The sequence below is a fragment of the Ancylobacter sp. Lp-2 genome (assembly GCF_020523795.1).
In the GTDB taxonomy this organism is placed as follows: Bacteria; Pseudomonadota; Alphaproteobacteria; order Rhizobiales; family Xanthobacteraceae; genus Ancylobacter.
This window is the reverse complement of the sequence record NZ_JAJALI010000008.1, coordinates 1-57195: the sequence shown is the minus strand read 5'-3', so window position 1 is coordinate 57195 and position 57195 is coordinate 1. Positions and strand designations below refer to the sequence as shown.

The 57195-nt window shown below is 67.4% G+C and carries 50 protein-coding genes and 1 riboswitch; of the genes, 36 read left to right on the top strand and 14 right to left on the bottom strand.

The window, feature by feature from the left end; genetic code table 11:
* Positions 1 to 36 precede the first annotated feature (36 nt).
* The 3 genes from LGR54_RS19025 to LGR54_RS19015 form a co-directional block, all read right to left on the bottom strand.
* Positions 37 to 1044, bottom strand: a complete 1008-nt coding sequence (locus LGR54_RS19025; protein ID WP_230363549.1) for an Ldh family oxidoreductase — start codon at positions 1042 to 1044, stop codon at positions 37 to 39.
* A gap of 32 nt (positions 1045 to 1076) precedes the next feature.
* Positions 1077 to 1895, bottom strand: coding sequence for a creatininase family protein (locus tag LGR54_RS19020; protein ID WP_230363548.1), 819 nt, complete (start codon positions 1893 to 1895; stop codon positions 1077 to 1079).
* Between the two features lie 129 nt (positions 1896 to 2024).
* A complete protein-coding gene (locus LGR54_RS19015; RefSeq protein WP_230363547.1) occupies positions 2025 to 2414 on the bottom strand; it encodes a RidA family protein in 390 nt (129 codons plus the stop codon).
* A 122-nt stretch (positions 2415 to 2536) separates the two neighbouring features.
* On the opposite strand from LGR54_RS19015, the gene LGR54_RS19010 reads away from it, so the two are divergent.
* The 11 genes from LGR54_RS19010 (at position 2537) to LGR54_RS18960 (ending at position 13494) form a co-directional block, all read left to right on the top strand.
* The gene (locus tag LGR54_RS19010) at positions 2537 to 3556 is read left to right on the top strand and encodes an ABC transporter substrate-binding protein (RefSeq protein WP_370638237.1); all 1020 of its coding nucleotides are present in this window, start codon (positions 2537 to 2539) and stop codon (positions 3554 to 3556) included.
* A gap of 13 nt (positions 3557 to 3569) precedes the next feature.
* Positions 3570 to 4391, top strand: coding sequence for an ABC transporter ATP-binding protein (locus LGR54_RS19005; protein WP_230363546.1), 822 nt, complete (start codon positions 3570 to 3572; stop codon positions 4389 to 4391).
* Positions 4392 to 4405: 14 nt separating this feature from the next.
* A complete protein-coding gene (locus LGR54_RS19000; RefSeq protein ID WP_230363545.1) occupies positions 4406 to 5212 on the top strand; it encodes an ABC transporter permease in 807 nt (268 codons plus the stop codon).
* 18 nt (positions 5213 to 5230) lie between these two features.
* A complete protein-coding gene (locus LGR54_RS18995) occupies positions 5231 to 6562 on the top strand; it encodes a cytosine deaminase (RefSeq protein WP_230363544.1) in 1332 nt (443 codons plus the stop codon).
* Positions 6559 to 7962: an FAD-binding oxidoreductase gene (locus LGR54_RS18990; protein ID WP_230363543.1), complete on the top strand. Its 1404-nt coding sequence runs from the start codon at positions 6559 to 6561 to the stop codon at positions 7960 to 7962. Before LGR54_RS18995 ends, LGR54_RS18990 begins: the two co-directional genes overlap by 4 nt.
* A gap of 87 nt (positions 7963 to 8049) precedes the next feature.
* Positions 8050 to 8652 (top strand): NAD(P)H-dependent oxidoreductase, encoded by a 603-nt coding sequence (locus LGR54_RS18985; protein ID WP_230363542.1) that lies wholly within the window; start codon positions 8050 to 8052, stop codon positions 8650 to 8652.
* Positions 8653 to 8756: 104 nt separating this feature from the next.
* Positions 8757 to 9245 (top strand): MarR family winged helix-turn-helix transcriptional regulator, encoded by a 489-nt coding sequence (locus tag LGR54_RS18980; RefSeq protein ID WP_230363541.1) that lies wholly within the window; start codon positions 8757 to 8759, stop codon positions 9243 to 9245.
* A gap of 259 nt (positions 9246 to 9504) precedes the next feature.
* On the top strand, positions 9505 to 10509 hold the full coding sequence (locus LGR54_RS18975; protein ID WP_230363540.1) for a 2-hydroxyacid dehydrogenase: 1005 nt from the start codon (positions 9505 to 9507) through the stop codon (positions 10507 to 10509).
* Between the two features lie 8 nt (positions 10510 to 10517).
* Positions 10518 to 11306, top strand: coding sequence for an AprI/Inh family metalloprotease inhibitor (locus LGR54_RS18970; protein WP_230363539.1), 789 nt, complete (start codon positions 10518 to 10520; stop codon positions 11304 to 11306).
* Positions 11307 to 11494: 188 nt separating this feature from the next.
* Positions 11495 to 12373: a cation diffusion facilitator family transporter gene (locus LGR54_RS18965; RefSeq protein ID WP_230363666.1), complete on the top strand. Its 879-nt coding sequence runs from the start codon at positions 11495 to 11497 to the stop codon at positions 12371 to 12373.
* 284 nt (positions 12374 to 12657) lie between these two features.
* On the top strand, positions 12658 to 13494 hold the full coding sequence (locus tag LGR54_RS18960; protein WP_230363538.1) for an alpha/beta fold hydrolase: 837 nt from the start codon (positions 12658 to 12660) through the stop codon (positions 13492 to 13494).
* Positions 13495 to 13625: 131 nt separating this feature from the next.
* Here the strand turns inward: LGR54_RS18960 and poxB are convergent, their stop codons facing one another.
* A complete protein-coding gene (poxB, locus tag LGR54_RS18955) occupies positions 13626 to 15359 on the bottom strand; it encodes a ubiquinone-dependent pyruvate dehydrogenase (protein ID WP_230363537.1) in 1734 nt (577 codons plus the stop codon).
* Positions 15360 to 15630: 271 nt separating this feature from the next.
* Here poxB and LGR54_RS18950 point away from each other — a divergent pair, with 271 nt between their 5' ends.
* From LGR54_RS18950 to LGR54_RS18920, 7 genes are all read left to right on the top strand, one after another.
* Positions 15631 to 17076: an ATP-binding protein gene (locus LGR54_RS18950; RefSeq protein ID WP_230363536.1), complete on the top strand. Its 1446-nt coding sequence runs from the start codon at positions 15631 to 15633 to the stop codon at positions 17074 to 17076.
* The gene (locus LGR54_RS18945; protein WP_230363535.1) at positions 17073 to 17732 is read left to right on the top strand and encodes a response regulator transcription factor; all 660 of its coding nucleotides are present in this window, start codon (positions 17073 to 17075) and stop codon (positions 17730 to 17732) included. The genes LGR54_RS18950 and LGR54_RS18945 overlap by 4 nt, the downstream gene beginning before the upstream one ends.
* A gap of 125 nt (positions 17733 to 17857) precedes the next feature.
* Positions 17858 to 18217, top strand: coding sequence for a response regulator transcription factor (locus tag LGR54_RS18940; RefSeq protein WP_230363665.1), 360 nt, complete (start codon positions 17858 to 17860; stop codon positions 18215 to 18217).
* A gap of 260 nt (positions 18218 to 18477) precedes the next feature.
* Positions 18478 to 18996 (top strand): Dps family protein, encoded by a 519-nt coding sequence (locus LGR54_RS18935; protein ID WP_230363534.1) that lies wholly within the window; start codon positions 18478 to 18480, stop codon positions 18994 to 18996.
* A 57-nt stretch (positions 18997 to 19053) separates the two neighbouring features.
* The gene (locus LGR54_RS18930) at positions 19054 to 19563 is read left to right on the top strand and encodes a redoxin domain-containing protein (protein ID WP_230363533.1); all 510 of its coding nucleotides are present in this window, start codon (positions 19054 to 19056) and stop codon (positions 19561 to 19563) included.
* On the top strand, positions 19560 to 20090 hold the full coding sequence (locus tag LGR54_RS18925) for a DsbA family protein (RefSeq protein WP_230363532.1): 531 nt from the start codon (positions 19560 to 19562) through the stop codon (positions 20088 to 20090). The genes LGR54_RS18930 and LGR54_RS18925 overlap by 4 nt, the downstream gene beginning before the upstream one ends.
* A 242-nt stretch (positions 20091 to 20332) precedes the next feature.
* Positions 20333 to 22126, top strand: coding sequence for an ATP-binding protein (locus LGR54_RS18920; protein WP_230363531.1), 1794 nt, complete (start codon positions 20333 to 20335; stop codon positions 22124 to 22126).
* 17 nt (positions 22127 to 22143) lie between these two features.
* On the opposite strand, the gene LGR54_RS18915 is transcribed toward LGR54_RS18920, so the two are convergent.
* Positions 22144 to 23055, bottom strand: a complete 912-nt coding sequence (locus tag LGR54_RS18915) for a LysR family transcriptional regulator (RefSeq protein WP_230363530.1) — start codon at positions 23053 to 23055, stop codon at positions 22144 to 22146.
* Between the two features lie 161 nt (positions 23056 to 23216).
* On the opposite strand from LGR54_RS18915, the gene LGR54_RS18910 reads away from it, so the two are divergent.
* The 3 genes from LGR54_RS18910 to LGR54_RS18900 all read left to right on the top strand — a co-directional run bounded on the left by LGR54_RS18910 (position 23217) and on the right by LGR54_RS18900 (position 27271).
* Positions 23217 to 24419, top strand: coding sequence for an MFS transporter (locus LGR54_RS18910; RefSeq protein WP_370638236.1), 1203 nt, complete (start codon positions 23217 to 23219; stop codon positions 24417 to 24419).
* Between the two features lie 138 nt (positions 24420 to 24557).
* Positions 24558 to 25679, top strand: a complete 1122-nt coding sequence (locus LGR54_RS18905) for an HlyD family secretion protein (protein ID WP_230363529.1) — start codon at positions 24558 to 24560, stop codon at positions 25677 to 25679.
* Positions 25680 to 25684: 5 nt separating this feature from the next.
* Complete coding sequence (locus LGR54_RS18900) at positions 25685 to 27271, top strand: MFS transporter (RefSeq protein ID WP_230363528.1); 1587 nt, start codon at positions 25685 to 25687, stop codon at positions 27269 to 27271.
* Between the two features lie 17 nt (positions 27272 to 27288).
* Here LGR54_RS18900 and LGR54_RS18895 read toward each other — a convergent pair whose 3' ends face one another.
* Positions 27289 to 28404 carry an FAD binding domain-containing protein gene (locus LGR54_RS18895; RefSeq protein ID WP_230363527.1) on the bottom strand — a complete coding sequence of 372 codons (1116 nt, stop codon included), beginning with the start codon at positions 28402 to 28404 and terminating at the stop codon, positions 27289 to 27291.
* Between the two features lie 391 nt (positions 28405 to 28795).
* Between LGR54_RS18895 and LGR54_RS18890 the strand changes: the two genes are divergently transcribed.
* Positions 28796 to 29623: a helix-turn-helix domain-containing protein gene (locus LGR54_RS18890; RefSeq protein ID WP_230363526.1), complete on the top strand. Its 828-nt coding sequence runs from the start codon at positions 28796 to 28798 to the stop codon at positions 29621 to 29623.
* 146 nt (positions 29624 to 29769) lie between these two features.
* Complete coding sequence (locus LGR54_RS18885; RefSeq protein WP_230363525.1) at positions 29770 to 29958, top strand: hypothetical protein; 189 nt, start codon at positions 29770 to 29772, stop codon at positions 29956 to 29958.
* 14 nt (positions 29959 to 29972) lie between these two features.
* On the opposite strand, the gene radC is transcribed toward LGR54_RS18885, so the two are convergent.
* From radC to LGR54_RS18870, 3 genes are all read right to left on the bottom strand, one after another.
* The gene (radC, locus tag LGR54_RS18880; RefSeq protein WP_230363524.1) at positions 29973 to 30674 is read right to left on the bottom strand and encodes a DNA repair protein RadC; all 702 of its coding nucleotides are present in this window, start codon (positions 30672 to 30674) and stop codon (positions 29973 to 29975) included.
* 95 nt (positions 30675 to 30769) lie between these two features.
* The gene (map, locus tag LGR54_RS18875; protein ID WP_230363523.1) at positions 30770 to 31594 is read right to left on the bottom strand and encodes a type I methionyl aminopeptidase; all 825 of its coding nucleotides are present in this window, start codon (positions 31592 to 31594) and stop codon (positions 30770 to 30772) included.
* A gap of 134 nt (positions 31595 to 31728) precedes the next feature.
* Entirely contained in the window at positions 31729 to 32892 is a 1164-nt protein-coding gene (locus tag LGR54_RS18870) for a GNAT family N-acetyltransferase (protein WP_230363522.1), read from the bottom strand.
* A 145-nt stretch (positions 32893 to 33037) separates the two neighbouring features.
* Here LGR54_RS18870 and LGR54_RS18865 point away from each other — a divergent pair, with 145 nt between their 5' ends.
* The 3 genes from LGR54_RS18865 (at position 33038) to LGR54_RS18855 (ending at position 36360) form a co-directional block, all read left to right on the top strand.
* Complete coding sequence (locus tag LGR54_RS18865; protein WP_230363521.1) at positions 33038 to 34240, top strand: pyridoxal phosphate-dependent aminotransferase; 1203 nt, start codon at positions 33038 to 33040, stop codon at positions 34238 to 34240.
* Between the two features lie 129 nt (positions 34241 to 34369).
* The gene (locus LGR54_RS18860) at positions 34370 to 35278 is read left to right on the top strand and encodes a sugar kinase (protein WP_230363520.1); all 909 of its coding nucleotides are present in this window, start codon (positions 34370 to 34372) and stop codon (positions 35276 to 35278) included.
* A gap of 194 nt (positions 35279 to 35472) precedes the next feature.
* Positions 35473 to 36360, top strand: a complete 888-nt coding sequence (locus LGR54_RS18855; RefSeq protein ID WP_230363519.1) for a cation diffusion facilitator family transporter — start codon at positions 35473 to 35475, stop codon at positions 36358 to 36360.
* 47 nt (positions 36361 to 36407) lie between these two features.
* Here LGR54_RS18855 and LGR54_RS18850 read toward each other — a convergent pair whose 3' ends face one another.
* Positions 36408 to 37646, bottom strand: coding sequence for a lytic murein transglycosylase (locus LGR54_RS18850; protein WP_230363518.1), 1239 nt, complete (start codon positions 37644 to 37646; stop codon positions 36408 to 36410).
* 136 nt (positions 37647 to 37782) lie between these two features.
* Positions 37783 to 37911, top strand: a riboswitch (TPP riboswitch).
* A gap of 78 nt (positions 37912 to 37989) precedes the next feature.
* On the opposite strand from LGR54_RS18850, the gene thiC reads away from it, so the two are divergent.
* From thiC to LGR54_RS18835, 3 genes are all read left to right on the top strand, one after another.
* Entirely contained in the window at positions 37990 to 39861 is a 1872-nt protein-coding gene (gene thiC / locus LGR54_RS18845; protein ID WP_230363517.1) for a phosphomethylpyrimidine synthase ThiC, read from the top strand.
* A 124-nt stretch (positions 39862 to 39985) separates the two neighbouring features.
* Positions 39986 to 40672 (top strand): DJ-1/PfpI family protein, encoded by a 687-nt coding sequence (locus LGR54_RS18840; RefSeq protein ID WP_230363516.1) that lies wholly within the window; start codon positions 39986 to 39988, stop codon positions 40670 to 40672.
* Complete coding sequence (locus LGR54_RS18835) at positions 40669 to 41100, top strand: NUDIX hydrolase (protein ID WP_230363515.1); 432 nt, start codon at positions 40669 to 40671, stop codon at positions 41098 to 41100. The genes LGR54_RS18840 and LGR54_RS18835 overlap by 4 nt, the downstream gene beginning before the upstream one ends.
* Before the next feature lie 93 nt (positions 41101 to 41193).
* Here LGR54_RS18835 and oxlT (LGR54_RS18830) read toward each other — a convergent pair whose 3' ends face one another.
* Together oxlT (LGR54_RS18830) and oxlT (LGR54_RS18825) are read right to left on the bottom strand one after the other, a co-directional pair.
* Entirely contained in the window at positions 41194 to 42510 is a 1317-nt protein-coding gene (oxlT, locus tag LGR54_RS18830; RefSeq protein ID WP_255607721.1) for an oxalate/formate MFS antiporter, read from the bottom strand.
* Positions 42511 to 43369: 859 nt separating this feature from the next.
* On the bottom strand, positions 43370 to 44668 hold the full coding sequence (gene oxlT, locus LGR54_RS18825) for an oxalate/formate MFS antiporter (protein WP_230363514.1): 1299 nt from the start codon (positions 44666 to 44668) through the stop codon (positions 43370 to 43372).
* Positions 44669 to 45112: 444 nt separating this feature from the next.
* On the opposite strand from oxlT (LGR54_RS18825), the gene LGR54_RS18820 reads away from it, so the two are divergent.
* From LGR54_RS18820 to frc (LGR54_RS18800), 5 genes are all read left to right on the top strand, one after another.
* Positions 45113 to 45814 carry a GntR family transcriptional regulator gene (locus LGR54_RS18820; RefSeq protein WP_230363513.1) on the top strand — a complete coding sequence of 234 codons (702 nt, stop codon included), beginning with the start codon at positions 45113 to 45115 and terminating at the stop codon, positions 45812 to 45814.
* A 500-nt stretch (positions 45815 to 46314) separates the two neighbouring features.
* Positions 46315 to 47040 carry a GntR family transcriptional regulator gene (locus tag LGR54_RS18815; RefSeq protein WP_230363512.1) on the top strand — a complete coding sequence of 242 codons (726 nt, stop codon included), beginning with the start codon at positions 46315 to 46317 and terminating at the stop codon, positions 47038 to 47040.
* Between the two features lie 262 nt (positions 47041 to 47302).
* Positions 47303 to 49045 carry an oxalyl-CoA decarboxylase gene (gene oxc, locus LGR54_RS18810; RefSeq protein ID WP_230363511.1) on the top strand — a complete coding sequence of 581 codons (1743 nt, stop codon included), beginning with the start codon at positions 47303 to 47305 and terminating at the stop codon, positions 49043 to 49045.
* Between the two features lie 172 nt (positions 49046 to 49217).
* Positions 49218 to 50495, top strand: a complete 1278-nt coding sequence (gene frc / locus LGR54_RS18805; protein ID WP_230363510.1) for a formyl-CoA transferase — start codon at positions 49218 to 49220, stop codon at positions 50493 to 50495.
* Between the two features lie 248 nt (positions 50496 to 50743).
* Positions 50744 to 51994, top strand: coding sequence for a formyl-CoA transferase (gene frc / locus LGR54_RS18800; protein ID WP_230363509.1), 1251 nt, complete (start codon positions 50744 to 50746; stop codon positions 51992 to 51994).
* 288 nt (positions 51995 to 52282) lie between these two features.
* Here the strand turns inward: frc (LGR54_RS18800) and LGR54_RS18795 are convergent, their stop codons facing one another.
* Together LGR54_RS18795 and LGR54_RS18790 are read right to left on the bottom strand one after the other, a co-directional pair.
* Positions 52283 to 53074 carry a hypothetical protein gene (locus LGR54_RS18795; protein ID WP_230363508.1) on the bottom strand — a complete coding sequence of 264 codons (792 nt, stop codon included), beginning with the start codon at positions 53072 to 53074 and terminating at the stop codon, positions 52283 to 52285.
* A gap of 89 nt (positions 53075 to 53163) precedes the next feature.
* Positions 53164 to 53982, bottom strand: a complete 819-nt coding sequence (locus LGR54_RS18790; protein WP_230363507.1) for an IclR family transcriptional regulator — start codon at positions 53980 to 53982, stop codon at positions 53164 to 53166.
* A gap of 332 nt (positions 53983 to 54314) precedes the next feature.
* Here LGR54_RS18790 and gcl point away from each other — a divergent pair, with 332 nt between their 5' ends.
* Positions 54315 to 56081, top strand: coding sequence for a glyoxylate carboligase (gcl, locus tag LGR54_RS18785; RefSeq protein ID WP_230363506.1), 1767 nt, complete (start codon positions 54315 to 54317; stop codon positions 56079 to 56081).
* Between the two features lie 232 nt (positions 56082 to 56313).
* Positions 56314 to 57099 (top strand): hydroxypyruvate isomerase, encoded by a 786-nt coding sequence (gene hyi, locus LGR54_RS18780; RefSeq protein ID WP_230363505.1) that lies wholly within the window; start codon positions 56314 to 56316, stop codon positions 57097 to 57099.
* The last annotated feature ends 96 nt before the right edge of the window (positions 57100 to 57195 follow it).

Here is a 57195-nt window from a genome sequence, read left to right as displayed (position 1 = left end):
AGAGACGGGATCGCTCCTCGGTGTTCGCGGAGGTGCCTAGCCGGCGAAGCCCATCCCCGCCAGCGCGGCCCGCAGCGCCGGCGGGACGCTGATGCCGTCGCGCGCGGCCTTCTCGCGGTTGGCGAGGCGCCGCTGGCCGGGCAGGCGAGCGCCAGGCTCGCCCTCGATCATCGCCGCCAGCCGCTCCATATGGTCGAGATAGGCGGCACCCGCCGTCCGGCTGGGATCGATGGCGATCATCACATGGCCGACCGCTGCCGGCGGCCCCTCGCCGTCGAAGAAGCTCGGCGCGTCGAAGGCGAAGGTGGAGGCGGTCAGTCCCGCCGCCATCACCTCGATGAGGAAGGCGAGCGCGGTACCCTTGGCCTCGCCCATCGGCACCATGGTGCCGGCGAGCCCGGCCTTGGAATCGGTGGTCGGCCGGCCCTCCTTGTCGAGCGCCCAGCCTTCCGGGATCGGCTCGCCGCGCTGGGCCGCCGCCAGCACGTTGCCCCGCGCCACCTTGGCGACCGAGAGGTCGACCACCGCCGGCGGCCGGTCGCGCAACGGGGTGGCGAAGGCGAGCGGATTGGTACCGAACACCGCCTTCTTGCCGCCCCACGGGGCGATGGAGGCCGAAGCGTTGGAGAAGGCCAGCGCCACCAGCCCGCGCTCGGCGAGCTTTTCCACCGGCTGGCCGGCGACGCCGAAATGGCTGGAGCGCCGCATCGAGACCAGCGCGATGCCGGTCTCGCGGGCGATCTCCTCCGCCAGCGGCAGCGCCTGCTCGATAGCGGGATAGGCAAAACCGTTGCCGGCGTCGACGACCAGCACGCTCGGCGCCACCCGCCGGCTCGTCGGCACCGCATGGCCGTCGATCTTGCCGGCGGCGACCATCGCCGCATAACTCGGCAGGCGGGCGAGGCCGTGGCTGCCGAGCCCGTCGGCCTCCGCCGCCACCAGCGCCCGGGCGGTGGTCGCCGCATTGGCCGGCGCGGCGCCGAAGGTCTCCAGCACCCGGCCGGCATAGGCACGGGCCTCGTCGAGCGTCAGGCGCAGCGGCATCGCAGTCGTATCCATCGCAGTCAGGGGAGCGTTCATTTAGCGCCGCCGCCGAGCGGGCCGGCGGACAGGCGGGACAGGTCGAAACGGTGCACGTCGGCGAGCAGCGCCACGAAGGCGCGCGCGCCATAGGCGGCGCAGGCGCGGCCCTTCTCGGCATCGGCCTCGGTGGCATCGCCCATGGCGCCGGTCGGGTTGATGTCCTGCGACATCCAGCCGAAGCCGGCCGGCGTGCCGGCGCGCAGGAACTCGAATTCCTGCTCCATGCCCAGCGTCGCCGGGACGAAGTTGTCGATCTGGTCCTCGCGCACCATGTCGGGGCGGAACACCTGCATCAGCGAGGTCTCGATGCCACCGGCATGGATGCCGTGCTGGCGCTCGGTGGCCGAGAACAGGCCCTCGGGATAGCCGAAGCGATGCCAGGACACCGTTACCGCCAGCATGCCGAGCCGGGCACGCAGTTCGCGCGCCACGGTGTCGAGGGTGGAAACGTTGCCGCCATGCGAGTTGACCAGCACGATCTTGCGCACCCCGGCGCGGTAGACGCTCTCGCCGATCTCGACCCAGGCGCGGCTCACCGTCTCGGCGGAAAGGGTCAGCGTACCCGGGAAGAAGATGTGCTCGTTCGACTTGCCGACCTGCTGCATCGGCAGGAACACCGCCGGCAAGTCGTCGGGGATGAGCTTCATCACCGCGTCGAGATAACCCTGGCCGATCATCGCGTCGACGCCGACCGGCAGATGCGGCCCGTGCTGCTCCACCGCCGCCACCGGCAAGACGGCGATCCAGCTGCCGACATCGCCTTGCGCGAAATCGGTCCAGCTCATTTCGGTCCAGAAGCGTTTGGGCGGCATCGTCGGGCTCCGCAGGCGGTCAGGCGGGCGTTCTAGAGCATTTTCCAGCGAAGTGGGTACCGGTTCGCGTGAAGAAAATGCGTAACGACAAAAGCCGGGCGATGTCCGGCGCGCGGACGTCGCCCGGGCTCAATCGGCCCGCGCCGCCAGCGCCTCGACCTCGACCTTGAATTCCGGCCGGGTGAAACCGGAGACAATCATCAGCGTCGAGGCTGGCGGCGGATCGACGACGAAGCGGTCGCGCGCCGCCATATAACCGGCCATATGCGCCCGGTCGGTGACATAGGCGTTCAGCCGCACGATGTCGCCCGGCCCCATCCCCGCCTCGGCGAGGCAGACGGCGATGGCGCGGAAGCACAATTCGGCCTGCTCCTCGGCGCTGTCGGGGATCGCGTCGTCCGGGGCGATGCCGAGCTGGCCGGAGGTCAGCAGCAGCCGTGCCCCGGCCGTCACCTCGACGGCATGGCTGTAGCGGGCGAAGGGCCGGCGCACGCCGGCGGGGAGAAGATGGCGCAGCATGTCCCATCCTTAAGCCCGCAAATTTGTGCGGACAAGGTCGTCCGGCTCCTATGTGCATCGGCTTTGAGCTCGCCTAGTATGACGGCATTGTCGCCGGCATTGCCCGTTGGGAGACCCCGTCCATGCGCCTGTTTTCGCGCCGCTCCACCCTGCACTCGCTCGCCCTCGCGGCGGTGGCTATCGCCAGCCTCGCCGCCACCCCGCGCGCCTTCGCCGCCGACAAGGTGACGTTCGGCACCAATTGGGTGGCGCAGGCCGAGCATGGTGGCTTCTACCAGGCGGTGGTGGACGGCACCTATGCGAAATACGGCCTCGACGTCACCATCCTGCCCGGCGGCCCGCAGGCCAACAACCGGCTGCTGCTGCCGGTCGGCAAGATCGACTTCTACATGGGCGCCAACATGCTGCAGGCCTTCTCCTCGGTGGTGGAAGGCATCCCGACGGTGATCGTCGCCGCGATGTTCCAGAAGGACCCGCAGGTGCTGATCGCCCACCCGGACGTCGCGACCTTCGAGGATCTGAAGACCCGCACCCTGTTCATCTCCAAGGAGGGCCTCGCCAGCTACTATCAGTGGCTGGTCGCCGATTTCGGCTTCAGCGAAAATCAGGTGAAGCCCTACACCTTCAACGCCGCGCCCTTCCTCGCCGACAAGAACAGCGCCATGCAGGGCTACATCACCTCCGAGCCCTATGCGGTGGAGAAGCAAGGCGGCTTCAAGCCGAAGCTGTTCCTGCTGGCGGACCAGGGCTTCGATACCTATTCCACCACCATCGAGACCCGCTCCGAGCTGGTGAAGTCGAACCCCGACCTCGTGCAGCGCTTCGTCGATGCCTCGATCATCGGCTGGTACAATTATCTCTATGGCGACAACGCCAAGGCCAACGCCCTGATCAAGAAGGACAATCCGGAAATGACCGACGAGATGATCGCCTTCTCCATCGACAAGATGAAGGAGTACGGCATCGTCGATTCCGGTGACACCAAGAAGCTGGGCGTCGGCGCCATGACCGATGAGAAGATCAAGAGCTTCTACGACAAGATGGTGCGCGCCAAGGTGGTCAAGGCCGACATCGACTACAAGAAGTCCTACACGACGCAGTTCGTGAACAAGGGCGTCGGCAAGGACCTGGCACCTAAATGAGCGGTCCCCGCGCGTGACCACCCTCATCGATCCGCCGGCCCCGGTGCCCGCCGCCGAACCGCCCGGCGCGCCGCTGCTCACCCTTGCCGGCGTCGGCAAACGCTTCGGCAATCAGGTCACCGCCCTCGAGGGGCTCGACATGGAGGTGCGCCGCGGCGAGTTCCTCTCGCTGCTCGGCCCGTCCGGCTGCGGCAAGTCGACGGCGCTGCGGCTGATCGCCGGTCTCGCCGAGCCAACCTCCGGCCATATCGCCTTCAACGGCGAGCGCGCGGGCAAGGCATCCTCCACCCATCCGTCCGTCGGCTTCGTCTTCCAGGAGCCGACTCTGATGCCGTGGGCGAGCGTGTTCGGCAATGTCCACCTGCCGCTCAAGCTTGCCGGCACCTCGCGCCGCGAGGCCGAGCCGGCGATCATGGAGGCGCTGGAACTGGTCGGCCTCGACGGCTTCCGTGACGCCTATCCGCGAGAACTCTCCGGCGGCATGAAGATGCGCGTCTCCATCGCCCGCGCGCTGGTGACCAAGCCACGCCTGCTCCTGATGGACGAGCCCTTCGCCGCGCTCGACGAGATCACCCGCTTCAAGCTGAACAACGACCTGCTGGACGTCTGGCGGCAACTTAACTGCACCATCGTGTTCGTCACCCATTCGGTGTTCGAATCGGTCTACCTGTCCACCCGCATCCTCGTCTTCCGCGCCCGGCCCGGCCGCGTCGCCGCCGAGCTGGAGATCGACCCCGCCCAGCCGCGCGACGAGGCTTTCCGCACCTCGCCGGAATATGCCGCCCTGTGCCGGCAGACCTCGACGGCACTCGCCGCCGCCATGAACGCCGGCTGACGGGGGCGCTCGCCATGCTCGCCCCCGCGACGCACCGGCTGGAGACCTCGCCGCTGCGCTGGCTGCTGCCGCTGGCGGTGCTCGGCCTCGTCGTGCTCGGCTGGGATCTCGTGGTGCGGCTCAACGATTTGCCGCCCTATATCCTGCCCGGCCCGCTGCGCGTTCTCGACACGTTGATCGCCGACCGCAGTGTGCTCCTCGGCTCGCTGATGGTGACGCTGCGCACCACGCTGGTCGCCCTCGCTTTGGCGGCGGTCGGCGGCGCGGCGCTGGCGCTGCTCTTCGCCTCCGCCCGCATCGTCGAGTTCTCGCTGTTCCCCATCGCCATCATCCTGCAGGTGACGCCGCTGATCGCGATCGCGCCGCTGATGTTGATCTACCTGTCCACCGACGCCGCCGTGCTTACCTGCGCCTGGATCGTCGCCTTCTTCCCGATCCTGTCCAACACCACGCTCGGGCTCAATTCGGTCGACGCCAACCTGCGCGACCTGTTCCGGCTGTCCGGCGCCAGCCGGCTGCAAACCCTGCGCCTGCTGCAGTTGCCCACCGCCCTGCCCTATTTCCTCGGCGGGCTGCGCATCGCCGGCGGCCTCGCACTGGTCGGCGCGGTGGTCGGCGAGATCGCCGCCGGCTCCGCCGGCCAGGGCTCCGGCCTCGCCTTCCGCATCGTCGAATCCGCCTACCGGCTCAACATACCGCGCATGTTCGCCGCGCTGCTGCTGATTTCTCTCGCCGGCATCCTCATCTATGCCGGGCTCAGCCTCGTGTCGTGGCTGCTGCTGCGCCGCTGGCACGAGAGCGCTCTCGGCCGGGGCAATTGAGGATCGGGAGCCCGAGCCATGAACGCCGCCATGCGCGCCGCCTTCCTTGCCAACCCGCCGGACGCCTATGTGCTGGCCGGCGTCCGCGCGCCCGCCGCGCTGGTGCCCGAACTCTCCCTGAGCCCGGATCGTGAAGGGCTGGTGCAGATCAACCTCTTCGTCGTCGAGAACGCCATCGCCGGCCTCACCCCGCATGGCGAGACCAACCACCCGCTGCCCCGCCTCGATCTCGACGGCGCGCTGGTCCTGCCCGGGCTCGTCGACGTCCACACCCATCTCGACAAGGCGTTCATCTGGCCGCGCCAGCCGAACCTCGACGGCAGCTTCGCCGGCGCGCTCGCCGCCAACACGATCGACCGCGAGGCACGCTGGAGCGCCGTGGACGTGGCCCGCCGCATGGATTTCGCGCTGCGCTGTGCTTATGCGCACGGCACGGTGGCGATCCGCACCCATCTCGATTCCATCGGCCCGCAAACCGCCATCTCCTGGCCGGTCTTCGCCGAAAAGCGCGCGGAATGGGCGGACCGGCTCACCTTGCAGGCGGTGGCGCTCGCGCCGGTGGACAATGTGCTGGACGACGGCGAATTCGGCCCGCTGGTCGAGACCGTCGCCCGCCTCGGCGGCGTGTTGGGCACCTTCACCTGGCCGGCGGCCAATCTCCAGGCCGGCCTCGACCGCCTGTTCGCCGCCGCCGAGCGCCACGGCCTCGATCTCGACTTCCATGTCGACGAGACGCTCGATCCCGCCGCCGATTCCCTGGCGCTGATCGCGCAGACCGCGCTCGCCCGTCGCTTCGAAGGCCGCATACTGGTCGGCCATTGCTGCTCGCTGTCACGGCAGGAACCGGCGGTGGTCGACCGCACGCTCGATCTCGTCGCCCGGGCCGGCATCGGCGTGGTGTCGCTGCCGATGTGCAATCTCTACCTCCAGGACCGCGCGCCGGGCCGCACGCCCCGTGCCCGCGGCGTCACCCTGCTGCACGAGATGCGCGCGCGCGGCATCCCGGTCATGGCGGCGAGCGACAATGTGCGCGATCCCTTCTACGCCTATGGCGATCTCGATCTCGTCGAGGTGCTCCGCGAGGCGGTCCGCATCGCCCATCTCGACCATCCCTTCGCCGATTGGCCGGACATCGTCACCGCCCGCCCGGCCGCCGCCATGGGGCTGGGCGGCGCCGGCCTGTTCACCACGGGCGCGCCGGCCGACCTGTCGCTGTTCCGCGCCCGCAGCCTGAACGAGCTGCTGTCCCGTCCGCAGGCGGACCGCCTCGTGCTGCGCGCCGGCCGCAGCATCGACACGACGCCGCCGGACCCTGCTGAACTCGACGATCTAATGGGTGAGCCCCGATGAGCGACCGCTACGACCTTGCCGCCCTCAGGGCCCGTCTCGACGGTATCCGCCTCGAGGACAATCCGGCGCTGGTGCGGCAGAAGAGCCGGGATTTCTACTGGTACTCGCCAGTGCTGAAGCGTCAGCTCGACGCGGTCGTCGCGGACCTCGTCGCCTTCGCCACCTCGCAGGACGAGGTGATCCGCATCCTCAAGGCCTGTGCCGAGCTCGCCATTCCCGTGACGCCGCGCGGCGCCGGCACCGGCAATTACGGACAGGCCATGCCGCTGGCCGGCGGCGTGGTGCTAGACCTCTCCGGCATGAACCGCGTGCTCGACGTCACGCCCGGCCGGGTGGTGGCGCAGGCCGGCGCCATCCTCGCCGATATCGACGCCGCCACCCGTGCCACCGGCCAGGAACTGCGCCTGCACCCCTCCACCTACCGCACCGCCTCGGTGGGCGGCTTCATCGCCGGCGGCTCCGGCGGCGTCGGCTCGATCATGTGGGGCGGACTGCGCGATCTCGGCAATATACTCGGCCTCGCCGTGGTGACGATGGAGCCCGAGCCGCGGGTGCTGCGCCTTTCCGGCGAGGAGGTCGGCAAGGTCGCCCATGCCTATGGTACCAACGGCATCGTGACCGAGGTGAGCCTGCCGCTCGCTCCCGCCTATGGCTGGGTGGAGGCCATTTTCGGCTTCGAGGATTTTGGCCGCGCCTGCGCCTATGCCAACGCGCTCGGCGAGCAGGACGCGCTGGCGAAGAAGCTGGTCAGCGTCGTCGCCGCGCCGGTGCCGCAGCTTTACTTCCTGCGCCACAAGCCGTTCCTGCCGGACGGACGCCATGTGGTGCTGGTCATGGTCGATGCGCTCGCCATCGAGGCGTTCGCCGCCTTCACCGCCCGCCATGGCGGCGAGTTCCTGTTCCGCTCCGACCTCGTGCCGGCCGACCGGCAGGCCGGCCTGCCGCCGCTCTACGAGCTGTCGTGGAACCACACCACGCTGCGGGCGCTGCGCGTCGACCCGGCGATCACCTATCTACAGACGCTCTATCCGTTTCCCGACCAGCTCGATCTCGTCGCGCGGATTCACCGTCGACTGGGCGCCGAGGTGCCGGCACATCTCGAATTCGTCCGCTTCGATGGCAAGATCACCTGCTTCGGCCTGCCGCTGGTGCACTTCACCACCGAAGAGCGGCTCGACGAGATCGTCGCCATCCATGAGGAGATGGGCGCCGTGGTGTTCAACCCGCACCGCTACACGCTGGAGGAAGGCGGTATGAAGCAGACCGACACCGTGCAGCTCGCTTTCAAGCGCGAGGCCGACCCCGCCGGCCTGCTCAATCCCGGCAAGATGATCGGCTGGGAGAACCCGGACTTCGACCTAGCTGCCGGCCGGACCTATCTGTTCCAGGGATTGGCCTGAAAATTGGCCCGTCGAATCCCGCCTTACCTGAAGACCGCCGCGGCACGGGCGAACCTTGCCGGCGGAAATCGTTAGCCTGAGGAAACCATGCGCGCGCTCGTCGTCTTCTGCCATCCGGTGCCGGACAGCTACGGCGCGGCGCTGCGCGACGCGGTGCTGCGCGGTCTCGCCCGCGCCGGCCACGAGGCCGACCTGATCGATCTCTATGCCGACGGCTTCCAGCCCGCCCTCACCGAGGAGGAGCGGCGCCACTACCACACGCCGGGGCTCAACCGCGTCAACGTCGCCGAGCATCTCGACCGGGTGAAGGCCGCCGACGCGCTGATCTTCGTCGCCCCGACCTGGTGGTATGGCCCGCCGGCGATGCTGAAAGGCTGGCTCGACCGCGTGCTGGTGCCGTTCGAGACCTTCGGTATGCCCAAGCCGTTCCGGCCGCTGGAACGGCACCTCACCAACATCCGGCTGATCGCCGCCGTCTCGACGCTGGGCTCGCCGTGGTTCTGGTGGTGCTGGATCGGACAGCCGGGGCGCCGGATCCTGCTCGACGGCATTGGCGGCATCATCCATCCCCGCGCGCGCAAGCTCTGGATGGCGTTGCATGGCATGGATTCGGTCAGCCTGGACAAGCGCGAAGCGTTCCTTAGCCGGGTCGAGGAACGCTTCGCCCGGCTTAAAAATGCGGGCACCTAGCAAGATTTTGACGAAATCGGCGTTTCCCGCCATGTTCCTGTCACGACACGCTGTTTTTGCTGCAACAATGGTTGTTGCCGCCATGCGGTCGACGGGACGCCCCCATGAAGGACGGGTTCGACAAGAGCATCGGTCTTCGCCTGCAACACGCCGCGCGTCTGCAGCGCGCGCTCGCCGCGCGACGGCTCCAGGAGCTTGGGCTGTTTCCGGGCCAGGAGACCGTCCTAAAGCTGCTGTTCGACCTTGACGGCCGCACCATGTCCGAGCTCGCCGGCGCGCTACGCGTGCGTCCGCCCACCGCCTCCAAGACGGTGGGGCGGTTGGCGGCGCAGGGCCTGCTGGTCCGCAAGGCCTCCGATACCGACGCCCGGCTGGTACGGGTGCATCTCACCGACGAGGGCCGCACCCGCGCCGGCGCCATCGACGACATCTGGGACTCGCTCGAGGACACCATGACCGGTGGCATCGACGGCAAGGACCGCAAGCGCCTGCGCAAGCTGCTGCGGCGGATCGAGAAGAACCTCTCGCTCAAGCTCGGCGCCGAGAACCCCGATCTCGACGAGCAGCCCGACGAAGTGGAGGAGCCGGCTTAGCCCCGGCTTCGGCGTAGCGCCCTCCGACAACCGGTCGCCCCGCCGCCGCGTGGCAACGCGGTGCCGGCCGTCCGCCGAGGTCGCGCATAACCACCCGAAGCGCCACCCGAACGGCGCCGCTGCCATGTCGTGATGCACGCGCCATCCACAGGCTTGTCCACAGCCCTGCTTCCGGCAGGAGCCGGTCGCCCCTGCACAAGACGGATTGCCAGCGCCGGTGCTTTGGTGACGAATAGCCGCCGACGTGAAGGAGCCTGACATGTCCGAATCCCCGACCGCCCCCTCCTCCGGCCGCATCGAGCTTCTGCAGACCGGACCGCTGATGCCGATGATCGAGGCCCAGCTCACCGAACATTTCGTGGTGCACCGGCTCGACGGCCCGGACGGCGACGCGGTGCTGGTGCAGGCCGGGCCGCGCATCCGCGCCGTCGCCACCGGGGTCGGCGCCACCGCCCGCCGCCGCGTCACCGCCGAGCTGATGGATGCCCTGCCGCAGCTGGAAATCGTCTCGAATTTCGGCGTCGGCTACGATTCCGTCGATGCGCCGGCCGCCGGCAAGCGGGGCGTGGTCGTCACCAACACGCCGGGCGTGCTCGACGACGAGGTCGCCGACCTCTCCCTCGCGCTGACGCTCGCCGCCATTCGCCGACTGCCGCAGGCCGAGCGCCATCTGCGCGCCGGCAAATGGCCGGCCGGCGCCTACCCGCTCACCGCGACGCTGCGCGACCGCTCCATCGGCATTGTCGGCATGGGCCGCATCGGCAAGGCGATCGCCCGGCGGCTCGAGGGTTTCGGCCGTCCCATCGCCTATCACAGCCGGCGCCCGGCCGAGGGCGTCGATTATCCCCACTATCCCGACCTCCTCGCCCTGGCGCGCGACGTCGACACCCTCATCGTCATCGTGCCGGGCGGCGCTGCCACCGATCGGATGATCAACGCCGAGGTGCTCGCGGCCCTCGGCCCGCGCGGCGTGCTGATCAATGTCGCGCGCGGCTCGGTGGTGGACGAGGAGGCGCTGATCGCCGCGCTGCAGGACGGCACCATCCTCGCCGCCGGCCTCGACGTCTTCGCCCATGAACCGAACGTGCCGGAGGCGCTGATCGCCCTCGACAATGTCGTGCTGCTGCCGCATGTCGCCTCCGCGACGCAGCTCACCCGCGACGCCATGGGTCAGCTGGTGGTCGACAATCTGCTCGCCTGGGCGGCCGGCCAGCCGCCGCTGACCCCGGTGGCGGAAACGCCCTGGCCGCCGGTCAAGGGCTGAGGCCGGTCATGAGGCGCCGCCGCGACCTCGTCCTCCCCACCGCCCTGCTGCTCGCCGGGCTCGGAGGCCTGTTCGCGGCGACCCCGCCCGCCGTCGCGCAGGATGCGACGACCAAGGAAGCACCTGAGCCGGATACCGCGCCGGAGACTCCCGCCACAGTGGCGCGTCGGCTGGCGGACGCCTACCAGCTCACCAATGCAGACGGCGACCGCATCTGCCCGCTGAGGCTGGCCGCCAAACCCGCCCGGGCGCCGGCGGGCATCGGCCACCCGCTGTTCGCCGTGGAGCTCGACCGTCCCGCCTGCGCCGAACAGATCACCTTCGCCGCCGACATCGCCTCCTGGTCGCCGGGACCGGGGGATTCGATCCGCCTGCACGCCGCCTCCGGCAAGCTGGTGGCGGAGTTCACCGAAGGCGCCGGAGGCAGCTGGGAAGCGCTGCGTGAGCGCGACGGGGTATATTTCCTGGTCAATCCGCGCCTGGTGCAGGCGGCGCCGCAGGCGCAGCCGGCCGATTTGTTCGGGCTGTGGCGGCTGTCGCGTGGGCCGGACCAGCCATTCTGTACCGTGATGTTCGGCGAGCAGCCGATTGGCGACGGCGACTATCCGCTGATCCCGGACGATGGGTGCGCCGCGCTATTCGGCAAGACCGCGCGCGAGCGCTGGCGGCTGGATGCCGGCGACCTGCTGCTGCTGGGCGATACCGGCGAGCCGCTGCGCTTCGCCGCGCAGGAGGACGGCAGCTGGCTGAAGGTGCCGGAAGATCGCACCACGCTCATGCTCTCACGCAATCCCTGAACCTCTGCCGGCCGTCGTCCCGCCGTCGCACGCATGCGTGTCACAGGAAATCGATTACCATCGCCGGCCGGCGCAACGTGGCGCGCGCGGGGAAGCAGGGCAGCGGGGAGAGCGCGGTGGCGGAACATGCGCATGGCAGCGGGCATTCGCGTGGCGGCGGGCATTCGCATGGCGATGCCGCCGCCCTCATGACCGCCGGCGGACGGCACAAGCGCTCGCTCTATCTCGCGCTGGCGCTGACCTTCTCCTTCATGATCGTCGAGGTCGTCGGCGGCCTGTGGACCGGTAGCCTGGCGCTGGTCGCCGATGCCGCGCACATGCTCACCGATGCCGGCGGCCTGGTGCTGGCTCTGGTCGCCATCCGCTTCGCCGAGCGCCCCGCCACCCCGCGCAACAGCTATGGTTATGTCCGCATGGAGGTGCTGGCGGCGCTCGCCAACGCCGTCGTGCTGCTGGTGGTGACCGTTTTCATCCTCTACGAGGCCTGGCAGCGCCTGGTCGCCCCGCCGGAGATCATCGGCGGCCCGATGCTGGCGGTGGCCATCGCCGGCCTGGCGGTGAACCTCATCAGCATGCGCCTGCTGTCGGCGGGCTCGAACGAGAGCCTCAACGTCAAGGGCGCCTATTTCGAGGTGCTGGCCGACATGCTCGGCTCGCTCGGCGTCATCCTGGCGGCAGTCATCGTCATGCTGACCGGCTGGACGCTGGTCGACCCGATCGTCGGCGCCGGCATCGGCCTGTTCATCGTGCCGCGCACCTGGATCCTGCTGAAGGGTGCCGTGCACATCCTCATGGAGGGCACGCCGCCCGACATCGACCTCGCCCGGATCGAGGCAGCGCTCATCGCCATCGAGGGTGTCGAGGCGGTGCACGACCTCCACGTCTGGACGCTGACCTCCGGTATGGACGCGATGAGCGGCCATGTCGTGATCAGCGACATGGCCCGCGCCCGCGACACCCTCGCCGCGGCGCAGGCGGCGATGCAGGCCGGCTTCGGCCTGTCGCACCTCACCATCCAGATCGAGGATGCCGCGCTCCGCGCCGCCGAGGCGCCTCAGCGACTCTAGATTCGGCAACCACACGTTCACTGCAATGAACATCGCAACATAACACGATATTCATTGCGTGAACGCCAATAGCCAACGCGCCGCGCGGCGGCCTATCTTCCTGGCTGAGACGGACGGGACGACACCGGTTTCCCAATTCCGCTCGCCGGCGGGCATTCGCGATAGCGGGCGTTCATTCGTCACGTACCGGTCGCGTCGTTCGCTCTACCTTTCGCGCCACCCGGCGGTGCTTTGCAGCTTGCCTTTCCACCGTCGCCTTATCGCCAGATCGAAGGATTGCAACCATGCCTTTCGTCACCACCAAGGACGGCGTCGAGATCTTCTTCAAGGACTGGGGCCCGAAGGATGCCCAGCCGATCGTCTTCCACCATGGCTGGCCGCTGTCGTCCGACGATTGGGACGCCCAGCTGCTGTTCTTCGTGCAGAAGGGCTTCCGCGTCGTCGCCCATGATCGCCGCGGCCATGGCCGCTCGTCGCAGGTCTCCGACGGCCACGACATGGACCACTACGCCGCCGACGCCTTCGCGGTAGTCGAGCATCTAGACCTGAAGAACGCCGTCCATATCGGCCATTCCACCGGCGGCGGCGAAGTCGCCCGCTATGTCGCCAAGCACGGCGAACCGGCCGGCCGCGTCGCCAAGGCGGTGCTGGTCTCCGCCGTGCCGCCGCTGATGCTGAAGACCGAAGCCAATCCCGAAGGGTTGCCGATCGAGGTGTTCGACGGCCTGCGCGCCGCGCTCGCCGCCAATCGCGCGCAGTTCTTCATCGACCTGCCGGCCGGCCCCTTCTACGGCTTCAACCGTGAAGGCGCGAAGGTTTCGCAGGGCGTGATCGACAATTGGTGGCGCCAGGGCATGATCGGCAGCGCCAAGGCGCATTACGAGGGCATCAAGGCGTTCTCCGAGACCGATCAGACCGAGGACCTCAAGGCGATCTCGGTGCCGGTTCTGGTGCTGCACGGCGACGACGACCAGATCGTGCCCTACAAGGACGCCGGCCTGAAGTCGGTCAAGCTGGTGAAGAACGGCACGCTGAAGATCTATGAGGGCTACCCGCACGGCATGCTCACCACCCATCCCGAGGTGCTGAACGCCGACCTGCTCGCCTTCATCCAGGGCTGAGCCGACTTCCATCGATACGAACGGGGCGGCAAGCTTTCGGCTTGCCGCCCCGTTTCATTTGGTCTCATGCCCCGCGCCGGATCGCGGGAACGGGTCGCCGCCATGCCGCCCCCGGCGCGGCGGCAGCCATGTCAGCGCCGCAGCAGGTTTGTCTTGGCGAGATCGAGCACCTGGTCGCCGCGCCCGCTCATCACCGCGCGGATCATCCACAGGCCGAAGCCCTTGGCCTGCTCCAGCTCGATGGTCGGCGGCATGGAAAGCTCCTGCGTCGCGGTGACGACGTCCAGTACCGCCGGCCCGTCATGGGCGAACGCCTCGGCGATAGCTCCTGGCAGGTCGCCGGGATCCTCCACCCGTACGCCATGGATGCCCATGGCCCGCGCCATCGCCGCGAAATCCGGGTTTTCGAGGTTGGTGCCGATCTCCACGAAGCCGTTCGCCTTCATCTCCAGCGCCACGAAGCCGAGCGTACCATTGTTGAAGATCACCACCTTCACCGGCAGCTTTTCCTGCCTCAAGGTGATGAGGTCGCCCATCAGCATGGTGAAGCCGCCATCGCCGGACAGCGAGACCACCTGCCGGCCCTTCTGCGCCGCCTGGATGCCGATCGCCTGCGGCATGGCATTGGCCATCGAGCCGTGCACCAGCGAGCCGACCATGCGCCGCTTGCCGTTCATCGTGAGATAGCGCGCCGCCCAGATGGTCGGGGTGCCGACGTCGAAGGTGAACGCCGCGTCCTCCGCCGCCGCCTCGCTGACGAGGCGGGCGAGATATTGCGGGTGGATCGGCTTGTTGCCCGGCGTGCCGGTGGCGAGATCGTCCAGCCCCTTGCGCGACTTGCGATAGCGCGCCACCGCCTCGTCGAGATGGGTGCGGTCCTCGTTGACGGCGAGCCTGGGGATCAGCGCGTCGAGCGTCGCCTCCACGTCGCCGACGAGGCCGAGTTCCAGCGCGCAGCGCCGGCCGAGCTGCTCTGGGCGGATGTCGACCTGCGCGATCCGGACGCCGGTCGGCAGGAACTGCTTGTAGGGAAAGTCGGTGCCGAGCAGCAGCAGCACGTCGCAAGCGTGCATCGCCTCATAGCCGGAGGCAAAGCCGATGAATCCGGTCATGCCGACATCATAGGGATTGTCGTATTCGACATGCTCCTTGCCGCCCAGCGCATGCACGATCGGGCTCTTCAGCTTCTCCGCCAGCGCCATCAGCGGGGCATGCGCACCGGCGCAGCCTCGCCCGCAGAACAGCGTCACCCGCTCGGCGCCGTTGAGCAGCGCGGCGAGCGCGGCGATCTCTTCCTCGGCGGGCGTCACCACCGGCGCGCGCGGCTTGAGGCCGGCATTGGCGGAGATGGGTTTGGCCGGCGCCGGCTTCAGCGCGATGTCGCCCGGTATCACCACCACCGCGACGCCGCGCTGGCCGATGGCGGCGCGGATGGCGTTTTCCAGCACGAAGGGCATCTGCGCCGGGTCGGACACCAGCTCGCAATAGACCGAGCATTCGCGGAACAGGTTCTGCGGGTGCGTCTCCTGGAAATAGCCGCCGCCGATCTCCGAGGAGGGGATCTGCGCCGCGATGGCAAGCACCGGCACGCGCGAGCGCTGCGCGTCGAACAGGCCGTTGATCAGGTGCAAATTGCCCGGCCCGCAGGAGCCGGCACACACCGCCAGTTCGCCGGTGATGGCCGCCTCGCCGGCGGCGGCGAAGGCGGCGACCTCCTCGTGGCGCACATGCACCCAGTCGATGCCGTCGGTGCGGCGGATGGCATCGGTCAGGCCGTTCAGGCTGTCACCCACGACGCCGTACACACGCTTCACCCCGATCTGGGCCAAGGTCGCGATGGTCAGGTCGGCGATGTTCCGGCTCATGGCATGTCCTCGAAAAGCGATGGTTTGGCGAACGGGCGGCACCATCGGGCACCGTCCTCTGCACGACTATCGACGATCTGGTCTCCGGCTCAATTCTACATCTGCTTGCGCCGGCATACGATGAGCCGATGAAAAACATACGTAGGTATAGGCCCTTAGGAGTCGGAATTTGCTAGCATGGCGCCATGATTTGTACCGTGGCCCTCAAGGGGTGGATGCTGCATCCTACCCCCCTGTATTTTATCTGCCGTCCGGGTCGCGGAGCGCCGCGGTGACGACCGGGCTCGCCGCCCTGCTCCGGCCCGGCCGGCCGCTGGCGCCGGCGCTCGCCGCGCTGCTGGCCGTCGTGATCTTCGCCATCGACACGCTGACCCCGCTCGATACCGCCATCGCCGTGCTCTACGTCGCGGTGGTGATGCTGGCAGCCGACCGGCTGACCCCGCGCGGCATCCTGCTGGTCGGCGCCATCTGCATCGGCCTGACGGCAGGCAGCTTCATCGCCGTCCATGGCGAGCGCTACGATCCGCAGGCGGTGGTGCGGGCCGTCGTCGCGATCAGCGCCATCGTCGCGGTCACGTTGCTGTCGCTGCGCCACAGCCGTTCCCGCGAGATGATGCGCGGACAGGCGGCGCTGCTCGACCTGACGCACGACGCCATACTGGTGCGCGACGACGCCGACACCATCCTCTATTGGAACCGCGGCGCCGAGGAACTCTATGGCTGGTCATCGGACGAGGCGGTGGGGCGCAAGACCACCGAGCTGCTGCGCACGGTGTTCCCGTCGGCCCGCGAGGCCGTGAACGCGCAGCTGCACCACGATGCCCGCTGGGAGGGCGAGCTGCGCCATACCTGCAAGGACGGCGCGCAGGTGACGGTCGCCAGCCGCTGGTCGCAGCACCGCGATCCACAGGGCCGGCCTGTGGCGACGATGGAGATCAATAACGACATCACCGCCGGCAAGCGGGCCGAGGAGCGTTTGCTCCAGGCCCAGGCCGAGCTGTCCCAGGTGACGCGGGTGGCGACGCTCGGCCAGCTGATGGCCTCGATCGCCCATGAGGTGAACCAGCCGCTGGCGGCGGTGGTCACCAATGGTGAGGCGGGGTTGCGCTGGCTGCGCCGGCCGGTACCGGACGTCGGCGAGGCTACCGCCTCCGTCGAGCGGATGATTGCCAATGGACGGCGCGCCAGCGAGGTGGTGGCGCGCCTGCGCGCTTTGTCCCGCCGCGACGAGCTCCGCCATGAGACCATCGAGGTCAACAGTCTGATCGAGGAGACGCTCGCCATAATCGAGCGGGAGCTGCATCGCCACGGCGTGCAGCCCCGCCTCGGGCTGGCGCCGGTGCTGCCACCGGTAAAGGGCGACCGGGTGCAGCTGCAGCAGGTGCTGATCAATCTGGCGATCAATGCGGCGCAGGCGATGGATGGCGCGTCCGGCGACCGGTCCCTCGCCATCCTGTCGCGACAGGGACGAAACGACGCCGACGAGCCGGTGATCGAAATCGCGTTCGTCGACCGGGGCACCGGGGTCGCGCCCGAAGACCTGCCCCGTCTGTTCGAACCATTCTACAGTTCCAAATCCCAGGGCATGGGGTTGGGGTTGTCGATCTGCCGTTCCATTATCGAGACCCATATGGGCCGCATCGACGCGATGCCGAACGCCGACGGCGGCATGACGTTCCGTGTGGTTCTGCCCGCGCTCAAGGAGCCGACCCCGTGATTGCGACCCCACCGCCGCGCCGCGCCGCATCCGAACCGATCGATCCTCTGGTTATCGTGGTTGACGACGACCAGCCCCTGCGCGAGGCGCTCTCCAGCCTGTTCCGCTCCATCGGCCTGCGTGTCGAGCTGTTCGGCTCCGCGGCGGAGTTCCTCGCAGCGCGGCTGCCGGACGTGCCGCGCTGCCTTGTGCTCGACATTCGTCTGCCCGGCGTCAGCGGGCTCGACTTCCAGTCCCAGCTCGTCCGCAGCGAGCTCAACATGCCGGTGATCTTCATGACCGGCTATGGCGATATCCCGATGACGGTGCGGGCCATGAAGGCGGGGGCGGTGGACTTCCTCACCAAGCCCTTTCGCGACCAGGACATTCTCGATGCCGTCGCGGCCGCGATCGAGCAGGACCGCACCCGCCGTCAGGCCGACCGCGCGGTCGCCGGGGTGCAGGAACTGTACGAAACCCTTACCGCGCGCGAGAAGGAAGTCATGACGCTCGTCACGTCCGGCCTGATGAACAAACAGGTGGCGGCCGAAATCGGCCTCAGCGAGATCACCGTCAAGATTCACCGGGGTCATGTGATGAAGAAGATGGGCGCCCGCTCCCTCGCCGATCTGGTGCGCATGGCCGAGACGCTCGGCCTCGCGGCACCGAAGAGATAGAGGACGCAAACCTTCATATAATTTCGAACCACTCGCTGCTGGGCGATATAGAGAGCAACAAGAGACGTGAGATCGGTGCGCGTCCCGATCAGCGAGAAGGATCAACCATTGTGCGCCAGACCGCGATGATCTCGATCATCGATGATGACGAGTCGGTGCGGACCGCGACCGCAAGCCTGGTTCGGTCGCTGGGGTTCGAGACCAGTACCTTTGCGTCGGCCGAGGATTTTCTCCATTCGCCCCGGCTGTTCGACAGCGACTGCGTGATCACCGACGTGCAGATGCCCGGCATGAGCGGCGTCGAGCTGCAGGCGCGCCTGCGCCAGGGTGGCCATCGCGTGCCGCTGATCTTCATCACCGCCTTTCCCGAGGAACGTCTGCGCCGCCAGGTAACGGCCTCCGGCGCCATCGGCTTCCTCAGCAAGCCCTTCGACGGCGGCGAGATGATCGCCTGCCTCGACCAGGCGCTCAGCCACCCGGCCTGATCTTCCCTTTCCTCGCCGTCGAGACATCCGAGGTGGAACGCCTCCGATGCCCCGCGCCTGCATGCCCGCTGCGAGGCCTCACACTCATGTATGAGGCTGCAAACCAAACGGCCGATATCCCGGCCCGGACAGCCGGCCTAGCTTTGGTATCATCGGATGCCCCGACATGGACCGCCTCGAATGGCCGGCCTGCGCGGGATCCGTGCGGCGACGGCACCGCCGCCCTTCCGAATGCAACCCGCCCGATTGGAGAGCCTGCCATGACCGACACACCGGCGAAGACGCGCCAGATCGCGCCGCTGCGCACCCCCACCGATCTCGGTGCCGACGCCACCCGCGACATCGCCGCCGCGCTGACCACGCTGCTGGCCGACGTGTTCGCGCTCTATCTCAAGACCAAGAACTTCCACTGGCACATGTCGGGCCCGCACTTCCGCGACTATCACCTCATGCTTGACGATCAGGGCGACCAGCTTTTCGCGATGACCGACGACATCGCCGAACGCGCCCGCAAGGTCGGCGGCACCACGCTGCGCTCCATCGGCCATATCTCCCGCCTGCAGCGCATCGCCGATAACGACGCCGACTACGTGACCGCGCAGGACATGCTCGCCGAGCTTGCCGAGGACAACCGCCAGCTCACCGGCTTCCTGCGCGCCACCCACGCGGTCTGCGACGAGTACAACGACGTCGCGACCGCCAGCCTGATCGAGAACTGGATCGACGAGACCGAGCGCCGCAGCTGGTTCCTCTACGAATCCACCCGTTCGAACCACTGAGCGTCCGCCGCCTCGCCGGTGCGACAGCGCACCGGCGGCGGTCCTGGAGACAAACCGATGCCCGAGACCTCCGCCCATGCCGGCGCCTTGACCTCCGGCGAACCGGCTCCCGCCTTCAGCTTGCCGGCGACGCCGGATCAGGCCCTGTCCCTCGCGGATCTCAAGGGCCGGCCGGTCATCCTCGCCTTCTATCCCGCCGACTGGAGCCCGGTCTGCGGCGACCAGATGGCGCTCTACAACGAGATACTTCCCGAGTTCCACCGCTACGGCGCCCAGCTGGTCGGCATCTCCACCGACGGGGTGTGGTGCCACGCCGCCTTCGCCGCCGACCGCAAGCTGCACTTCCCGCTGCTGGCCGATTTCGAGCCCAAGGGCGGCGTGGCGCGCCGCTACGGCGTCTATCGCGAGCATGACGGCACTTCCGAGCGGGCGCTGTTCGTGATCGATGGCGAGGGTGTGATCCGCTGGAGCTATGTCTCGCCTCTCGGCCTCAATCCCGGTGCAGACGGCATTCTGGACGCACTGGATGCCCTGGCCGGGGCGAACACCACGGGAGTGGCGCCATGAGCCGTCTCACCCCCGCGGTCGGTGCCGACGACCACGCCCAAGGGCCAGCCGATGCGCCGGTCACCCTGGTCGAATATGGCGACTATGAATGCCCCTATTGCGGGGAAGCCTATCCGGTGCTCAAGGCCGTGCAGGCAGCGATGGGCGACCAACTGCGCTTCGTGTTCCGCAATTTCCCGCTCACCCAGCAGCATCCCCATGCCGGGCGCGCCGCCGAATTCGCCGAGGCGGCGGCGGGTATCGGCCGGTTCTGGGAGGCGCATGACCTGCTCTACGAGCATCAGGACGCGCTCGACGATGCCGGCCTCCGGGCACTGGCGCAGGCGATCGACCTCGACGAGGCGCATCTGCGCGCCGGCTTCGAGGGCCGTTACGACGAGAAGATCCGCCGCGATTTCTCCGGCGGCTTGCGGAGCGGCGTCAACGGCACCCCGACACTGTTCATCAACGGCCTGCGCTATGACGGTCCGCGCGACGTCGACAGCCTGGTGGCGGTCCTTCAGGAGGTCGCGTCGCAACCGACCTGACCGGCGCGCCGCGCCCCTCGGAGCATACCTCGGTATAGGGTCGTTGACCGCTTTGGCCGATGACAGGCGGCGCGCCATCCCTATAATGGCGCCGCGTGACCTTACCCTACGAGAAGTCGCAAATTCCTATGCGAAGACAAGCAGTTCCGGGCATCCTGGGATCGAGGGGCCGCTATGCCGGAGCTGCCGCTCTGGCAGCGGCGATCTTTGCCATAGACAGCTTCACCATGCTGAGCAGCGCCGTGGCTGTTCTGTATGTGCTGGTGCTGATCGTCATTGGCGACACGGCGTCGGAACGCGCGATCCGCGTCACGGCGGCCGGTTGCATCGCCCTTGCGCTTTTCAGCTTCTTCTACGGGCACGACGAAGACATATCGATCGACGCGGCGTTGCGTCTGCTGTTCAGCCTGGCGGCGATCCTCGGTGCCGCCTTCATCCTGCTGCAACGCCACGGCGACCGGCAGACCGTCGCCTCGCAGGCGGAGCTGCTCGACGTCACCAGCGACGCCATCTTCCTCACCGACGTCACCGATCGGGTGATGTACTGGAATCACGGCGCCGAGACGCTCTATGGCTGGAGCTTCGAGGAGGCCTATGGGCAGGATCCCCATGCCCTGCTGGCGACCCGCTACCCGCAGTCGCGCGGCACCGTCAGGGCCGCGCTGGCGCGGGACGGTGCCTGGGAAGGCGAGGTCGTGCAGACCGCGCGTGACGGGCGCGCCATCCATGTGTTCAGCCGGCTGCGCCGGCGCACCGAGCCCGGCCGCTACGAGGGTACCACTCTCGAGACCAACACCGACATCACCCAGCGCAAGGCCGCCATCGAGGCGCTGAGCCAGAGCGAGCAGCGTTTCCGCACCATCTTCGAAACACTGGCGGTGGCGATCTGGGAGCATGATCTGCGGCCGGTGAAGGCGGAACTCGATGCGCTACGGGCGCAGGGCATCGACGACCTCGCGCTCTATCTTGCCCAGCACCCGGAGCTGCTGCGCCGCATCCGCGCCAGCGTCCGCGTCACCGATGTGAACGGCACCGGGCTGCATTTGATGGGTGTCTCGTCCAAGGAGGAATTCTTTACCCATCTCGATGGGTTCCTCACCGATCCCGACGAGGATTTCATCGGTTTCCTGCTGGCGCTTGATTCCGGCGCCCCGCATTTCCAGAGCGAAGCCGGCATTCGCACTCGCCAGGGCGAGCCGCTGCGGGTGCTGGTCGCCTTCAACTTCCCGCCGCCCGAGCTTTTGGACCGCGTGCAGGCCAGCGTCCTCAACATCACCGAGCGCATCCGCGTGCAGGAGGCGCTGCAGCGCACCCGCAGCCAGCTCGATCACGCGCTGCGCGCCGCCACGATCGGCGAGGTCTCCGCCTCCATCGCGCATGAGATCAACCAGCCGCTCGCCGCCATTTCCGCCCATGCGGCGGCGGCGAGCCGGTGGATGGACCGCGACCCACCGAACCTCGCCGAGGTGCGGGCCTCGCTCGACGCCGCCGGCGAGGCGGCCCGGCGCGCCTCGCAGGTGGTGCGGCGCGTGCGCTCCTTCATGACCAAAGTGGAGCCCGAACGGGCGACGCTCGACGTCGACGCTTTGGTCGGCGAAGCCGTCCGGCTGGTGCAGCACGAGATCGCCGCCCATGGCGTGACGCTGACGCCGGCGCTGGAGGCCGACGGGCTGGCGGTCGAAGGCGACCGCATCATGCTGCAGCAAGTGCTGATCAACCTGATCACCAACGCCATCCAGGCAATGCACGCGACGCCGGCCGGCGAGCGGCGGATCGTGGTACGCACCTGGCGCCTCGGCGGCGGGGTGGGCGTCGAAGTGCGCGATTCCGGCCCCGGCTTCGCCGCCGAGGCCGCACAGAAGGCCTTCGAGCCCTTCTTCACCACCAAGGCCAACGGCATGGGCCTCGGCCTCGCAATGTGCCGCACCATCATCAACGCCCATGACGGCGAGATCCGCATCGATCCTCCAGGCGGCGGCTGGGGTGGCCAGATCGCGATCATGCTGCCCGCGCGGGGCAGCCAGATCGCGGGCTGACGACTACCGTCCGGCGTTCAATCCGCCGGCAGCTCGTCGTTGCGTTCCGCCGCGTCGGCCTTTAGCCGCTGCGACAGCGCCTCGATGAATTGCCTTACCTTGGCCGGCACCAGCCGCCGCGTCGGGTAGACCGCCCAGATGGAGAGCGGCTCCGGCACCGCGTCGGCCAGTTGAACCCGGCGCAACAGGCCTCGCGCGATGTCATCGTGCAGGTTCCAGTCCGACAGGTTGGCGATGCCGAGCCCGCCCCGGCAGGCGGCATGGATCGCGTCCACCGAATTGGCGGAAAACCGCCCCGCCACCTTGACCCGCCGCATCGCCGTGCCGACCCGGAAGCTCCAGTGCGGCACCGCGCTTACCGTCAGGCACTCGTGCCCGGCGAGTTCTGCGAGGTCGCCTGGGGCGCCACGGCGCTCGAGATAGCCGGGCGCCGCCACCAGCCAGCGCGGATTGTCGGTCAGACGCTGGGCGATCAGGCTGCTGTCGTCCAACGGCGCAATGCGAATGGCGAGGTCGAGACCCTCGGCGACGATGTCGACCACGCTGTCAGACAGCTGCAGATCGACCGTTACCTGCGGGTGCGCCGCCATGAACTCCACCACCAGCGGCGCCACCACCTGGCGGCCGAAGGCCAGCGAAGCGCTGAGCCGCAGCAGCCCGCTGGCGCCGCCCTGCCGGCCGCGCAGGCTAGCGAGCGCTGCGGCACGCTCTTCCAGCAACGCCTCGGCATGCGGCAGGAAGGAGAGGCCGTCATCGGTCAGGGAAAGAGCCCGCGTCGTCCGATGCACCAGCCGGACGCCGAGCTCCTTCTCCAGCCCGGCCAGCAGCCGCGTCGCACCCATCGGCGAGAGCCGCAGCCGCCGCGCCGCCCCCGCCAGGCTCCCCGCCGAAGCGGTCTCCACCAACACGGCCAGGGCGTCGAAATCCATTACATCAGAATCCGATACAATCGTGCATCACGGCAAGACACTATAACAGTTCATGCGAAATATTATCTTCAAACGCAATCGATACCGAACATTGGCGACCGATGCCGGTTCGTCCCACCCGCGCAGACAGCGCGGACGCGTCGGGCGCAGGAGAGATTCCCATGACCACGCAGCAAAGCGTGCACGAAACCCATGTGCCGGCCGAGACGACCCTCGGCCTCGGCACCACCTTCGCCATGGCGACCGCCGCCGGCGTCGCCGTGGCCAATATCTATTACAACCAGCCCATGCTCGCGATCATCGAGCAGGACCTGCCCGGTCCCGTCACCGCGGCGATCCCGACGGCGACGCAGCTCGGTTATGCCATCGGGCTGTTCCTGCTGGTCCCGCTCGGCGACCTCGTCGAGCGGCGCCGTCTGATCGTCGCGCAGTTCGTCGTGCTGGCAGCCGCGCTGGTGCTGGCGGCCGTGGCCCCCTCCGGGCTGATGATCGTGCTGGCCTCGCTGGCGGTAGGCCTCGCTGCCACCGTCGCGCAGCAGATCGTGCCGCTCGCCGCGCATCTGGCGGCTCCGGAGAAGCGCGGCGCGACGGTCGGCACCGTGATGGCCGGCCTGCTCGCCGGCATCCTGCTCAGCCGCACCCTGGCCGGCTTTGTCGCCACCCATGGCGGCTGGCGCGAAATGTTCTGGCTCGCCGTGCCGATGGCGCTCGCCGCTGCCGGATTGATGGCTCTTACCCTGCCGCACAGCCGACCGGATTCGGGCATGCGCTATGGCCGGCTGCTGCACTCCATCGTGCATCTCTGGAGCGAGTTTCCGGCGCTGCGGCTGGCGGCGCTGACCCAGGCCGCGCTGTTCGCCGCCTTCACCGTGTTCTGGACCGTTCTCGCCTTCCGGCTGGCGGAACCGCGCTTCGGCTTCGGCGCCGACATTGCCGGCCTGTTCGGGCTCGTCGGCGCGGTCGGCATCCTCGCCGCCCCGCTCGCCGGCCGCTTCGCCGACAAGCGCGGTGCCTCGCTGGCGGTAATGCTGGGAGCGGTCGTCACCCTGGTGTCGTGGCTGGTCTTCGGCGCCTGGGGCTCGCTCGCCGGCCTGGTGGTCGGGGTGATCCTGCTCGATTTCGGCATCCAGAGCGCCCTGGTGTCCAACCAGCACATCGTGTTCTCGCTCCGCCCCGCCGCTCGCGCCCGGCTGAACACCGTACTGATGGGGGCGATGTTCCTCGGCGGTGCCCTCGGCTCCGCCACCGCGAGCCTCGCCTGGAGCGCCGGCGGCTGGGCTGCCGTCTCTGCCCTCGGCATCGGCCTCTCGGCGGTGGCGACGCTGCTGCAACTCTCGGCTCTGGTTCGTCGCCGCGCCGGGTGACATGCTCGGCTCCGCACCGTTGCGGCCCCACACGTCCGGAACGATGCGGAATGGATTCTGGAAAGCATGCCGGCACGATGATCGTCAGGATCGTCGCGCCGGCGGCGATCCATCCGCCCGAAGGAAGGCCCTCGCGACATGCCCACCCAGACCCCGCCCGACCACGCGACCAGCCAGGCTTCTCCCGAGGACGACACGCCCTTCTCGCTCGCCGCCAGTCTGCGCCGGCTGCTGATCCCGCTGGCGGCGATCCTCGCCGTCGGCGGGCTGCTGGTTTACACCAACAACCGCTGGAGCCAGTGGGCCAGCGAGCAGCCGGTGCAATATACCGACGACGCCTATGTGCGCGCCGACGTCTCGACGCTCAGCGCCCGCATCAGCGGCAATGTGCTCAAAGTGCTGGTCGACGACTATCAGGCGGTGAAGGCCGGCCAGCCGCTGGTCGAGATCGACCCCGCCGACTATCAGGCGGTCCGCGACGCCGCGCAGGCGGCGGTGGAGGGGGCGCAGGCGGCGCTCACCAATCTGCGCAATCAAGAGGAACTCCAGCGCGCGGTCATCAGCCAGGCCGAGGCGCAGCTGGTCTCCGCCCAGGCGGCCGAGGTGGAGATGAGCGAGGAGTTCACCCGCCAGCAGACCCTGGTGCAGGGCGGCATCGCCGGCACCGAGCAGAAGCTGCAGCAGGCCACCGCCAATCTCGCCAAGGCGCAGGCGGATGTGCGCTCGGCGCAGGCCGCCATCGAGGCACAGAAGCGCCAGCTCGACGTGCTAACCGGACAGGAAGGCACGCTGCGCGCCAGTCTGGACGCCGCCAACGCCAATCTGAAGACCGCCGACCTCAAGCTCAGCTACACGCAGGTGTCCGCGCCCTTCGACGGCATTGTCGGCACCCGTCTCGTGCAGATCGGCGACTATGTGAATGTCGGTACCAACCTGATCGCCGCGGTGCCGATCCCCAACGTCTATGTGATCGCCAATTTCAAGGAGACGCAGCTCACCCATGTCGCTCCCGGCCAGAAGGTCGACATCACCGTCGACACCTTCCCCGGCCAGACGCTGCACGGGCGGGTGGAGCGCATCTCGCCGGCGAGCGGCTCGGTCTTCGCTCTGCTGCCACCGGACAACGCCACCGGCAACTTCACCAAGGTGGTGCAGCGCATCCCGGTGCGCATCGCCATCGAGCCGGGGCAGGCGCTGACCGACAGGTTGCGCGCCGGCATGTCCGTGGAAGCGCAGATCCACATCGACGCGGCGAAATGACCGCCATGACCGCCACCGCCGTCACCCTCCCCGCGCCTCCGCAAATCCACCCCTATGGCCGGCCCGCCCTCGCCGCCGCGGCGGTACTGCTCGGCTCCTTCCTCGTCGGCTTCGACACGCGGCTGTTCTCCATCGGCTTGCCGGACCTGCGCGGCGCCTTCGGGCTCAGTTTCGATCAGGGCGCCTGGCTTTCCACCATCGCCACCGCGCCGCAGATCTTCATCGCCCCGGCGGTTGCCTGGCTAGCGGCCACCTTCGGCGTCGGCCGGGTGCTGTTCTGGCCGAGCCTCGTCTATGCGGTGGTCTCGGCGATCATTCCCGAGGTGCGGAACTGGGAGACGCTCGCGCTGCTGCACGGGCTGCGCGGCTTCCTGCTCGGGGTGTTCATCCCGGCGACGATCATGATCATCTTCCGCAACCTGCCGCTGAAATGGTGGGTGCCGGCGCTGGCGGTGTATGCCTTCCGCCTGGCTTTTTCGCAGAGCACCGGCGTCGCCATCGTCGGCTTCTACGAGACCCACCTGTCCTGGGAGTGGGTCTATTGGCAGGACGTCTTCCTGGCCCCGCTCATCGGCATTTTGGTACGCCTCGGTTCGCCGGTGGAAAAAATCGACATCGCGCTGCTGCAACGCGCCGATTGGGGCGGCATGGCCCTGCTCGGCTCCAGCTGGGCGCTCATCTACGTGGCGCTCGACCAGGGCAACCGGCTGGACTGGCTGCAATCCGGGCTGATCCTCTCCCTGCTGGTGGCGGGCGTGGCGATGCACGTGTTCTTCTTCGTCAACGAGACGCTGGTGAGGGCGCCCTGGGCGAGCCATCGCGTCATCGCCAAGCGCAACGTGCTGCTCGGCTTCCTGATCATCCTGTGCTTCAACCTCGCCAGCATGTCGAACAGCCTGCTGGTCCCGAACTTCCTCTCCAACGTGGTCGGGCTGCGGCCGGAGGAGATCGGCGGCCCGATCGTCGTCGGCGTCGCTCTGCCGCTGCTGGTGATCATGCCGGTCGCGGTGATCATGATCCGCCTGTTCGACGTCCGGCTGAGCCTGCTGATCGGCTTCCTCGCCTTTGCCATCGCCGGGCATATGGGCACCTACATCACCCATGAATGGGCGGCCTGGAGCTTCCTGCCGATGCTGCTCATCCAGTCGGTCGGCCAGGGCTTCACCTTCCTGGCCGCGGTGGTCTACCTGCTCGCCAATTCCGATCCGAAGCAGGCGACAGCGGTCGGCGCCTATGTGCAGGTACTGCGCCTCGGCGGCGCCGAGACCGGCATCAGCATCATGACGACCTTCCTGCGCCACCGCGAGCAGTTGCACTCCTACCTGCTCGGCCTGCACGTGCCGTCGGCGAGCCAGAAGGTCACGGATGCACTACAGGGTTTCACCGCCCCCTTCACCGATGCGGGCGCCTCGGCGCAGGAAGCCAGCGCGCGTGGCGTCGCCAGCCTGGCCGCGCTGGTAGCACGCGAAGCCAATGTGCTGTCCTATATCGACGGATTCCAGCTCTGCTACTGGGGCGCGCTGGCCGGGCTCATAGTCGTCGCCCTGCTCGGGCAGGCACCGCGCGGGCCACTAAGCCCACGCTATTACTGAAGGCACGCCGGGACATTTCAGTCGAACGAGGCGCCGAGCCGCCTTCCATAGTCCACCACCGCCTGCCCGTGCAGCAGGCGCACCCGCTCGAAGGCCGCCAGCGCCGCCGGCACGTCCGGCTGCCCCACGAGCGCGTCGCGCAGCGCGAAAGCATCTCCGGCCACCTTGGCGACGCCCATGGCGGTGTGCGGACGGGCGACGAAGGCGGCGTCGCCGATCAGCACCAGCCGCCCGGCGACCATGCGCGGGGTGGCATAGTCGAAAATCGCCTGCACGAAGGGGAGCGGCTCGGCCGCCACCGCCGCCGCGAAGGCCGGCGGCAGCAGTCGCGCGGCGTCAGCGCGCAAGACGTCCGCCGCCGCCGGCCGCATCTGCCCCGGCGCCAGCGAGAAATCATGCCGCTGCCCGTCGGCATCGGTCAGCACGCCGATGAGTTCCTCCGGCGTGTAGCGCCGGTACCAGACCCAGTTGTAGCGCCGCCGCCCCGGCTCGATCGCCCCGTCCGCGCCGGGGACCAGATAGCCGAGCACCTGTGAGCGCGGGATATCGTAGAAGGCAAAGCGCTCGAACAACCTCGCCGCCGCCTGTGTCGGCATCGCCGTCTCCGGCACCAGCCCGCGCCACGCAACATAGCCGGCGTAGGCGGGAAGCGATCCCGCGCCGGCCACCAGCCCGCGCAGGGTGGAGCCGAGCCCATCGGCGGCGATGACGAGATCCGCCTCCTCTGCGCCGCCATCGGCGAAATGCACCGTCGCGCGCTGCATGTCCTGCGTCACCCCCGCGACCGTCCGGCCACCGACATAGCCGCCGTCCGGTACCCGCTCGCGGAACACCCGGAACAGCCGGTCCCAGGAGAGCTGCGTCTGCGGCGTCGCCTGCCGGTGGACCACCTCACCGTCCCGGTCGAGCACGATGCGCTCATGCGCCTCGACACCGAACTGCGCGACATGTTCGACGCCAGCCTCGCGCAGCATGGCAAACACTTCGCGCTGCGCGACGAGGCCGGCGCCGCGGCCCTCGAGCCCCGAGGTCGACCGCTCATAAACGGTCACGTCGTGTCCCGCCCGGCGCAGCAATTCGGCGGCGAACAACCCGCCGACCGAGCCACCGGCAATGACGATGCGCATCGGCATGGATCTTCTCCTGAAAGGGGACCAGAGTGAGGCCGCGAGGGTATTGCGCCCGCCACGCGGGAGCCGACCTCTTTCACTGCCCCCATCCGGCACGATTTTCTTTCGCGAATGCCGCCGCGTCTGCTGTCGGTTCCTCCGGCGCCCGTTCCCATACCTTTGTATGGGGCCGGCAAACTCTTCATATAGCCAGCCAAACCCACGTAGAATGGAGCAATTTCGCGCCGCGCCTATTCTTTGCCCATCGCCAGCCGATGCCTGGAAACGTCCAGATGCGGCGATGGGACGTCTTCGTGCGGTCCGGCAGCATGTCATGCCCCTCTCCACGAGACTGCCATCGCCGGGACCCCAGGCAGCGGCACGTTCCGCTCCACAGACAGAGGGAGTTCCGGTCATGTCGTTCCACGTGTCTCCGCAGATCGAAGGTACCGCCACCCACGCCCTCCCCGACATCCTGCGCGTGCCCTTCGCCGCAGCGCCGGCCGCCTCTCTGCCAGCCCCCGACACGCTGTCCGTGCGCCTCGGCCATATCGATCTCGTGCTCGCCATTTCCGCCGCGAGCACCGCGCCGGCCGCCGGCCTCTCCTTCGGCGAGCAGACGCCGACGCGGAACGGAACCGTGCATCTGCATGTCGCCGGCAACCAGATCCCCACCGCCCTCAACCTCGCCGCCGGCCCAGCCATCATTGCCGGGGACGATCCGGTGATCCTGCGGCTGTCGCAGGCGCTGGAAGCCGCCGAGCACGGCACCGACGAATTCGGCGGCGTCTATGCCGACGCGCTGCGCCTCGCCATCGTCACGCGCGCGCTCAGCGTCCGCCCTGCCGGCGACGCACTCGAAGAGCCGGCCACCGAGACCACCCCGGCGACGCGCCGTCCCAAATCGGGCCTGCCGAAATGGCGGCTGAAGAAAGTCGTCGCCTATATCGATGAGAATCTGAGCGAAAGCGTCTCCCTCGCCGGCATGGCCGACGCCGCCGGCCTCAGCCGCATGCATTTCGCCGCCCAGTTCCGCGTCAGCACGGGCTTGCGTCCGCACGAATTCCTGCTGCGCCGGCGCATCGAGAAGGCACAGTCACTGATGAAGGAGACACGCGACTCGCTGGTCGCCATCGCACTGGAGGTCGGCTTCCAGACCCAAGCCCACTTCACCACTGTGTTCCGCCGCTTCGTCGGCGACACTCCGCATCAGTGGCGCAGCGCCGAGCGCAGCCGGAGCTGAACCCTCCCGGAACCTTGATGGTCGGAGAGGAGCGTTACCGTGGACATTGCCAAACCGGGTTTCACAACAGACGGGCATGCTCGCGGCTCCATTGACGGCCGAGACCTGCTGAAGGTCACGGGAACGCACAGACAGGACGCCCCGTCATGAACCCCGCCCTTGCGCTTCTTCCCATTCTCGCGGGACTGATCATTTTGTTCATCGGCGCCACCGTGCTGGTGCAGCGCCCGGCCTCGCAACCGCTTCTGGTCGGCGCCTGCCTGCTGGTCGATGTCGTGCTTCTGGGCGCCGGGCTGGTGTTGCTGCCCTTCGCCCTGCCCCTCAGCGTTTTCTGAAGAAATCGGCGATATCAGATCAGGCGCAGACCCTTGAGGCTGGCATGGCCATCCTTGCCGACGATGATGTGGTCGTGCACCTCGATGCCGAGCGGCTTCGCCACGTCGATGATGGTCTTGGTCATCGAGATATCGGCGTTCGACGGCGTCGGGTCGCCGCTCGGGTGGTTGTGGACGAGGATGATCGCGCTCGCCGACACTTCCAGCGCCCGCTTGACCACCTCGCGCGGATAGACCGGCGTGTGATCCACCGTCCCGCTCTGCTGCACCTCGTCGAGAATCAACTGGTTGCGCTTGTCGAGAAACAGCACCCGGAATTGCTCGCGGTCAGCGAAAGCCATCGAGGCGCGGCAATGGGCGATCACCGAGCTCCACGATGAGAGCACCGGCCTGGCCCTCACCTGCGCCCGCGTCACCCGCTCCACCGCGGAGCCGATCAGCTTGAATTCGGTGATGATCGCCTCGCCGACGCCCTTGAACTCACGCAGGCGCGCCGGCGGGGCGGCGATCACCTCGGCGAAGGAGCCGAAGCGCTCCACCAGCTTCTTGGCGAGCGGCTTGACGTCCGCGCGCGGCACGGCGCGGAACAGCACGAGCTCGAGCAGTTCGTAATCCGGCAGCGCCTCCCCGCCCCCGGAGCGGAAACGCTCGCGCAGCCGCTCGCGATGGCCGGTGAAATGAGGCTCATAGTCGCCCGGCCTAACCCGCTCGGACATTCCGGCTTCCGCCGATGCGGCCGCGGGCAGCGCGGCCTCGGACGTCGGCGTCTCCTGAAAGCCCGGTTTAGGCTTCATCCGCCGCCCCGGCCCGCTCAGCCGCCGAAGATCGGCTTGTGATAGCCCTTCGGCGACAGGGTGAAGATCTCCACTCCCGTCTCGGTCACGCCGACCGAATGCTCGAACTGAGCGGAGAGCGCGCGGTCGCGCGTCACCGCTGTCCAGCCGTCCGACAGCACCTTCACGTGCGGCCGGCCGAGATTGATCATCGGCTCGACGGTGAAGATCATGCCCGGCATCAGTTCCGGGCCCTCGCCCCGGCGGCCGACATGCACGATGTTCGGCTCGTCATGGAACAGCTGGCCGACGCCGTGGCCGCAGAAATCCCGCACCACGCTCATATGCAGCGGCTCGACAAAGTCCTGGATCGCCGCGCCGATGTCGCCGACATGGCCGCCCGGCTTGATCGCCGCGATGCCGCGCATCATCGATTCGTAGGTCACGTCCAGCAGCCGCTCGGCCCGGCGAGGGATCTCGCCCACCGGGTACATGCGGCTCGAATCGCCGTACCAGCCGTCATAGATCAGCGTGACGTCGACATTCACAATGTCGCCCTCGCGCAGCGGCTTCTCGTTGGGAATGCCGTGGCAAACCACGTGGTTGATCGAGGTGCAGGTCGACTTGCGGTAGCCGCGATACATCAGCGTCGCCGGGATGGCGCCGTTGTCCATGCCGAATTCGAACACCAGATTGTCGATCGCCTCGGTGCTGACGCCCGGCGCGACCATCTCGTGCACGAGATCGAGCGCCTCGGCGGCCAGCCGCCCGGCGCGGCGCATGCCCTCGAAGCCTTCCAGCCCGTGCAGGCGGATCTGACCGGTCTTCCTCAGCGGCGCGGCGGCCGCTTCCACATAGCTCATCGCAGGCAAGTCCAGATTCGTCGCGGGTCGATCACCCGCTATTCCCAGTCCCGAATGTAAGCGATCCGCCGGCGCACGCAAGGAAACAAGGTCGCGAGGTGCCCCTCCCCCTCGCCCGCGCCGGACGTCCGCGTTCAGCCGAGCGCCTTCGCCATGTGGACCAGACGCCGGTCCGGCATCTGCTCCACCCGCTCGATGGAATAGCCCTTGCGGCGATACCAGTTGATGTTGGCCGACAGCGGCTCGCCGGTATAAAGCCGCACCACCCCGCGCCCCAGCGCCTGCGCCCGCGCATCGGCGGCGGCGAGCAGCACGTTGCCGAGGCCCGATCCCTGAGCCATCGGCGAGATGGCAAGGCTGTCGAGCAGCAGGTCACCCGCCCGCGGCTCCAGGATCAGCACCGCCGACAGCGCGGTGGCACCGTCGACCACCCACACCTCGCGCTCGCGGAACACCTGGACGTAGTCCCACAGCAGCGGCACCGGCTCGACCCCGAGCAGGGTGCGGTTCTTGGCATAGGCGCGCCGTTGCACCTCTTCCACCGCCGGCAGATCGGCAAGGCTGGCCCGCCTCAGCCGGATATCGCCAACCTCGATGAACTCGGCATTGAGAACGCCGAGCGAGGCGAGCTGTCTCCCCTCGGCGTCGAAATTCTCCGGCGCCAGCCAATGCGCGAAGGCATGGGCGCGCTGCGGCCATTCGCCGTCCAGCATCGAGAACCAGGCGGTATCGCGGTTGCGACCCTTGACGATCATGTGCTGGCGGAAAACGCCCTCGAAGCGGAAGCCGTAGCGCAGGGCGGCGCGGCGCGAAGGGGCGTTGAGCGCGTTGCACTTCCACTCGTAGCGCCGATAGCCCAGCGCCTCGAAGACGTGGCGCGCCATCAGTTCCATCGCCTCGGTGCCGCCCGGGGTCCGCATCAGCGCCGGTGTATAAAGGATGTTGCCGACCTCGATCACCCGGTTGGCCGGGTCGATGCGCATGAAAGTGGCGTGCCCCACCGCCTCGCCGCTCGCCTTGTCGATGATGGCGTAGAGCAGCGGGTCGTCCTTCTGCGCCGCCGCCGCGTAATAGGCCTCGAACGCGGCATAGTCCTCGAAGGGCGCCGCCCCGAGATAGGCCCAGAGCTGCTCCTTCTCCGGCCCGTGCGAGCGCTCGTAGAGCGCCGGGCCGTGCTTGCCGACGTCGAACGGCACGATGTCGACATGCCGCCCGGTGAGCGCGATACGCTGCGGCCGCGCCGCCGGCCGGGAATCCACCAACTCTCCCAGAGGCAGGTCGAACGCGTCAGTGCTCATTGAAAGATCCCGGCATCGCGCGCATTGAACGGTTAGGACGGAGAGAACAGCTTGAAGCCCGCCCCGTTCATGTGACACCAATGATGAAACTACAAGCAATTTGCGGTCGTCCCGCGCCCTATCAACGCCAACGCAGAATAAGCCCGTGACATCGCCCATCTCCCCCATCCGTCCCATCCCGGCCTTCGAGCGCATCGGCGAGGAGAATGCTTTCGCGGTGCTTGCCCGCGCGGCTGCGCTCGCCGGTCAGGGGCGCGACATCATCAATCTCGGCATCGGCCAGCCGGATTTCCGCACGCCGGACCACATTGTCGAGGCGGCGATCAAGGCGCTGCGCGATGGCGAGCACGGCTACACGCCGTCCATCGGCATCGCACCGCTGCGCGAGGCGGTCGCCGCCGACATTCATCGCCGCCACGGCACCTCGATCGATCCCGGTCGCGTCGTCATCGTGCCCGGCGGCAAGGTGACGATGTTCGCCGCCATCCTCATGCTCGGCGAGCCGGGGGCGGAGATCCTCTATCCCGATCCCGGCTTCCCGATCTATCGATCGATGATCGAGTTCACCGGCGCCACGCCGGTGCCGGTGCCGATCCGCGAGGAGAACGGCTTCGCCTTCTCCGCCGAGGAGACGCTGGCGCTGATCACCCCGCGCACCCGGTTGCTCATCCTCAACTCGCCAGCCAATCCCACCGGCGGCGTGACGCCGAAGGCGGAGATCGACGCGCTGGTCGCCGGGCTGGAGCGCCACCCGCACGTCGCCATCCTCTCCGACGAGATCTACGACCAGTTCCTGTTCGACGGCGAGGAGCACACCACCCTGCTCGCCTATCCCGAGATTCGTGACCGGCTGATCCTGCTCAATGGCTGGTCCAAGACCTATGCGATGACCGGCTGGCGCATGGGCTGGGCACTGTGGCCGCCGGCGCTGTTCGAGGCGGTGCGCAAGCTCAGCGTCAACGCCTGGTCTTGCGTCAATTCTCCTGCCCAGTTTGGCGCGCTGGCCGCCCTCACCGGTCCGCAGGACTGCGTGGCGGCGATGGTCGCCGAGTTCGACGCCCGCCGCCGGCTGGTGGTCGACGGGCTGAACGCGCTGCCGGGCGTCGCCTGCGCCACGCCGAAGGGGGCGTTCTACGCCTTCCCGAATGTCTCGGGCACCGGCTGGAACTCGGCAAAGGCACTGGCCAATGCCCTGCTCGAAAAAGCCGGCGTCGCCACCATCGGCGGCCCGGATTTCGGCGTGTTCGGCGAGGGCTATATCCGCCTGTCCTATGCCAATTCGGCGGAAAACATCCGCCGGGCGTTGGAGCGGATGGGTGATTTCCTCGTCTCCGCCCGGGCGGCCTGAGCGACCGGCAAGCCCGCGGACCGAAACCGCCTCAATCGGCCGCGGGTTGCCGCGGCGGCCGATTGAGGCGAACCTGCGCGCGAATCTCGGGCGCCCGGCATGGCGCCCCCGCAGCAGGAGGAAGAGTCCATGGCAAAGGTTGTTTCCATCGGCGAGGTCATGGTCGAGTTCTCCCGCGGCGCCGACGCGCGCTACGGGCTCGGCATCGGCGGCGACACCTTCAACACCGCCGTCTATCTCGCCCGCGCCGGCGTCGAGGTCGCCTATGCCACCGCGCTGGGCGACGACCGCTATTCCGAGCAGATCGTCGCCGCCGCCGAAGCGGAGAACATCGGCACCAAGCACATCCTGCGCGCGCCCGGCCGCATGCCCGGCCTCTATGTGATCGACACCGACACCTTCGGCGAGCGCACCTTCAGCTACTGGCGCGACAACGCCCCGGCCCGTGAGCTGTTCGAGCTGCCGGGTTGGGAACGTGTCGCCGAGGCGATCATCGAGGCCCAGTTGGTCTATCTCTCCGGTATCACCCTCTCCATCTACTCCAATGTCGGCCTCGGCCGCCTGCTGGCGACGCTGGAATTCGCCCGCGAGCGCGGCGCCAAGGTGGTGTTCGACGGCAATTACCGCCCGCGCAACTGGCGCGGCGACGTCGCCCGGGCGCGAACCGTCTATGCCCAGGCGTTGAAGCGCTGCACCCTCGCCCTGCCCACCTTCGAGGACGAGGCGATGTTGTGGAGCGACGGCTCGCCCGCCGCCACAGCCGAGCGGCTCTCGACCTTCGGCGTCGGCGAGATCGTGGTGAAGAACGGCGCGGAGGGCGCGCTGGTCGTCTCGGGGGGCACCTCGCAGTTGGTCGCGATCGCCGAGCCGGTGACGCCGGTCGACACCACCGCCGCCGGCGACAGCTTCAACGCCGCCTATCTCGCGGCCCGCCTTGACGGCAAACCGCCGGCGCTGGCGGCGGAAGCCGGCCATGCGCTCGCCGGCCGGGTGATCCAGCATCGCGGCGCCATCCTGCCGCGCACCGCCCATGCCTGATGACCGTCTATGACACTGCAAGCCGCGACATTACCGGACCCAAGCCCGTCACATGACAGCGGCCAAACCTGCTAGCGCGCCTGCTAACGCTCCTGCGAACCAGTTGCAAACCGTTGACCTGACTTGATTTTCGCGCACCGACTGTCTAATCGGACGACCCCGGCGCGCGGGCGTCATCGGAACGGAATGAGCGGATGGAACGGTCCTTGCGGCTGGCGGCCGGCAGTGTGGTCGTCAGCATCGTGGTGCTGGCACTGAAATATGTCGCCTACCGGCTGACCGGCAGCATCGCGCTCTATTCCGACGCGCTGGAGAGCCTGGTCAATGTCAGCACCGCCATCGCCGCGCTGATCGCGCTCAAGGTCAGCGCCCGTCCGGCCGACGCCGCCCATCCCTATGGCTATGCCAAGGCGGAATATTTCTCCGCCGTGGTCGTCGGCGTGCTCATCGTGGTGGCCGCGCTGTCGATCTTCCGCGAGGTGTATTTCGCCTGGGAGGAGCCGCACGTCCTCGACCTGTCGCTCAACGGCCTCGGCGCCAACGCACTGGCCAGTGTCATCAATGCCGTGTGGTGCTGGGTGCTGATCCGCGAAGGCCGGCGCCTGCGCTCCCCCGCGCTGGTGGCCGACGGCAAGCACCTCTTTACCGACGTCATCTCCTCCGCCGCGGTGCTGGCCGGCATCGCCCTCGCCATCGGCACCGGCTTCCAGAAGGCCGACCTCGTCCTCGCCGCGCTGGTGGCGGTGAACATCCTGTGGTCCGGCTACGGCGTGCTGAAGGAAAGCATTGGCGGGCTGATGGATCAGGCGGTGCCGGGCGATACGCTGGCGCGCATCCGTTCACGCATCGCGGAAGAGGCGGTCGGCGCCATCGAGGCGCACGACCTGCGCACGCGCCAGGCCGGACGGCTCACCTTCGTCGACTTCCACCTCGTGGTTCCCGGCGAGATGGCGGTGAGCGAGGCACACGCCATCTGCGACCGCATCGAGGAGGCGCTGCGTAAGGAGGTGCACGACCTCTTCGTCAACATCCATGTCGAGCCGGAGGCGAAAGCCAAGCACGCCGGCATTCCGGTGCTGTAGCCTTCGCCCCGTCGAACGGACACTCTCGCGGGTTCGACCCTCAGCCTTTAGCGCCCAGCCTTCAGCGCGCTGAGCAGTTCCGGCGTCGGGTAGGAATCGGCCGGCAGCCCGAGCCGCTGCTGCTCGACCCTGACCGCCTGCCGGGTCGCCGCGCCGGCGATGCCGTCGACCCGCCCGACATGGTGGCCGCGCGCGTTCAAGAGCCGCTGCAGCTCGACCACCTGCGCCTGCGACAGCACAGGGATCGCCTTGCCCTGCCCACGATTATAAGCCGGCGCACCATCCACTCGCGTGGCGAGATAGGCCGCCGAGGTGGCGTAGGTCAGCGAGTTGTTCCACTCGGTGAACACGTCGAAATTGGGATAGGCGAGGAAAGCCGGCCCCAGCCGCCCCATCGGCAGCAGCACCGAGGCCGGCAGGTTGTCCGCCGGCAACGGCGCGCCATTGGCCCGCGTCACGCCGAACCGCGCCCATTGCGAGCGCGGCAGCTTGGTCGCGAGGTCGGTCTGCTCCCAGGGCAGGTTGGACGGCACGCGCACTTCCTCCAGCCAGGGCTGGCCGCGCCGCCAGCCGAGCGCCTTGATGTAGTTGGCCGCCGAGGCCAGCGCGTCCGGCGTCGAGCGGATCAGGTCGACACGCCCGTCGCCGTCGAAATCGACGCCGTAGTTCCAGTAGTGGTCGGGCAGGAACTGGAATTGCCCGAGCTCGCCGGCCCAAGGCCCGCGCATGGTCTGCGGGGTGAGGTCGCCGCGATCGATGATCTTCAGCGCCGACATGAGCTGGGTGCGGAACACGTCGGCGCGCCGACAGTCCCAGGCCAGCGAGGCGATCGAGCGCAGGCTCGGCTTGTCGCCCATGAAGGCGCCGAAATCGGTCTCCAGCCCCCAGAACGCCACCAGCACCGCGCCCGGCACGCCATATTGCTGCTCGATATGGTCGAACAGTGCCTGGTTCTTCTGGATCAGCGCCCGCCCCTGCTGGATGCGGTAATTCGCGACCATGCGGTCGGAGAACTGGAAGAAGCTCTGCCCGAACACCTTCTGCCCGCGATCGGTGCCGACGATGTCGGGGGCGTAGCTGATGCCGTTCAGCGCCGCCGCGACCGTGCGCGCCGACACGCCCTGCGCGATCGCCTGCTGCTTGAAGCCGGCGAGCCACTGGTCGAAACCGTTGCCATTATTGCCGCAGGCCGCCTGCGCCAGGGCGGCGGCCGGAACGGCGAGCGTCATCGCTGCCGCAGCGGTCAGAGAGGCGAGGCGGTTACGGTTCATCAGCTTCGTGCGCATGGGGGTCCCTGGGAATCCTCGGTGAGTCGGGCCTGCGAATCGCCGCCCTAGAGGCAAGACGTCGACGACATGGCGATGAATGCTAGCAACTCCGGGCGCGGTTGACAGCGCCTGAAACCTGCGTCGACTATACCCGCGTCGTTCCAAGGGGAGCCCCGCGACGGGGCTGAGAGATCGCCAGGGCGGGCCGAGAGGCCGGCCGCCGCGATGACCCTTCGAACCTGATCCGGGTCATGCCGGCGAAGGGATCGGAACCGAAGGGCCTCCCGCATGTCGTGCGGGTCCCTTCCCTCCCCAACGTCATACGCCCGGATCTCCCAACCGCTGGTTCAGGAGATCCATCATGCCGACCAAGAATCCCGACACCCCCAAAGCCCCCGACGGGAAAACCGTCCCCGGTGCCCTCGGCGTCGCCACCGGGCCGATCCCCGGCTCGCGCCGGCTCTATGCGGAATGCCTGGCACGCGGCCTGCGGGTGCCGTTCCGGGAGATCCTGCTCTCGCCCGACGCCGGCGAGCCGAACCTCGCCGTCTACGACGCCTCCGGTCCCTATACCGACGAAACCGCCACCATCGACATCGCCGCCGGCCTCGCCCGCCCGCGCGACGCCTGGGTGCTGGCTCGCGGCGACGTCGAGGCTGGCGCCGGCCGCGCGGTGAAGCCGGAGGACAATGGCAACGTCCCGGATGAGAAGCTCGTCACGCCCTTCCCGCTCCGCCACCGCCCGCTGCGCGCCCGAGGCGGCAACGCCGTCACCCAGATGGCCTATGCGCGGGCCGGCATCGTCACGCCGGAGATGGAATATGTCGCCATTCGCGAGAACGGCCTGCGCGAGCGGCTCGGCGACCTCATCCGCGACGGCGAGGATTTCGGCGCCGCCATACCCGACGTGGTGACGCCGAAATTCGTGCGCGACGAGGTGGCGCGCGGACGCGCTGTCATCCCGGCCAACATAAATCACGGCGAGCTGGAGCCGATGGCGATCGGCCGCAACTTCCTCGTCAAGATCAACGCCAATATCGGCAATTCCGCCGTCACCTCCTCGGTCGCCGAGGAGGTCGACAAGATGGTGTGGGCGATCCGTTGGGGCGCCGACACGGTGATGGACCTCTCCACCGGCCGCAACATCCACAACATCCGCGAATGGATCATCCGCAACGCGCCGGTGCCGATCGGCACCGTGCCGATCTACCAGGCGCTGGAGAAGGTCGGCGGCGTCGCCGAGGACCTCAGCTGGGAGGTGTTCCGCGACACGCTCATCGAGCAGGCAGAGCAGGGCGTCGACTATTTCACCATCCATGCCGGCGTGCGGCTGCCCTATGTGCCGCTCACGGCGAACCGCGTCACCGGCATCGTCTCGCGCGGCGGCTCGATCATGGCGAAGTGGTGCCTCGCCCATCACCGCGAGAGCTTCCTCTATGAGCGTTTCGCTGAAATCTGCGAGATCATGCGCGCTTATGACGTCACCTTCTCGCTCGGCGACGGGCTGCGGCCCGGCTCCATCGCCGACGCCAACGACGCCGCGCAGTTCGCCGAGCTGGAGACGCTGGGCGAGTTGACGCAGATCGCCTGGGCGAACGACTGTCAGGTGATGATCGAGGGGCCCGGCCATGTGCCGATGCACAAGATCAAGGCCAACATGGACAAGCAGCTCAGCCTCTGCGGCGAGGCGCCGTTCTACACGCTCGGGCCGCTGACCACCGACATCGCGCCGGGCTACGACCACATCGCCTCGGCAATCGGCGCGGCGATGATCGGCTGGTTCGGCACCGCCATGCTCTGCTACGTCACCCCGAAGGAGCATCTCGGCCTGCCGAACCGCGACGACGTGAAGACCGGAGTGATCACCTACAAGATCGCCGCCCATGCCGCCGACCTCGCCAAGGGCCATCCGACCGCGCGGGCCTGGGACGACGCGCTGTCGCGCGCCCGATTCGACTTCCGCTGGCAGGACCAGTTCAACCTCGCGCTCGACCCGGACACCGCCACCGCCTTCCACGACGAGACGCTGCCGAAGGAGGCGCACAAGCTGGCTCATTTCTGCTCGATGTGCGGGCCGAAATTCTGCTCGATGAAGATCAGTCAAGAGATTCGGGCGGAGGCTCGCGCGGCGGGGGCTCAGGACAGCCTGGCCAGCGAGGGCATGGCCGAGATGTCCCAGCGCTTCCGCGCCGGCGGTGGCGCGCTCTACCGTCCCCTGCCCGCCGCGGAGTGAACGCCTGAGTGAACGCTGGCGCGCCGGCCGCGACGGTCGGCGCGCCTTGCCGCAGGGCCATATTGACCCGGCGGGCATGCGGATTGAAGAAGGCTGGACATCTCCGGCCGATGCGAGGTCCCCCATGAATGTCGTCATGCTGCTCTACCCCAACCTCACGCAGCTCGATCTCACCGGCCCGTTCGAGGTGTTCGCGCGGTTTGCCGAACTCCGCCGCCATCTGGTGTGGAAAACCCTCGATCCCGTCACCGATAGCGGCGGCCTGCGGCTGCTGCCGAGCGTCAGCTTCGCCGATTGCCCGCCGGCCGACATCCTGTTCGTGCCCGGTGGCCCCGGCCAGCTGGCGCTGATGGAAGATGCCGAGACGCTGGATTTCCTGCGTCGGCAGGCGGCCGGCGCGCAATACGTCACCTCGGTCTGCACGGGATCGCTGGTGCTCGCCGCCGCCGGCCTGCTGGGCGGACGGCGCGCCACCTCGCACTGGCTGTCGCTGGATCAGCTCGCGCTGTTCGGCGCCGAGCCGGTTGCCGAGCGCGTGGTGATGGACGGCAACGTGGTCACCGGCGCCGGCGTCACCTCCGGCATCGACTTCGCGCTGACGCTGACCGCGCACATCTTCGGCCGCGAGCGGGCGGAGCGCGCCCAGCTCGCCATGGAATACGACCCGGCGCCGCCCTTCCCTGGCGGCTCGCCGGCGAGCAGCGATCCTGCCGTCACCGCGCTGATTCGCGCCGAGACCAGCGCCTTCCAGGAGACGCGCCGCGCGGTCGCCCGGCGGGTTGCCGAGACGGCTCGGGACGCTCGCGCATGAGCCCGGTCCGCCCTGTCGCCGCCGTGCTCGCGGTCGTCATCCGCGACGCCCGCCTCCTCTTGGTGCGCCGTGCCAATCCGCCGGACCAGGGGCGCTGGGGCTATCCGGGAGGGCGAATCGAGTGGGGCGAGCCGTTCCGCGACGCCGCGCTGCGCGAGCTGATGGAGGAGACCGGCATCGCCGCCGATTCGCCGGAGCTGATCGACGTGCTCGACTTCATCGAGGCCGATGCGGCCGGGGCGCTCGCGCATCATTTCGCGATGATCGCGGTCGTCTGCCGCTGGCGGTCCGGCGAGGGCGAAGCCGCCGACGACGCGCTGGAGACTGGCTGGTTCACTCTTGCCGAGGTCGAGCGGATGGGCCGCGCCGCCAGCGACAAGGTCGGCCTCATCGCCCGGCGGGCCCTGCGCCTGCCGCCGGCGGACTGAGCCTCCCCAAACGAAAAGGGCCTCCCGAAGGAGGCCCTGCCGTAGCGTGGTGTCGGCGCGGGATTGCCGAGGCGTCCCCGCGCCGGATGCGGATCAGGCGTGCGCCGACGCGGTGCCCGCCGTCGCCACCGGGCCGGTGGAGGACTTGGCGACGTGGTTCGCCAGCGTCTTCGGCAGCAGCGTCACCGCGAGGAAGGCGGCGAACAGGTCCATGGCGGCCACGGTGTAGAGCACGCTCGACCAGGTGCCGGTGGCTTCCATCAGGATGTTGCCGACCGGCACGAACAGCGCGCCGATGCCCTTGGCGCAATAGAGCACGCCGTAGATCTTGCCGATGTGCTTGGTGCCGAAGGCATCGCCGGCCAGCGCCGAGAACAGCGAGTAAACTTCGCCCCAAGCCAGGAACACCACGCCGGACAGGATCAGGAACGCCCACGGATTGTGGCCGAAATAGCCGAGCGCGATGATGCCGACGCCTTCGAGGGAGAAGGCGATCACCATGGTCTTCTCACGGCCGATATGGTCGGAGATCCAGCCGAACAGCGGACGCGAGATACCGTTCATGATGCGGTCGAGCATCAGGGCGAGCGGCAGGGCGGCCATGGTGAAGAAGTACAGGTTGACCTTGAACTCCTTCACGCCGAGGTCCTGCGCGATGACGCCGAGCTGGGCGACCGCCATCATGCCGCCGGTGACGACGCAGGTGAACATGAGGAGCATGAGCCAGAACAGCTTGGTGTTCAGCGCTTCCTTCAGGGTGTAGTCGCGACGGCTCTGGTTGAGCTTCTCGGACGCCTTGACCTGGCCGGCCTTGGGCGACTGGAGGAACCAGGCGGCGACGAAGGCGAGGCCGCCCTGCAGCAGGCCGAAGAAGAAGAAGGTCTCCTGGAAGCCGGCGCTCTCGATCATCGAGGCGATCGGCAGGATGGTGGCGGCCGAGCCGGCGCCGAAGCCACCCGCGGTGAGGCCGACGGCGAGACCGCGGCGATCCGGGAACCACTTCAGGGCGTTGTTGATGCAGGTGGCATAGATGCAGCCGACGCCGATGCCGCCCACCGCCGCGCCGACATAGAAGCCGGTCAGGCTGCCGGCCTGCGAATTGAGCACCCAGGCCGTGCCGATCATGATCGCGCCGAAGGCGACCATCACGCGGGGGCCGAACTTGTCGATGAAGTAGCCTTCAATCGGCGCCAGCCAGGTCTGCACCAGCACGAAGATGGTGAACGCGATCTGGATCGAGGCCCGCTCCCAGCCGAAGGTCTTCTGGATTTCGGGAACGAACAGCGTCCACGCGTACTGGATGTTGGCGGTCGCCACCATGCAGACGATGCCGACGATCAGCTGGAGCCAGCGCCTGCTTTCGGAAAAATCCTTACCCGGCCCGAGGGCCGCAGTGGTTGGGGTAGCCATCGAATTCTCCTTGAACGATTTCTTCCGCTTTAGGGTCCGGCAGGCGCCGGATTTGCTGTTTTTGGACGTCCCGGCCACGCGTGGCCGCCAGGACGACGGAGTCGACCGGATCGCCCGCCGGACATGCCGTCCGGGCGCCGATGCCATGTGCAGGATGTGGCGGGAGGTCGGGACAGCGCCCGGCTCGCCTCGGCGTCTAGCGACGCGAGGTACTGAGCCGACGATGGGGCGCCATTGACGTGGACATGCCCATGAACGTTCTCCTCTCCCGAATGCACCCGCCGTTGACCGGCCTTTTCGGTCGCTCCGTTCTGGCAACGGGCGCCGGCGTTTCTGCTTGGCCGTGGACGGCGCTTGCGTCCTCCCACGGCAACCACCCTTGCGGGGCGGACGATCGTTTCGGATGGTGGCCTCTTTCCTCGCGCCGCACATGACGCAAGGTACCCAGCCAGATCCGTTGAGAGAGCACCATAATCCACAATATTATGTATGCCAATCTCATTTTGACGTTTATGTCGCAGGTATCCGTTCAAGACATTTTCAAATATACTTATCGATATTTAGAATTGAACTGGAATTTATGCGCCGATGTTTTCATATATACGTAGTTATATTGAAATTACATCGAAATACAAATGACGCACTCTAGGTCATTTTCACTGAATAACACGATCAAAGAGACATAACGCAGCGTCATAAAATGGCGACGAATGCCTTCGTTTCGCCTCGATCAACCGCCGCGTCCCCTAACATCAATTTTGAATCGTTCGTGAATGCGTAGGCCTATGGCGCAAACAAAAAGGGCGCGCCTCGCGGCGCGCCCTCAAAGGAAGTGGAGAATCTGTGGTCGGCGGGCCGATCACTCGGCGGCGACGGCCCCAAGCTTGGCAGCCTTGGCTGCTTCGGCATGCGAGCGGCGCAGCGGCTTCAGGATCACCAGCGCCATGATGGCGGCGATGATGTTCAGCGCGGCGGCGGTCACGAACACCGCGTGCCAGCTACCGGTCATGGTGGTCAGGATGCTGGTGAACGGCACGATCAGCGCCGCCGTCCCCTTGGCGGTGTAGAGCAGGCCGGCATTGGTGGTGGCGAACTTGGTACCGAAGGCGTCGCCGCACATCGCCGGGAACAGCGAGTAGATCTCGCCCCAGGCGAAGAAGACGAGGCCGGTCAGGATCACGAACAGCACCGGGTTGGAGCCGAACACCGACAGCGCGTAGATGCCGACGCCCTCGATGGCGAAGGCGAGGAACATGGTGTTCTCACGGCCGATATGGTCGGACACCCAGCCGAAGAACGGACGGGTCAGGCCGTTCAGCACGCGGTCGATGGCGGCGGCGAAGGTAAGCGCCGGCAGGGTGATGCCGATCAGGCTGACCGGGATGTCGGCGATGCCGAAATCCTTGGCGATCGGGCCGAGCTGGGCAGTCGCCATCAGGCCGCCGGCGGCCATCATGACGAACATCGCGTACATCACCCAGAACAGCGGGGTGGTGAGCATCTCCTTGGGCGAGAAGTCGCGAGCGCTCTGGGCGACCTTGGAGGCGACGTTCACGGCGAAGGCAGCGATCTGCTCCTTCTTCGGCGCCAGCAGGAACAGGGCGAGCACGGTGATGACGATGCCCTGGCCGATACCGAAATACAGGAACGCCGCCTCGTAGCCCTGATTCTTGATCATGTTCTGGATCGGGATGACGGTCAGCGCCGAGCCCGCGCCGAAGCCGGCGGCGGTGATGCCGGCGGCGAGGCCGCGACGATCCGGGAACCACTTCAGCGAGTTACCAACGCAGGTACCGTAGACCGCGCCGGCGCCGACGCCGCCGACGGCCGCGCCGACATAGAGCATGGTCAGCGAAGCGGCATAGGCGTTGATGACCCAGGCGAGGCCGCACATGACGCCGCCGAACAGCACCACGACGCGCGGGCCGTACTTGTCGACGAACCAGCCCTCGACCGGCACCAGCCAGGTCTCGGTCACGATGAAGATGGAGAAGGCTACCTGGATGGCGGCCCGATCCCAGCCGTGACGCTCCTGGATCGGGTTCACAAAGAACGTCCAGCCGTACTGCATGTTGGCGATCATGCACATGCAGATCACACCGAACACGAGCTGCAGCCAGCGCGTCTTACTGAGAGATGACGTAACGGCAGTTGTCATGGCTTCCTCGAACGTTTCCAAACGTAATGGCTCGGCTGAACACCGTCTTATTGTTGGTTCTTCCGTATAGTCCGGGCCGCGAACGCCACGTGAGCTGACGGATCGGAAGCACGTATACTACGGATTTTTGGTTATGCAAAATTTTGCATACCAGCAATGCGCAATTTTTTTCTCTAGGTAATGACGCAACGTAATCTTCCCTAAGGTAATTACTTAACGTCAACTTATTCCACCTTGCCCCGCGAAGCGCCCATGCTGGGCAAGCGAACACCATTCCCTCCGCTCCGGGAGGCGGCGAGGCGCGCATTGCATCGGTGGCCTGTGGTATACGATGATCCAGCGCGACCATTTTTCTGCAGGATTCGCGCCCCGGCAGCGGTCTCGACACCAATGCCGCCCCGTTCCGCCCGGAACGGCCGCACAATCGTAGACGAGGGAACCGCCGTGGAAGCCGCCGACACTCAAGCCCGCCTCAACATCACGCCCCTCGCCGCCAATACCAGCCTGCGCGCCCTCGCCTACGACGCCATCAAGAAGGCGATCACCGAGATGGATCTCTACGGGCAGGACAACGAGATCAGGCTCGATGAGCGGCAGCTGTCGCAGGACCTCGGGGTCAGTCGCACGCCGATCCGCGAGGCTCTCACCGTGCTGGAGCAGGAGGGCTTCGTGCGCTCGGTGCCGCGGCGCGGCATCTTCGTGGTGCGCAAGTCCAAGCGCGAGATCATCGACATGATCATCGTCTGGGCGGCGCTGGAGAGCATGGCCGCCCGGCTCGCCGCCACCCGCGCCAGCGACCGCGACCTTGCCGAACTGCGCGACGTGTTCCACGACTTCGAGGCCGAGGCGCCGGCCGACCACATGAACGAGTATTCCGACGCCAATATCCGCTTCCACCAGACCATCATCCGGCTGTCCGGCTGCGAGATGATCGGCGAGATGACGGCGAATCTGTTCATCCACATCCGCGGCATCCGCGCCGTATCGATGCGGCAGGAGAATCGCTCCGAGCGCTCGCTGCAGGAACACCGCGCGATCATCGCCGCGCTCGTCGGCCGCGACGCCGACCTCGCCGAGCGGCTGGTACGCGAGCACACGCTCGGCCTCGCCGCCCATGTGGAAAAGCACGGCAAGTTCCTGACCTGACCCCTTTTGGGGACGCCACGCCACCGCCGCCGCTCCGCAGACTTGCTCGCCATGCTCCGGCAGAGGCGCAAAACGGTATCATTGGGTAGAAAACTGCCGGAAGGGCAGGACCTCGCGCAGCGTCTCCTCTCAGCTTCGTGAAGACCGCCCGCTACCCGCGCCGCCAGCTTCCGGAGCGCCTGGAACCTCGCGAGCGAAAGCCCGGAACTCCGCCATTTCCGGCCCGGCGCCCGCCCTGCGCGCGAACATTTCGCCTCTCGCGACAGCAAAGTGTTCAGCCGCTCTCGCCATACGACTTCCGTCGTGGTATATTGCATACGCAACGATGGAACGCAGGATGCCAAAGCCTCTTAGAAGGCTGATCCATCGAGACAAATGGTTATGGGACGAGAAGCGCCGCGGCCTCCGCGGAGACCGGGATCGCCGATTGACATGCTGGTATTTGGTATGCCAAATTTCGAAGAAATCCACGGCGGGCTCGTCCCGGTGAGGGTTTTCTCGTGAATACAAAGGCAGCTTTGAACAAGAGATGGCAGAGCGGCGACAATGGCTTGGCTATTGAGCGCCTGCCGGCGAAGGAGAGCTTCAAGAGCAGGGCTTATGCCGCTCTGAAGGAAGCCATCACTCACATGAACATCTACGGCTCGGAAGAGCCGCTGCTGCTCGATGAGCGAGACATTTCGGAGCGTCTTGGCGCGAGCCGCACGCCGATCCGCGAGGCGGTGGCGATGCTTGAGCAGGAGGGCCTGCTCAAGGCGGTGCCGAGGCGGGGTATTTTGGTGGTTCGCCGCACCAAGGCCGAGATCATCGAGATGATCGAGGCCTGGGCGGCGCTGGAAAGCATGGCGGCTCGCCTCGCGGCATCTCGCGCGAGCGATGAGGCGATCGCCGAATTGAGGGCGTTTTTCAAGGAGTTCGATCTCAACCGGATCGAGCGCGAACGGTGCGACGAATATTCGACCGCGAATATCGCGTTCCACCAGGCGCTGATCCGGCTGAGCGGCTCCTCTCTTCTCGCGGCGATGACGGACAACCTGTTCTTCCATGTTCGGGCCATCCGCCATCGCACGATCTTCGAGATGGACCGGGCGCAACGTTCGGCGTCCGACCATCTCGAAATCATCCAGGCTATCGAGGCGCGGGACGCAGACCGCGCCGAGCGTTTGGTCCGTGACCACACGCTCCGGCTGGCGAGGCATGTCGAGAGCCACGTGAACCTTGACTAGAGCGGCGGACCGGCCACGGCTGGTTCGCTGACGGGACATGTCGAAGACATGGGACGTGAAGGCATGGGTAAGGAAGCGATGCACGCGAAACGCAGGCCGGCAGGTTCGCCGGTTGCAGATCGCCTGCCGGAAGACCGCCGCCGGGATGGCGCGGTCCGACGACGACGCTCCCTCATCCGGCCCGGCCCTGGCTCCGATGGGCCCCAGGCTCTGGTGATGATCTTCAGAAACGGTGCAGACAAGATTTCCGGGAGGAAGCAGGATGTCCGCAGTAGCACAAGTAATTGATACGAATTCGGCCCCCGAGACCGAAGTGGAGCTGACGGACGGCTTCCACCTCGTCATCGACGCGCTGAAACTCAACGGCATCGACACCATCTACGGCGTGCCGGGCATCCCGATCACCGACCTCGGCCGCATGGCGCAGGCCGAAGGCATCCGGGTCATCTCGTTCCGCCACGAGCAGAACGCCGGCAACGCCGCCGCGATCGCGGGCTTCCTCACCAAGAAGCCCGGCATCTGCCTCACCGTCTCGGCCCCCGGCTTCCTCAACGGCCTGACCGCGCTGGCGAATGCCACTACCAACTGCTTCCCGATGATCCTCATCTCCGGCTCGTCCGAGCGTGAGATCGTCGACCTGCAGCAGGGCGACTACGAGGAGATGGACCAGCTGGCCATCGCCAAGCCGCTCTGTAAGGCCGCCTTCCGCGTGCTGCACGCCGCCGACATCGGCATCGGTGTCGCCCGCGCCATCCGCGCCGCGGTGTCCGGCCGTCCGGGCGGCGTCTATCTCGACCTGCCGGCCAAGCTGTTCTCCCAGGTGATGGACGCCGAAGCCGGCACCAAGTCGCTGGTGAAGGTCATCGACGCGGCTCCCGAGCAGCTGCCCGCCCCGTCGGCGGTCGAGCGCGCTCTCGAGGTGCTGAAGTCGGCCAAGAAGCCGCTGATCATCCTCGGCAAGGGCGCCGCCTATGCCCAGGCCGACGAGACCATCCGCGAGTTCGTCGAGACCTCCGGCATTCCGTTCCTGCCGATGTCGATGGCCAAGGGCCTGCTGCCCGACACCCATCCGCTGTCGGCCGGCGCCGCCCGCTCGACCGTCCTGAAGGACTCGGACGTCGTCCTGCTCGTCGGCGCCCGCCTCAACTGGCTGCTGTCGCACGGCAAGGGCAAGACCTGGGGCGACGCCCCGAAGAAGTTCATCCAGATCGACATCGAGCCGAAGGAAATGGACTCCAACGTCGAGATCGTGGCGCCGCTGGTCGGCGACATCGGCTCGGTAGTCTCCGCCCTGCTCGACGGCGTGAAGGCCGGCTGGACCGCTCCTTCCGACGCGTGGATCGGCGAGATCAAGGCGCGCAAGGAAGTGAACATCGCCAAGATGTCGCAGCGCCTGCTCAAGAACTCCACCCCGATGGACTTCCACTCGGCGCTCGGCGCGCTGAAGCAGGTGATCAAGGAGCGTCCCGACGCGATCCTGGTCAACGAAGGCGCCAACACGCTCGACCTCGCCCGTGGCGTGATCGACATGTACCAGCCGCGCAAGCGCCTGGACGTCGGCACCTGGGGCGTGATGGGCATCGGCATGGGCTTCGCGATCGCCGCGGCGGTCGAGTCCGGCAAGCCGGTGCTGGCGGTCGAGGGTGACTCGGCCTTCGGCTTCTCCGGCATGGAGGTGGAGACGATCTGCCGCTACAACCTGCCGGTCTGCATCGTCGTCTTCAACAATAACGGCATCTATCGCGGTCTCGACACCGACCCGACCGGCCGTGATCCCGGCACCACCGTCTTCGTCAAGGACTCGCGCTACGACAAGATGATGGAGGCCTTCGGCGGCGTCGGCTACAACGCCACGACCCCGGACGAGCTGAAGCGCTTCGTCGACGAGGCGATGAACTCCGGTCGCCCGACCCTCATCAATGCGGTCATCGATCCGGCGGCCGGCAGCGAGAGCGGCAATATCGGCAGCCTCAATCCGCAGAGCGTCGTCAAGAAGAAGAGCTGACACGACTAACGCCCTTTCGAGCCATGCGGGTCCTGGCTCGGAAGGGTGACGGCACGATCAAGATGGACGGCGGGCGGCCAATGGGGATTCAATCCCTGGCCGCCCCTCGCCTCCCCCAAAAAACGACAGCATCGGCGCAAAAGCCGGGCACCATATTTGGAGAGGGAACCTCATGGGCAAGGCACTGGACGGCGTCCGCATCCTCGATTTCACCCATGTTCAATCCGGCCCGACCTGCACGCAGCTGCTGGCCTGGTTCGGCGCCGACGTCATCAAGGTGGAACGTCCCGGCGAAGGCGACGTGACGCGCGCGCAGCTGCGCGACGTCCCGAATGCGGACAGCCTGTATTTCACCATGCTGAACTCGAACAAGCGTTCGATCACGCTGGACACCAAGAATCCCGAGGGCAAGAAGGTCCTTGAGGAGCTGGTGAAGATCTGTGACGTGATGGTCGAGAACTTCGCCCCCGGCGCGCTCGATCGCATGGGCTTCACCTGGGAGCGCATCCAGGAACTCAATCCGCGCATCATTCTTGCCTCGGTGAAAGGCTTCGGCCCCGGCCCGTTCGAAGACTGCAAGGTCTACGAGAACGTTGCCCAGTGCACCGGCGGCTCCGCCTCCACCACCGGCTTCCGCGACGGTCTGCCGCTCGTGACCGCGGCGCAGATTGGCGATTCCGGCACCGGCCTGCATCTGGCCCTCGGCATCGTCACCGCGCTGTATCAGCGCACCCTGACCGGCCGCGGCCAGAAGGTGCTGTGCGCCATGCAGGACGCGGTGCTGAACTTCTGCCGCGTCAAGCTGCGCGACCAGCAGCGCCTCGACCGGGGTCCGCTCCGCGAATACAGCCAGTTCGGCGAAGGGATCCCCTTCGGCGACGCGGTGCCGCGCGCGGGCAACGATTCCGGTGGCGGGCAGCCGGGGCGGATTCTGCGCTGCAAGGGTTGGGAGACCGATCCCAACGCCTATATCTATTTCATCACCCAGGCGCCGGTCTGGGCCAAGATCTGTGACGTCATCCACGAGCCCGAGTGGAAGACCGACCCGAGCTATGCGACGCCGGCGGCACGCCTGCCGCATCTCAACGAGATCTTCACCCGCATCGAGGCGTGGACCATGGCCCACACCAAGTTCGAGGCGATGGAGATTCTCAATCAGTATGACATTCCCTGCGGGCCGGTGCTCTCGATGAAGGAGATCGCCGAGGATCGTTCGCTCTATGAGACCGGCACGCTGGTCGAGATCGATCATCCCTCGCGCGGCGCCTACCTGACCGTCGGCAACCCGATCAAGCTGTCGGACAACGACGTGCCGGTCGAGCGTTCGCCGCTGCTGGGCGAGCACACCGAAGAGATCCTGGCGCAGGTGCTCGGCTTTGACGCCGATCGCATCGATGCCGTGAAGGCGTCCGGCGCGGTGGGCGAGCCGGTGCGACAGGCCGCCGAATAGGCGGGAGAGAATTGGCGCGGAGCTCCCCGGCTCCGCGCCGCAAGACCTGAGGTGGCAAAAGAAGTCGTGAACGGTCGGATGTCCGTAATTCCGATGTCGAACACCACCTGGGACGTGTTCCGCCGGTTCGCCGGAGGAAACGGGGAGACGGAGGCTCCTGATACCTGCGCGGGTAGGAGCTTAGTTCTACGGCACGCTCGGGAGAGCCGTCGTGCCGAACGAAACCGAATGAAGGGAAGTCGACAACGATGTCTAAGCCGCTTGAAGGTATAAAGATCATCGATTTCACCCACGTCCAGGCGGGTCCCGCCTGCACCCAGCTTCTCGCCTGGTTCGGCGCCGACGTGATCAAGGTCGAGCGCCCCGGCGCGGGCGACGTCACGCGCAGCCAGCTGCGTCATGTGAAGGACGCCGACGCGCTGTACTTCACCATGCTGAATTCCAACAAGCGCTCCCTGACCCTCGACACCAAGACCCCCCAGGGCAAGGAAGTGCTGACCAAGCTCATCAAAGAGTCGGACGTCATGGTCGAGAATTTCGGCCCCGGCGCGCTCGATCGCATGGGCTTCACCTGGGCGCACATCCAGGAGCTGAACCCGGGCATGATCCTCGCCTCGGTGAAGGGCTTCTCGGAAGGCCACGCCTATGAAGACCTGAAGGTGTACGAGAACGTCGCGCAGTGCGCTGGCGGCGCTGCCTCCACCACCGGCTTCTGGGATGGCCCGCCGACCGTGTCGGCCGCCGCGCTCGGTGACTCGAACACCGGCATGCACCTCGCCATCGGCATCCTCACGGCGCTGCACGGGAAGAGCAAGACCGGCAAGGGCCAGAAGGTCGCCGTGTCCATGCAGGATTCGGTGCTGAACCTCTGCCGCGTGAAGCTGCGCGACCAGCAGCGCCTCGACGCCCTCGGCTATCTGGAAGAGTATCCCCAGTACCCGCATGGCGAGTTCTCGGACGTGGTTCCGCGCGGCGGCAACGCCGGCGGCGGTGGCCAGCCGGGCTGGGTGCTGAAGTGTAAGGGCTGGGAGACCGACCCGAACGCCTACATCTACTTCACGGTGCAGGGTCATGCCTGGGCGCCGATCTGCAAGGCGCTCAACAAGCCCGAGTGGATCGACGATGCGGCCTACAACACCGCCGAAGCCCGCCAGGACAAGATCTTCGACATCTTCGCCTTCATCGAGAACTGGCTGTCGGACAAGACCAAGTTCGAAGCCATCGACATCCTGCGCAAGTTCGACATCCCCTGCGCGCCGGTGCTGTCGATGAAGGAGATCGCCAACGACCCGTCGCTGCGCAAGAGCGGCACCGTGGTCGAGGTGGATCACCCGAAGCTCGGCAAGTACCTGACCGTCGGCTCGCCGATCAAGTTCTCGGACGTCGAGGTCGACATCACCGCCTCGCCGCTGCTCGGCCAGCACACCAATGAAGTGCTCGCCGATCTCGGCTACTCGCAGGAAGAGATTTCCGCCCTGCACGACGCCAAGGCGGTCTGACGCTTCACGGTTTTCCGTGAGCGTCTCGGCCGGCGGCACCCTGCCCCGGCCGTCTTGAGGATCGGCGGTGCGCGCGCCCTTGGCGCCGCGCCGCCCGCGAGCCTCCCGGAGCGGAACGCTCTGGCGACTGCATCGGCCGGATCTTATCCGGTCCGAGGTAGCCACCTGACGTTCGGTTCCTCCTAGGCGACTGAGCCGGCGCACCCCGGAGAGCGGGGGCGCCGGCTTATTTTTTGGCGGCCTCCCCGCTGGTGCGCGCCGACGCGGCGTCGAGGCCGGCAGGCGCCCTCAAAAGACCGGCAATGTCGCCGGCGACGCGATCGGCGCCCGGGTCGGCGTGGCATGGGGAAAGCGTAGCTCGACCGCGCCGCCCGCCGGACCATAGGCCGAGAGGGTGGCGCCGCACTCGATCACCGAGGCTGGCTGCGGCTCCAGCGTATAGAGGAAGCACGCCGGCAGAACCGAAGGCAGTCCCCGTCGCCCGAGGGCCGCGAAACCGCTGGGTATGAAGGCCTTCTCCCGCTCCGGTGCCGCGAAGGTGGCCGGCGCGATGGACGAGGAGCCGGCGGCGGAACGCCGGCTCACCGGAAACGCCTCCCAACGATGCACCACGGTGGACGCCTCGCTGACCGTCGCGAACGGCAGGGGCCGGGAAGGCGCCGACGACCGGGCCGGTGATACCGGTAGAACCCCCATGGCCTCGACGGTCGGCACCATGGTGGAGGCCGTCCAGTCGGCGGCCGGCATGGCCAACTCGGCCACCTCCCGGCACTCCGTCACCGAGAGGCGCTCGTCGTGCCGCTCCACGCTCAATCCTGCCACCGGCCAAAGATAATCGAGCCATTCCGCGAACAATTCCTCGCGGCGGCGGCAGGCCGGATGCAGCCAGGACGATCGGAGATAGCTCACGCCCTCCACCGGCTCGACCGGCGTGCCGATCTCCTCGACCGCCACCGCCACCACTCCGCCGAGGACGAGATAGGCCGTACGGTCCCTCCCTCCCCTGGCCAGATGCAGCCCCATGCGCCATTCCGGCGCCGCGTCGAATATCTCGGGGTCGGGCACGCGCCAGAGCTTCATCGCACGTCTCGTTGGTTGTTAAAACAACACAACATCACCTATGGTTGCAACATAGGCAACCGGTACGTGCTTCCGCTCCAGCGAAATCGTCACGATCCCGAATAGCGATGGGTCAGGCGCTGCGCCGCCTCGCGCACGCGGGCACCGAGATCGGCGATTCGCTCCGGCGGCATACGCACCGTCGGCGCCGAAATGGAGATCGCCCCGACCGGCTCGCGCCATTCGTCGAGCACCGCCGCGGCGACGCAGCGCATGCCCGGCGTGTGCTCCTCGTCGTCGATGGAATAGCCGCGCTCGGCGAGCTCGGCGAGGTCGGCCTGCAAGGCGCGCCGGCTGACATGCGTGTGCTCGGTGAACCGCTGCAGCTGGTCGCCGCCGAGCCAGGCCCGCCGCGCCTCCGGGTTCATCGCCGAAAGAATCGCCTTGCCTCCGCCCGAGGCGTGGATGGGCAGCGCCCCGCCGATGCGGAAGAAAGCGCGCACCGCGGCATGGCTTTCCACCTGCGCGACGCAGATCAGATGCGGCCCGTCGATCATCGACAGATTGACGGTCTCTCCCACGCTCCCGGACAGCTCGCGCAGCAGCATGCGGGAAATCTCCGGTAGCTTCCGGATTCGCAGATAGGCCGACCCGATACGGAACAGGCCGAGCCCCACCATCCATTGTCCGGTGGCCGGATCGTTGCCGACCAGGCCCCGGCGGTCGAGCGTGGCGAGCAGCCGATGCACGGTGGAGGTCGGCAGTTCAGCGCGGCGCGCGAGTTCGCTCAGCGTCATGCCGTCGGACAGCGCCAGCACCTCCAGCAGCGAGATCGCGCGGTCCAGCGATTGCACCTCGCCGCCGCTCTCCGCCGTCCCGGAATTGGACGGACGCCCGCGACGACGAATGCTGGTTACGGCCTCGCTCATGTCATCCTCCGCAAGCGACGGCACGGCGGCAGCCGTCTTCCTCTGGGTCGCATTCCCATAAAGGCGCAACTCCGAATTTTTCGCAAATCAGAAATATATCCCGTATTGCGGAAATGGGAGACCCATGGCATGTTTTCCGCGATTTCGGAAATTCATTCCGCAGCGCGGAAATAATGCTGCCTCGCAGCATTGCCGGCGAAGGACTGAAGAGGAACCGACACCAAGGAAACCGACCCTTCGGCGCTTTCTGTTGCCGGCCCCGCATCGGCGGGGCGTGGCCTGCGCGGAAGGGTCGTCTGTCATGTCGCCGAAGGTGGCGAGGAGGAAATGCCATGGCCAAGATGCGTGCCGTCGATGCTGCTATCCGCATTCTCGAGAAGGAAGGCGTGACCACCGCCTTCGGCGTGCCGGGCGCCGCGATCAATCCGCTCTATTCCGCCATGCGCGCCCACGGGAAGACCCGGCACGTCCTCGCTCGCCATGTCGAGGCCGCCTCGCATATGGCCGAAGGCTACACCCGCGCCAAGGCCGGCAATATCGGCGTCTGCATCGGCACCTCCGGCCCGGCCGGCACCGACATGATCACCGGCCTCTATTCCGCCGCCGCGGATTCGATCCCGATCCTGTGCATCACCGGCCAGGCTCCCCGCGCGCGCCTCTACAAGGAGGACTTCCAGGCGGTCGACATCGAGTCCATCGCCAAGCCGGTCGCCAAGTGGGCCGTGATGGTCCGCGAGCCGGCGCTGGTGCCGATGGTGTTCCAGCAGGCGTTTCACGTCATGCGCTCCGGCCGGCCCGGCCCGGTGCTGATCGACCTGCCGATCGACGTCCAACTCGCCGAGATCGAGTTCGACGAGGACACCTATTCGCCGCTCGAGGTCTACAAGCCGAAGCTGACGCGCAAGCAGGCCGAGAAGGCCATCGCCATGCTGAACGAGGCGGACAAGCCGCTCATCGTCTCTGGCGGCGGCATCATCAATGCGGACGCGTCCGACCTGCTGGTCGAGTTCGCCGAGCTCACCGGCGTTCCGGTCATCCCGACCCTGATGGCCTGGGGCACCATCCCCGACGACCACGACCTGATGGCCGGCATGTGCGGTCTGCAGACCTCGCACCGCTACGGCAACGCCAACGTGCTGGCGTCGGACTTCGTGTTCGGCATCGGCAACCGCTGGGCGAACCGCCACACCGGCTCGGTCGACGTCTACACCAAGGGCCGCAAGTTCATCCATGTCGACATCGAGCCGACCCAGATCGGCCGCGTCTTCGGCCCGGATCTCGGCATCGTCTCCGATGCCAAGGCGGCGCTGGAGCTCTTCATCGAGGTGGCCAAGGAGTACAAGGCCGCCGGCAAGCTGAAGGACCGCTCCGCCTGGGCGAAGGAATGCCTCGACCGCAAGAAGACCATGCTGCGCAAGACGCATTTCGACAACGTGCCGCTCAAGCCGCAGCGCGTCTATGAGGAGATGAACGAGGCGTTCGGCCGCGACACCCGCTACGTCTCGACCATCGGCCTCTCCCAGATCGCCGGCGCGCAGATGCTGCACGTCTACAAGCCGCGCAACTGGATCAATTGCGGCCAGGCCGGCCCGCTCGGCTGGACGCTGCCCGCCGCCCTCGGCGTGCGCGCGGCCGATCCGGATGCCGAAATCGTCGCGCTCTCGGGCGACTACGATTTCCAGTTCCTCATCGAGGAGTTGGCGGTCGGCGCCCAGCACAAGCTGCCCTACATCCACGTCGTCGTGAACAACTCCTATCTGGGCCTGATCCGTCAGGCGCAGCGCGGCTTCAACATGGACTTCGAGGTCTCGCTCGCCTTCGACAACATCAATGCCGAGGAGAATGCCGGCTACGGCGTCGATCACGTCGCGGTGGCGGAAGGCCTCGGCTGCAAGGCGGTGCGTGTCTCCTCGCCCAACGAGTTCAAGGATGCCTTCACCCGCGCCAAGGCGCTGATGAAGGAGCACCAGGTGCCGGTGGTGATGGAGTTCATCCTCGAGCGCGTCACCAACATCGCCATGGGCGTGGAGATCGACGCGGTCAACGAGTTCGAAGAAGTGCTCGACCTGCCGCTGGAAGGCGCCAAGGAAAACGCGTGAGCGTTCGGTGTTGGGGGGCTTACCGCCCCCTGACGACCGGTGCGGGCGAATGCCCGCGCCCCCGGCGTGCCTCCCGCGGCTAAGGGGGCGGGCGCGCCGCGATGCCGAGCCGGTCGCGGCTTAGAGCCGGCCCGCGTCAAATGATTGAAACAAAAACGTTTTCTTATCGCCCGGACGATCACGCCCGAGCGCAAGTAGCTCAAAAAATCCTGTCCCTGCCTAGGAGCGGTCCATGCCCCGTTTTGCCGCCAATCTCACCATGCTCTTCAACGAGGTGCCCTTTCTCGATCGCTTCGAGAAGGCAGCGAGCGCCGGCTTCACCGGCGTCGAGTATCTCTTCCCCTATGACTTCCCGGTGGAAGAGCTGGTCGCGAAGCTGAAGGCCAACAATCTGACGCAGGTGCTGCACAATCTGCCGGCCGGCAATTGGGGCGGCGGCGAGCGTGGCATCGCCATCTTCCCCGAGCGCGTCGACGAGTTCCGCGCCGGCGTCGACAAGGCGATCAGCTACGCCACCGCGCTCGGCTGCCCGCAGGTGAACATCCTCGCCGGCATCGTCCCTGCCGGGGCCGATCGCGAGATCCTGCACAACACCTTCGTGAACAACCTGAAATACGCCGCGCCGCGCATCAAGGACGCCGGCCTGAAGCTGCTGATCGAGCCGATCAACACCCGCGACATCCCCGGCTTCTTCCTCAACTATACGAAGCAGGCCAAGGCGATCATCGAGGAAGTCGGCTCCGACAACCTGTTCATCCAGTACGACATCTATCACATGCAGATCATGGAGGGCGATCTCGCCCGCACCATCGAGGCGAACCTCGCCCAGATCGCCCATGTGCAGCTCGCCGACAATCCCGGCCGCAACGAGCCCGGCACCGGCGAGATCAATTACGGCTTCCTGTTCAAGCATCTCGACGCCATCGGCTACACCGGCTGGGTCGGCTGCGAATACAAGCCGAAGGGCGACACCGCCGCCGGCCTCGGCTGGATCTCCGCCCTCACCGGCGCCGCCTGATCAACCCTCATTCGAAGTCTAGGACGCGAGGAAAAGAACAATGGCTAACGTAGGATTTGTCGGTCTGGGTATCATGGGCGCGCCGATGGCGGGGCA

Bases quoted from the DNA above. Each gene is read 5' to 3' on its own strand.
- LGR54_RS19025 (WP_230363549.1), bottom strand. From the start codon at position 1,044: ATGCCGCTGCGCCTGACGCTCGACGAGGCCCGTGCCTATGCCGGCCGG.
- LGR54_RS19020 (WP_230363548.1), bottom strand. From the start codon at position 1,895: ATGCCGCCCAAACGCTTCTGGACCGAAATGAGCTGGACCGATTTCGCG.
- LGR54_RS19015 (WP_230363547.1), bottom strand. From the start codon at position 2,414: ATGCTGCGCCATCTTCTCCCCGCCGGCGTGCGCCGGCCCTTCGCCCGC.
- LGR54_RS19010 (WP_370638237.1), top strand. From the start codon at position 2,537: ATGCGCCTGTTTTCGCGCCGCTCCACCCTGCACTCGCTCGCCCTCGCG.
- LGR54_RS19000 (WP_230363545.1), top strand. From the start codon at position 4,406: ATGCTCGCCCCCGCGACGCACCGGCTGGAGACCTCGCCGCTGCGCTGG.
- LGR54_RS18995 (WP_230363544.1), top strand. From the start codon at position 5,231: ATGAACGCCGCCATGCGCGCCGCCTTCCTTGCCAACCCGCCGGACGCC.
- LGR54_RS18990 (WP_230363543.1), top strand. From the start codon at position 6,559: ATGAGCGACCGCTACGACCTTGCCGCCCTCAGGGCCCGTCTCGACGGT.
- LGR54_RS18985 (WP_230363542.1), top strand. From the start codon at position 8,050: ATGCGCGCGCTCGTCGTCTTCTGCCATCCGGTGCCGGACAGCTACGGC.
- LGR54_RS18980 (WP_230363541.1), top strand. From the start codon at position 8,757: ATGAAGGACGGGTTCGACAAGAGCATCGGTCTTCGCCTGCAACACGCC.
- LGR54_RS18975 (WP_230363540.1), top strand. From the start codon at position 9,505: ATGTCCGAATCCCCGACCGCCCCCTCCTCCGGCCGCATCGAGCTTCTG.
- LGR54_RS18970 (WP_230363539.1), top strand. From the start codon at position 10,518: ATGAGGCGCCGCCGCGACCTCGTCCTCCCCACCGCCCTGCTGCTCGCC.
- LGR54_RS18965 (WP_230363666.1), top strand. From the start codon at position 11,495: ATGACCGCCGGCGGACGGCACAAGCGCTCGCTCTATCTCGCGCTGGCG.
- LGR54_RS18960 (WP_230363538.1), top strand. From the start codon at position 12,658: ATGCCTTTCGTCACCACCAAGGACGGCGTCGAGATCTTCTTCAAGGAC.
- poxB (WP_230363537.1), bottom strand. From the start codon at position 15,359: ATGAGCCGGAACATCGCCGACCTGACCATCGCGACCTTGGCCCAGATC.
- LGR54_RS18940 (WP_230363665.1), top strand. From the start codon at position 17,858: ATGATCTCGATCATCGATGATGACGAGTCGGTGCGGACCGCGACCGCA.
- LGR54_RS18935 (WP_230363534.1), top strand. From the start codon at position 18,478: ATGACCGACACACCGGCGAAGACGCGCCAGATCGCGCCGCTGCGCACC.
- LGR54_RS18930 (WP_230363533.1), top strand. From the start codon at position 19,054: ATGCCCGAGACCTCCGCCCATGCCGGCGCCTTGACCTCCGGCGAACCG.
- LGR54_RS18925 (WP_230363532.1), top strand. From the start codon at position 19,560: ATGAGCCGTCTCACCCCCGCGGTCGGTGCCGACGACCACGCCCAAGGG.
- LGR54_RS18915 (WP_230363530.1), bottom strand. From the start codon at position 23,055: ATGGATTTCGACGCCCTGGCCGTGTTGGTGGAGACCGCTTCGGCGGGG.
- LGR54_RS18910 (WP_370638236.1), top strand. From the start codon at position 23,217: ATGACCACGCAGCAAAGCGTGCACGAAACCCATGTGCCGGCCGAGACG.
- LGR54_RS18905 (WP_230363529.1), top strand. From the start codon at position 24,558: ATGCCCACCCAGACCCCGCCCGACCACGCGACCAGCCAGGCTTCTCCC.
- LGR54_RS18900 (WP_230363528.1), top strand. From the start codon at position 25,685: ATGACCGCCACCGCCGTCACCCTCCCCGCGCCTCCGCAAATCCACCCC.
- LGR54_RS18895 (WP_230363527.1), bottom strand. From the start codon at position 28,404: ATGCCGATGCGCATCGTCATTGCCGGTGGCTCGGTCGGCGGGTTGTTC.
- LGR54_RS18890 (WP_230363526.1), top strand. From the start codon at position 28,796: ATGTCGTTCCACGTGTCTCCGCAGATCGAAGGTACCGCCACCCACGCC.
- LGR54_RS18885 (WP_230363525.1), top strand. From the start codon at position 29,770: ATGAACCCCGCCCTTGCGCTTCTTCCCATTCTCGCGGGACTGATCATT.
- radC (WP_230363524.1), bottom strand. From the start codon at position 30,674: ATGTCCGAGCGGGTTAGGCCGGGCGACTATGAGCCTCATTTCACCGGC.
- map (WP_230363523.1), bottom strand. From the start codon at position 31,594: ATGAGCTATGTGGAAGCGGCCGCCGCGCCGCTGAGGAAGACCGGTCAG.
- LGR54_RS18870 (WP_230363522.1), bottom strand. From the start codon at position 32,892: ATGAGCACTGACGCGTTCGACCTGCCTCTGGGAGAGTTGGTGGATTCC.
- LGR54_RS18860 (WP_230363520.1), top strand. From the start codon at position 34,370: ATGGCAAAGGTTGTTTCCATCGGCGAGGTCATGGTCGAGTTCTCCCGC.
- LGR54_RS18855 (WP_230363519.1), top strand. From the start codon at position 35,473: ATGGAACGGTCCTTGCGGCTGGCGGCCGGCAGTGTGGTCGTCAGCATC.
- LGR54_RS18850 (WP_230363518.1), bottom strand. From the start codon at position 37,646: ATGCGCACGAAGCTGATGAACCGTAACCGCCTCGCCTCTCTGACCGCT.
- thiC (WP_230363517.1), top strand. From the start codon at position 37,990: ATGCCGACCAAGAATCCCGACACCCCCAAAGCCCCCGACGGGAAAACC.
- LGR54_RS18840 (WP_230363516.1), top strand. From the start codon at position 39,986: ATGAATGTCGTCATGCTGCTCTACCCCAACCTCACGCAGCTCGATCTC.
- LGR54_RS18835 (WP_230363515.1), top strand. From the start codon at position 40,669: ATGAGCCCGGTCCGCCCTGTCGCCGCCGTGCTCGCGGTCGTCATCCGC.
- oxlT (WP_255607721.1), bottom strand. From the start codon at position 42,510: ATGGCTACCCCAACCACTGCGGCCCTCGGGCCGGGTAAGGATTTTTCC.
- oxlT (WP_230363514.1), bottom strand. From the start codon at position 44,668: ATGACAACTGCCGTTACGTCATCTCTCAGTAAGACGCGCTGGCTGCAG.
- oxc (WP_230363511.1), top strand. From the start codon at position 47,303: ATGTCCGCAGTAGCACAAGTAATTGATACGAATTCGGCCCCCGAGACC.
- frc (WP_230363510.1), top strand. From the start codon at position 49,218: ATGGGCAAGGCACTGGACGGCGTCCGCATCCTCGATTTCACCCATGTT.
- frc (WP_230363509.1), top strand. From the start codon at position 50,744: ATGTCTAAGCCGCTTGAAGGTATAAAGATCATCGATTTCACCCACGTC.
- LGR54_RS18795 (WP_230363508.1), bottom strand. From the start codon at position 53,074: ATGAAGCTCTGGCGCGTGCCCGACCCCGAGATATTCGACGCGGCGCCG.
- LGR54_RS18790 (WP_230363507.1), bottom strand. From the start codon at position 53,982: ATGAGCGAGGCCGTAACCAGCATTCGTCGTCGCGGGCGTCCGTCCAAT.
- gcl (WP_230363506.1), top strand. From the start codon at position 54,315: ATGGCCAAGATGCGTGCCGTCGATGCTGCTATCCGCATTCTCGAGAAG.
- hyi (WP_230363505.1), top strand. From the start codon at position 56,314: ATGCCCCGTTTTGCCGCCAATCTCACCATGCTCTTCAACGAGGTGCCC.